We start from the raw sequence: 55,192 nt of genomic DNA, 5'->3' as shown, positions 1-55,192 counted from the left end.
CCGAGCCCGCCGCCCGTGCGAATCCGCGTGCTGTTCCAGCGCCCGTATCTCGGGCGCACGATCGTCGCCAGCGTGATGAATCTGTGCATTCCGTTCGAATACACCGCGATTGCGTTCTTCCTGCCGTCGATCCTGTCGCAGTTTCTCGGCGCGGGCGTGTTCGAGACGATCGCGGCGTCGCTCGCGCTGAACGTGTTGTTCGCGTTCACCGGCGGCCTGCTCGGCATGCGCCTCGCGTATCGCTATCCGTCGCGCCATGTCGCGATCGCGGGCTTCGCGCTGCAGACGGTCGCACTCGTCGCGCTCGCGCTGGCGGGGCATCCGCACGGCGCGCTGGCGGTCGGCGTCGTGCTGCTGATGCTCGGCACGTGGCTGTTCGCCGAAGGGTTCGGGCCCGGCGCGCAGATGATGATCTATCCGACGCTGTCTTATCCGGCCGCGATCCGCGGAACCGGCGTCGGCTTCGGACGGTCGCTGTGCGGGATCGGCCAGGCGCTCGCGCTGTTCGTGCTGCCGATCCTGCAGGCCCGTCTCGGCACGGACATGTTCTGGGTTGTCGCGATCAGCGCGGTCACGCCGATCGTGTTCCTGCTGATCGTGCGCTACGAGCCGACGGCACGCGACATCGACGACGAAAGCATCGCCTGAACACCCGCCGGCGCGTGAGCGACGCCCCGAGGAAAACGCAAACGGCTTCGTCGGACCGCACGAAGCCGTTTCGATTTGCACGGAAGCCGGTCGACGCGCACGCGGGCCGACCGGCTTCCCCCTTTCACTACGCGCTGACCGCCTCCCGTTCGGCCGCGCGCTTGACCTGCTCGATGTCGCGGAACCGCGCGGCCGGATGCGTGTCCGGCAGCCGCGCGGTGCCGCCGAACAGTTTTTCGCGCAGCGTGCCCGGTGCATACGCGGTGGGGTACACGCCGCGCCGCTGCAGCTCCGGCACGAGATAACGCACGACATCCTCGAAGGTTTCGTGCGCCACCGCGTACGCGAGATTGAAGCCGTCGACGTCGGTCGCCGCTACCCATTCCTGCAGGATGTCCGCGACGGTCGCGGCCGAGCCGACGAACACCGGACCGAGTCCGCCGATGCCGCCCCACGTGGCCAGCGCCTCGATCGTCCACGCGGTGTCGCCGCCGGCCAGATGCTCCACCGCCGACACGATCGCGTTCGTTTCGACGCGCCGCACCGGATCGGCCGGCGCATACTGGCCGAAGTCGATGCCGGTCCAGCCCGACATGAACACCAGCGAGCCGTCGTACGACACGTAACGACGGTATTCGTCGAACTTGGCCTGCGCCTTCTCGTCGGTCTCGTCGACGATCACCGTGACGAGGTTGTAGATCAGTACCTTCGCCGGATCGCGCCCAGCGGCGGCTGCCTGCGCGCGCACGTCGGCCACGTAGCGCGCGAGCTGCTCGCGGGTCGGCGCGGCCACGAACACGCATTCCGCGTGCTGCGCGGCGAACGCCTTGCCGGGGCCGGACGCGCCGGCCTGGAACAGCACCGGCGTGCGCTGCGGCGACGGTTCGCACAGGTGGTAGCCGGGCACGTCGAAGAAGCGGCCCTTGTGGCCGATCTCGTGAACCTTCTCGGGATGGGTGAACACGCGGCCGTCGCGATCGCGCACCACCGCGCCGTCCTCCCAGCTGCCCTCGAACAGCTTGTACAGCACCTCGACGTATTCGGCCGCGACCGCATAGCGGTCGTCGTGCGTGCGCAGGCCGTGATCGCCGACGTTTTTCGCGCCGCTCTCCAGGTAGGACGTGACGATGTTCCACGCGAGCCGGCCCTTCGTGTGATGATCGGCCGTCGACAGCCGGCGCGCGAACGTGTACGGGTGCTCGAACGTCGTCGATGCGGTGATGCCGATGCCGAGATGCTCGGTGGCCATCGCGATCGGCGCGGCGAGCTGCAGCGGGTCGTTGACCGGAATCTGCGCGGCCTGGTGCAGCGCGTGATAGTTGCTGCCCTTGTAGACGTCGTAATAACCGATCACGTCCGCGATGAAGATCGCGTCGAAGATGCCACGTTCTAGCACGCGCGCGAGGTCGGTCCAGTAGTCGAGATCCTTGTACTGCCACGAGCGGTCGCGCGGATGCGCCCACAGGCCGGGCGACTGGTGGCCGACGCAGTTCATCTCGAACGCGTTGAAGCGGATGGTCTTGCTCATCGCGCGGCTCCCGTTGCCGCGCCGGCGCGCCAGCCGGTTGCCTCGTGCGGCGATTCGCGGCGGCGTTCGCGCTCGAGGATCGGCCGGAGCCGGCTCGCGAGCGCGTCGTGGTCGGTGCCGGTGGAAAGGTCGGGAGCTGCGTGCGACGAAGTCATGCGGTGTTCCTCGAAGAGCGGGGCCGATTGCGCCGGGAGGCCAGTATAGGAAGCGCCGCGTGCGCGTTCCAATAACGGATTCGCAGATCGTTATCGTCGATGCGTATTACTTCGGGCACGCGGGGGCGCACCGACGCTGACGCGTCGATTGCGATGCATCAGCACGACGTCGCCGGCGCGAAGCCGCCGCGAATCGCGCGGTCGTTTGTTATCCAAAGGAATATCGTTCCGAGAATCGCTCGTTTTTCCGGCTGGCGCCGCGCTGCTAGATTGAATGCTTTCGTCATTCGACAGGAGAGTCCGATGTCAGACACGAGCGCCACGATTCAGGAGCGTCCCGCCGATGCGCAACCGCATGCCGCCCGCGTGATCGCCAACGACGCACAGGCGATCGAAGCCGCGCACGCGCTGGCGAAACGGCTCGCCGAAGGCGCGGCCGAGCGCGATCGGGACCGCCGCCTGCCGCGCGACGAAATCGAATGGTTCTCGCAGTCGGGGCTGTGGGCGATCACGGTGCCGAAGGCATACGGCGGCGCGGGCGTGTCGCATGTGACGCTGACCGAAGTCGTCAAGATCGTCGCGGCGGCCGATCCGTCGCTCGGGCAGCTGCCGCAGAATCATTTCGGGCTGGTCGACGTGATCACGCTGACCGGCACCGACGCGCAGAAGCGCCATTTCTTCGCGGAAATCCTGAGCGGCAAGCGCTTCGGCAACGGGTTCTCGGAGAAGGGCACGAAGCACGTGCTCGACCTGAAGACGCGCGTGCGCAGCGACGGCGACGACTATATCGTCGACGGGACGAAGTTCTACTCGACCGGTGCGCTGTTCGCGCATTACGTGCCGGTGCTCGGCCTCGACGACGCGCACCAGGCGTGGCTCGCATACGTACCGCGAGCGACGCCCGGGCTGACCGTGATCGACGACTGGTCGGGATTCGGGCAGCGCACGACCGCGAGCGGCACGGTCGTGCTCGACGCGGTGCGCGTCCCGGCGTCGCACGTGCTGCCCGCGCAGCGCGTGTCGGACGTGCCGACGCTCAACGGTCCGCTGTCGCAGATCATCCAGGCCGCGATCGACGCGGGCATCGCGAAGGCGGCCATCGACGATACGCTGGCGTTCGTGCGGACCCGCACGCGCCCGTGGGTCGACAGCGGTGTCGAGCGCGCGGCCGACGATCCGCTGACGATTCGCGAGATCGGCCACCTGCACATCCAGCTGCACGCGGCCGAGGCGTTGCTCGAACGCGCGGCGCGCACGCTCGACGAGATCGCGGCGCGCGGCGACGTGACCGAAGACGACGTCGCGCGCGCATCGGTCGCGGTCGGCGAAGCGAAGGTATTGACGACCGAGATCGCGCTGCTCGCGGGCGAGAAACTGTTCGAGCTGGCCGGCACGCAGTCGACGCTCGCCGAGCACAACCTCGACCGGCATTGGCGCAACGCGCGCACGCATACGCTGCACGATCCGGTGCGCTGGAAATACCACCTCGTCGGCAACTACTACCTGAACGGCGTGCGTCCGGCGCGCCATGCGTGGAACTGAGCGGATGGCGTGGCGACCGTCAGCGACGGCGCAGGCATTCGGATTGGCTTCCGGGTTCCAGGCCGGAGAGCAGCCAGTGGATGACCTTGTCTGTTTGCGCGGACATTCCGATGCCGGAAGGCCAGCACGTCGGATCTGTCCGCGCCGCAGGGCCTGCGCGCGGCAATCGAGCACGCGGCGGCCGAGGCCGACGTGACGCTGCGGGTGGTGGCCGAAACGAATGCGCTGAGCGTGCAGAAGGAACGGGTCGCGCGAGGTCACGGGTGGACGATTCTGCCGGCCGTCGCCGTCACGCAGGAGATCGCGCAGCGCACGCTGAGCGCGGCGCCGCTCGCGCCGCCCGGGCTGCGGCGCCCGATCGTGCTGGCGGCGCCCGGCAGCCGGCAGGCGAGCGCGCCGGTTCGCTGCGTGGTCGGTGTGCTGCTCGACTGCGTGAAAACCACGTTCGAGCAGGGCCACTGGCCCGACGCGCGCTGGCTCGGCTAGGCCAGGCCAGCCGGACCCGCGCCGTCGTATGCGTTGGCGCGGGTCGTGCGGCTGATCGACCGTCCGTATGGGCCGCAGCCTTCCATCAGGCGCTTCACGTTCCAGAGTGAGAAGCGGCGCGTCTGCCGCCACCGGCTTTTCGTATCCACCGGGGCCATCGTCGAACTGCGTCAACCCATCGCGACGTCTACAGGTACCAGTCGAGCGTCTTCACGATGCCTGTCTCGAAGGTTTCCGTCGGTTGCCACTGAAGTTCGCGTTCGAGCTTGCCGGCGTCGATCGCATAACGACGGTCGTGACCGAGGCGGTCGGCGACGAAGTGCTTGAGGCGCGCGTGCGGCGCGCCCTGCGGCCGCCGCACGTCGAGCAGCGAGCAGATCAGGTCGACGATGTCGGCGTTGCGCCACTCGTTGCATCCGCCGACGTTGTACGTTTCGCCGAGCGTGCCGCGCCGGATCACGGCATCGATCGCCCGGCAGTGATCGTCGACGAATAGCCAGTCGCGGACGTTCGCGCCGTCGCCGTAGAGCGGGATGGGCGTGCCGTTGACGCAGTTGCGGATCACCGTCGGGATGAACTTCTCGGCGTGCTGGCGCGGGCCGTAGTTGTTCGAGCAGTGGGTCGTCGTGACCGGCAGCCCGTACGTGTGGAAGTACGCGCGCACGAGATGGTCGGAGCCGGCCTTGCTGGCCGAATACGGCGAATTCGGCGCGTACGGCGTGGTTTCCGAGAACGGCGGATCGGTCGGAGCGAGCGATCCGTATACCTCGTCGGTGCCGATGTGATGAAAGCGGCGCGGCGCGCGCGCGTCGGCGTCGGGCCCGTTCATCCAGACCGTGCGCGCCGCTTCGAGGAGCGTCCAGGTGCCGACGACGTTCGCGCGGACGAATTCGCCGGGGCCGGTGATCGAGCGGTCGACGTGGCTCTCGGCGGCAAAGTGGACGATCGTGTCGATCGCATGGTCGCGCAACAGGCTTTCGACGAGCGGCCGGTCGCAGATGTCGCCGAGCACGAACCGGTGGCGGTCGGTGCTTTCCGCGCCCGCGAGATGGTCGAGGCTGCCGGCATACGTGAGCAGGTCGAGATTGACGATCCGGACCAGCGGATCCGTCGCGAGCAGGTGATGGACGAAGTTGGCGCCGATAAACCCGGCGCCGCCCGTGACGAGGACATGTTTCGGTCGATGGCTCATGAGGTTCGTTTCCAGGTATCGAGCACGTCGGCGAGCGCCGGGATCCAGCACGGCGCGTCGATGCCGAAATGCTCGCGAATGCGGGTGCAGTCGAGTGCGGAGTTCGCCGGCCGTGGCGCCGGCAGCGGATAGGCGGCCGTGCGGATCGGGCGCACGAGCGGTAGGCGATCGATGAGGCCGGCGCGCCGTGCCTGCGAGAAGATCGTCTCGGCGAAGCCGTGCCAGGTCGTGACGGGGGTGCCGCACAGGTGGTAGGTGCCCCAGCGCATCGCGGCGCCCGCGCGATGGCGATCCGCGATCGCGAGCAGCGCGTCGGCGACCGCGGCGGCGTGCGTCGGGCCGCCGTACTGATCGGCGACGACGGCGAGTTCGTCGCGTTCGCGTCCGAGCCGCAGCATCGTGCGCACGAAATTGCCGCCGTGCGCGCCGAATACCCACGCAATGCGGAGAATCACATGCGCATCGGGCAGCCGCTGGCGGACGGCTTCCTCGCCGGCCCATTTGGTGTGTCCGTAGACGCCGAGGGGCGCGACGTCCGCCGTTTCGTCGTACGCGCCAGGCGCGCGGCCGTCGAACACGTAGTCGGTCGACAGGTGCAGCAACGGGATGCCGGCCGCGGCGCACGCGTCGGCGAGCGCCGCCGGGCCGGCGCAATTGGCGCGCCAGGCGGCGTCGGGTTCGGTTTCCGCGCGATCGACGGCCGTCCACGCGGCCGCATTGATCACGAGCGTCGCGTGGTGCGTGGCGAGCGCGTCACGCACCGCCTGCCGATCGGCGATGTCGAGCTGCTCGCGGGACAGCCCGATTGCCGGGCGTCCTCCCGCGCGCAGCATGAGTTCACGGCCGACCTGGCCGAGCACGCCGGTCACGAGGATCGTCATCGCGCGGCTCCGTGAAGGTCGGGCGCCGCCGGCGGCCGGTCGCGCAGGCGCGGCTGCCGGAGATCCTTGTCGGACAGCTCGAACGGCACGTCGAGCGCGGGCCATTCGATGCCGATGTCGGGATCGTCCCAGCGTACGCCCGCGTCCGACGACGGATCGTAGTACGCGGTGCACTTGTACGCGAAGTCGGCCTCGTCGGACAGCACGCAGAAGCCATGCGCGAAGCCCGGCGGAATCCACAGCTGGCGATGCGACACGTCGTCGAGCACGGTGCCGAACCAGCGTCCGAGATGCGGCGAACCGGGCCGGATGTCGACCGCGACGTCGTACACGGCGCCGCGCGACACGCGCACGAGCTTGCCCTGCGGATGCCGGAACTGGTAGTGCAGGCCGCGCAGCACGCCGCGCCGCGAGCGCGAATGGTTGTCCTGCACGAAGCCCGCGTCGACACCTGCGTCGCGCAGCCACGACTCGCGATAGCTTTCGACGAAGAAGCCGCGCGCGTCGCCGAAGCTCGCCGGTTCGATCAGCAGCACGCCCGGCAGCGTCGTCTCGATGACGGACGTCATGCGGCGACCTCCTTGTTCAGGACGTCGAGCAGGTAACGGCCATAACCGCTTTTCGACAGCGCGTGCGCGAGCGCTTCGAGCTGCTGCGAGTCGATCCAGCCGAGCCGGTACGCGATTTCCTCGGGGCAGGCGATCTGCAGCCCCTGGCGGGCCTGCATCACCTGGATGAAATTCGCCGCGTCGAGCAGCGACTCGTGCGTGCCGGTGTCGAGCCACGCATAACCGCGGCCGAGGATCTCGACGTTCAGCTTGCCGTTCGCCAGATAGGCGCGGTTCAGGTCCGTGATCTCCAGCTCGCCGCGCGCGGACGGGCGCACCTCCTTCGCGAGGGAAACGACGTCGTTGTCGTAGAAGTAAAGCCCCGTCACCGCGTAGTGCGATTTCGGGTCGCGCGGCTTCTCCTCGAGATCGATCGCCCGCCCGTGCTCGTCGAACGATACGACGCCGTAGCGCTCCGGGTCGCGCACGTAATAACCGAACACCGTTGCGCCCGTCGTGCGCGCGGCGACGCGCTGCAGCAGCGACGACAGCGCCGGACCGTGATAGATGTTGTCGCCGAGCACGAGCGTCGCGGCGTCGTTGCCGATGAACGGCGCGCCGATCACGAAGGCCTGCGCGAGTCCGTCCGGGCTCGGCTGCACCGCGTACGAGAAATTCATGCCCCATTGTTCGCCGTCGCCGAGCAGTTGCCGGAACGCGTCGAGATCGCGCGGCGTCGAGATGATCAGGACGTCGCGGATGCCGGCCAGCATGATCGTGCTGAGCGGGTAGTAGATCATCGGCTTGTCGTACACCGGCATCAGTTGCTTCGATACCGAATGCGTGAGCGGATGGAGCCGGGTGCCGGATCCGCCCGCCAGAATCAATCCCTTACGGCCAGTCGCTGTGTGCATGATGTCCTCGCTGTCATGAAGAAGGGCGGGCCCGCGTGCGCGTCAACCCGGGTCGATGCGTCCGAACACGATCGCGAAGCCGGCCAGGTAGACCAGCGCGATCACGGCGAAACCGGCCGCGGTTGCGCGGTCCGGACTGGCGATCGCATGAAGCACGACCGACGCGATCGCCACGCCGACCAGCGAGCCGATCTGCCGGCTCGCGTTCAGCGATGCGGCGGCGAGATTCGCGTCCGCGGGGCCGGCCGACTGCATGACGACGAGATTCATCGCGGGGATGGCCTGGCCCGCACCGAAGTTCGCGATGCCGACCGCGATCGCGAGCGCCGTGTAAGGGAGCGCCTCGATACCGATCAGCGCGGCGCTGCCGAGCGTGGCGAGCGCCAGGCCCGCGAGCAGCGTGCCGCGCGGACCGAGCCGCGCGCTCACGCGGGCGGACGCGAGATTGCCGATGCCGAACATCGCCATGAGCGGAAACAGCTCGAAGCCGGCGCGCAGCGCGCTTGCACCGCGCACCTGCTGCAGGTAAAGGCTCAGCAGGAAGATTTCCGCGAGGATGCCGAAATTGATCGCGAGCCCGAGCAGGCCGCCCGCGACGAAGCGCCGGTTGCGCAGCAGCGCGGGCGGCAGGATCCGGTCGCGGGCGCCACGTTCGCGCCAGACGAATGCCGCGCCGGCGGCGAACGTCACGGCCGCACCGGCGACGATGGCGGGCGAGCGCCAGCCGGCGCCCGGCCCCTCGATCAGCGTATAGCTGAGTGCAGCGAGCGCGAGCGCGCCGAGCAGATGGCCGAGCGTGTTCAGCGGGCCGGGATGGCGCGGCGAATGGCCGACATGGCGGCGCGTGAGCCACAGGCCGGCGAGCCCGACGGGGAGGTTGACCCAGAAGATCCCGCGCCAGCCGATCGCGTCGACGAGGATGCCGCCGATGCAGGGCCCGATCGCCATCGCCGCCGATACCAGGGCGCCCCAGATGCCGATCATCCGTGTGCGCAGTGGTCCGGCCGGAAACGCCAGCGTGAGCAGACTCAGCGAGCTCGGCATGAAGAGCGCGGCCCCCACGCCCTGCAGCAGCCGCGCGGCGACGAGCATGCCGCTCGTCTGCGCGGCCGCGCACAGCACCGACGCGGCGACGAACAGCGCGAGCCCGGCGACGTAGATCGCCCGCGGCCCGTAACGGTTCGCGAGCGCGCCGCCGAACAGCAGCAGCGCGGCGAAGCTGAGCGTATAGGCGTCGACGACCCAGACGAGGGCGGTCAGCGACATGTCGAGACTCGCCTGCATCGCCTTCAGCGCGACGTTCACGATGGTCACGTCGAGCATCGCCATCACGAAGCCGCAGGCAAGCGCGACCATCACGTGCACCGGCCGCGCGGCTGGCGCGCCGGCCGCACCGGCGGCGGGAGCGGTGTTCGTGCTCATGCCGCGCGCCCGCCGAGATAGAGACGCCGCATCTCGTCGCTGTCGAGCAGGTCGGCCGACGTGCCCGTCAGCGCGACGCGGCCCATCGTCAGCACCACGCCGCGATCGGCGATGCGCAGCGCCTCGATCGCGTTCTGTTCGACCATCAGCACGGCGATGTGCTCGGTATCGCGCATCCGCACGATCGCGTCGAATACCTCGTCGACCATTTTCGGCGACAGGCCGGCCGACGGCTCGTCGAGCAACAGCAGCACCGGGCGCGACATCAGCGCGCGCGCGAGCGACACGATCTGCCGCTCGCCGCCGGACAGCGCGCCCGCGGGCGACCGGTAGCGGCGCCGCAGCACCGGGTATTGCTCGCACAGCTCCTCGATCCGCGTTTCGCGGGGGAACGCGGACATCGCGTGGCCGCCGAGCATCAGGTTCTCGCGAACCGTCAGCGCGCCGAACACGTTGTCGGTCTGCGGCACGAAGCCGATGTCGTGTTCGCGGATCTTGCGGTGTACCGGCACGCGCGCGATGTCGCGGCCATGCATCGTGACCGTGCCGGCGCGGGGCAGGACGAAGCCGGCGATCGCCTTGAGGAGCGTCGATTTTCCGCAGCCGTTCGGGCCGAGGATCGTGACGATGTCGACCGGCCCGACGGACAGCGATACGCCGTGCAGGATGTCGATGTCGGCCGTGTAGCCGGCGACCAGGTCGCGAACGTCGATCATGACGCCTCCATCAGGCGGCGCGCATGGGCGCGTCCCAGGTACGCATCGAGCACGCGGCGGTTGCTTTCGAGTTCGGCGGGACGGCAGTCGGCGATCGCGGCGCCGCGATCGAGCACGATGCAGCGGTCGCACAGCTCGCGGATGAAGTGCATGTCGTGCTCGATCACGACCAGCGTGACGCCCAGCCCGCGGATGCGGCGCAGTTCGGCGACCAGTTCGCCGCGCAGGTTGGGGTGAACGCCCGCAGTCGGCTCGTCGAGCAGCAGCAGCTTCGGCTCGGTCATCATCGCGCACGCGATGCCGAGCAGTTTCTTCTGGCCGCCCGAGATCGCCGCGGCGCCCAGTTGCGCGACGTGCGCGAGCTTCAGTTCCTCGAGCAGCGCGGTGGCGCGTGCGCGCGTCGCGGTTTCCAGCGTGCGGGTCGCACGACTGCGCAGGAGCGCCGCGACGGGGCCGTGACGGGCCGACGACGCGGCCATCGCCAGTTCGAGCACCGACATGCGCGCGGGCATCGACGGCAACTGGAACGTCCGGCGGATGCCGAGCCGTGCGATCCGGTGCGGCGCAAGCGTGTCGATGCGACGCCCGGCGAAGCGGATCGCGCCGGCCGCGACGGGGGCGAAGCCCGTGATCGCGTTGAGCGCCGTGCTTTTGCCCGAGCCGTTCGGGCCGAGCAGCCCGACGATCTCGCCGTCGCCGACGGACAGCGAGAGGCCGGACAGCACCGCATTGTCGCCGTAGCGGATCGTGACGCCTTCAAGGTCGAGCAGCGCGCTCATGGATGAACCTCCAGTCGTTCCGGCACAAGGCCGCGCGGGCGCCACAGCACGCACGCGAGCAGCATCAGGCCGACGAGGCCGAGGCGCACCGCACCGGCGAGGTCGCTGCCGACGCCGAGCCAGTCCTTCAGGAACGGCGCGAACGCGTACACCGCCTGGACGATCAGCGCGCCGGCCAGCACGCCGGCGTGGCTGCCGAGCCCGCCGACCATGACGATGGTCCACAGCGCGAAGGTTTCCGACGCCACCATCGCGTCCGGGCCGACGTAGCTGATGTACCAGGTGAGCAGCGCGCCCGCGAACGCCGCGGGCAGCGCGCCCGCGACGCTCGCCCAGGTCTTCAGCGCGACCGGGTCGTAGCCGAAGCAGACGGCGAGCGCGGGCTCCTCGCGCATCACCTTCAGCGCGCGGCCGAAGCGGCCGGTGGTCAGCAGCCGGCAGGCGGCGTAGGCGATGGCGAGGCCGCCGGCCGCGACGGCGAGGAACGCGAGATCGGCCCACGGCGCGCGCAATCCGGGAAAGAGCGGCGCGATGCCGCCGATACCCTGCGCGCCGCCCGTCAACCAGCCCTCGTTCAGCGCGAACGTGCGCAGGATTTCGGCGATCGCGAGCGTCGCGATGCCCCAGTAGTCGGCCGACAGGTGACGACCGAGCCGCGCGATCGCGACGGCCAGCACGCTCGCCGCGCCCGCCGCGAGCGCGAGGGCGGCCGGCAGCGGCCAGCCGAGCTGCGACGCGATGCCGGCGGCGTAGGCGCCGAGCCCCGCGAACGCCACGAAGCCGAAATTGACGAGCCCCGCGTAGCCTGCCTGCAGGTTCAGGCCGAGCGCCATCGTCGCGTACAGGCACGTGACGGTCAGCAGATGGACGATGAAACTAGACACGACGGACCTCCCCGTCGAAGAGGCCATACGGCCGGAACACGAGCACGACGAGCAGGATCGCGAACGACACCGCGCCGACGTATTCGACCGGAAAGAACGCGAGCGGCCGACCGACCAGCCCGCCGAAGTCGACGTCGAGCGCGATCGTCTCGGCCAGCGCGATCAGGAAAGCGCCGGCCGCCGCGCCGAGCGGATTGCCGAGGCCGCCGAGGATCGCGGCGGAAAACACCGGGATCAGCAGCCCGTAACCGAGGTTGACGTGCACGCTTTCGGTCGCGCCGAGCATCGTGCCGCCGAGCGCCGCGAGCACGCCGCTGGCGAACGTGATCACGTTGGTCACGCGCTGCGCATCGATGCCCGTCGCAAGCGCGAGCGCGCGATTCGATGCGAGCGCGCGCATCGCCCGGCCGAGGCGGGTGCGGTACAGCAGCAGCGCGAACACGGCGAGCGCGACGCCACCGCACGCGATCGAAGCCGCCTGCGCGGACGACATCGCGACGCCCCCGACCATCAGCGGCGGGCGCACCGCCTGCGCGTACTGCAGCGGCCGCGAGCCGGCCGTGCCGAGCATCAGCGCGACGGCGAGCAGCGACACGGCGAGCGAGCCGATCATCGCGACCGCGCTGCCCGAGCGCAGCAGGCGCGTGAACACGAACAGGTTCAGCAACGTCGCGGCAAGGCCGACCAGCGCGCACGAGACGGCGGTCGCGAGCGCGAACGGCATGCCGACGCGCTCGAACCCGAGGGTCGCGAACGCGCCGACCATCGCGTACTGGACGTGTGCGATGTTCGGGAAGCGAATCAGCGAGTACAGCGTCGACAGGCCGACGGAGACCAGCAACAGGTCGGACGTGCGCATCAGGACATCGATCAGGAATTGCAGCATCGCAGGCTCCCGGTGGCTACTGCGCGACGACGGATTGCCGGTACACGACCTTCTCGTACGGCTGCACCAGCCGCTGGCCGTCGGCATCGAACGCGATCGTGCCCGTCACGCCGTCATACGGCTGGCCGGCCGCGAGTTCCGCACGCACCTTCGCCGGATCGGCCGAACGCGCGCGATTGATTGCCGCGGCGGACAGCATCGTCGCGTCGTACGCGTAGCTGCCGAAGGCCGAGCGCGGCGCCTCGTGGTACGCGGCGCGATAGGCCGCCGCGTACGCGGCGGCGCTGCCGCCGAGCGCCGCGACCTCCAGGCCGATCTGCCCCTGCGCGATCTGGGCGGGGGTGTCGCTCGTGCACATCGTCAGGTAGATGCCGTACCACGGCCGCTGGTTGAGACGCATCTCGAACGCCTGCCGGTTCAACGTCGCGGCTTCCTGTCCGTACGCGCTGTACACGTAGCCGTCGGGCTGCGCACGCGACGCCTGTTCCAGCTCGCGCCGGTAGGTCGACTGGCCCTCGGTGTAGAGAACCGTCGAGACGATCGTGCCGCCGAGCGCCTCGAAACGCTTTTTGAACTCGGTGGCGATGCCCTGGCCGTAACCGTTGTTCGGCGCGATCAGTGCGACGCGCCGCAGCTTGCGGTCGTACACGTCCTGCGCGGCGAAGCGCGCGGACTGGTCGTCGAGCCCGATCGTGCTGAACGAACCCGCGCCGATCTTGCGGACCTGCTGGCTCGACGAACCGATGTTGACGTGCACGTCGCCCTGGCGCACGAGGAATTGTCCGACCGGAATCGTCACCGACGACGAGAATTCGCCGAGCACGAGCGGCACGCGCTCGACGGTCGCCAGCTTGCGGGCGGCGTCGAGCGCCGTGTTCGCGGTGCCGCCCGAATCCTCGATCCGTACCTGCAGCTTCTGTCCGAGCACGCCGCCTTGCGCATTGATCTTCGCGACCGCGAGCTCGATCCCGCGCCGCTGGTCCTCGCCGATCGACGCGCTTGCGCCGGTCAGCGGCAACACGGCGCCGACGCTGACGTCCGCATATGCAGGAAACGTTGCCCACGCGCCGAGCGCGACGCAGATCCCGAGACTCCAGCAACCCAGCTTCATTTTTGCGCTCCTGAATCGATGTTGAATCGCGTTTGAAATACAAAAGTGTCGACAGAATCACAGAACAAAAATCGTTGGCAAACATTTTTTGGACGAATCTCGAGCGGTTCGCGAAGCGCCCCGGAATTCACAAGAAAATGCGTTGTTTTAGCGCATGAAATGCACAATACGGGCGACAGTAAACACCAGCTGCGGGCACGTGCGCCAAATTGGCTCAGCGTCGAATCTTTTTGAAAAAAGTGTATACAGTCATGAATATGGATGCTTAGAATTCAACCCACTCGACACGGAAGCGGAGGCGGTGCGATGGAAATCAAGCGTTATGGCGCGGGGGAACGGATGAGCCAGCTCGTGGTCGCGGGCGGCTTCGCGTTCATTGCCGGACAGGTGGCCGACGACACCGCGCTCGACGTCGCCGGCCAGACCCGCCAGATCCTCGACAAGATCGACCGGCTGCTCGATGGCGCGGGGCTCGACAAGCGCAGGATCGTGTCCGCGAGCATCTGGCTTGCCGATCACCGGAGCTTTGCCGACATGAACCGGGTCTGGGATGCGTGGGTGCCGCAGGGCGACGCGCCGGCGCGCGCCTGCGTGGAGTCGGCGCTCGCGTTTCCCGAATACACGGTCGAAATCGCGGCGATCGCCGCGTGCTAGCGGGGGACGCGCGATGAAGACGGTCGTGCTCGGAGGCGGCATCGTCGGTGTGACGACCGCGTACTTTCTCGCGAAGGCCGGCGACGAGGTCGTGGTGGTCGACCGGCGCGACGGCGTCGCGCTCGAGACGAGCTTCGCGAACGCGGGACTGATCGCGCCGGGGCATTCCTATACGTGGGCCTCCCCGCGCGCGCCGAAGATCCTGCTCAAGTCGCTGTTTTCGGACGGGCAGGCGTTGCGCCTGAAGTGGTCGCCGGACTGGCGGATGTGGGCGTGGTGCCGTCTGTTCCTGCGGAACTGCACGGCGGAGCGCTCGCGCCGGAACACGTCGATCAAGGTGCGGCTGTGCCGCTACGCGCAGCAGCAGCTGCAGTCCGCGACGCGCGACGAGGTGCTCGCGTACGACCGGATCAGCAGCGGCTTGCTGTATCTGTACCGCGATCCAGCATCGTTCGAGCGCGGCATCGCGAACATGCGAATTCTGTCCGAGAACGGCTTGCCGCTCGAGACGCTCGATTCGCGCGCGGTGATCGAGCGCGAGCCCGCGCTTGCCGGCGCGGCGGATGCGATCGCCGGTGCGATCTACTGTCCGTCCGACGAGAGCGGCGATGCGCACCTGTTCACCCGGGCGCTCGCCGAACGCTGCCGCGCGCTCGGTGTCGAGTTCCGTTTCGGCACCACGATCGACGGCATGCGCGCGAGCGCGGACGCGGTGGACTACGTGCAGACGTCGCAGGGTCGCGTGAGCGGCGACCGCTACGTGCTCGCGCTCGGCGCGTACTCGCCGTTCGTCGCGCGCGGGCTCGGCTACCGCTTGCCGATCTATCCGGTGAAAGGCTATTCGGTCACGCTGCCGATCGATGCGCGCCACGAACCGCCGACGCTCGGCGGCGTCGAGGAAAACCAGCTCGTCGCATGGGCGCGGTTCGGCGACCGGCTGCGCCTGACCGCGACGGCCGAATTCAGCGGCTACGACACGACCCACACGCCCGCGGACTTCGCGCACATGCTGGCGACCGCGCGGGCGCTGTTTCCGAACGGCGCCGACTACACGAAGCCGTCGTACTGGGCCGGATTGCGGCCGATGACGCCGGAGGGCACGCCGATCATCGGTGCGACCCGCCATCGCAATCTCTTTCTCAACACCGGGCACGGCCACATGGGCTGGACGATGTCGTGCGGTACCGCGAAAATCGTCGCCGACCTGATCCACGGCCGGCAGCCCGACATCGACATTACCGGGATGACACTCCAGTGAGCGAACTTCTTACGACCCCCATGCAGCAGGATGCCGGTTCGTACGCGCGCTTCGGCTTCTCGCTCGATGCGGGCATCGCGCGCCGCGCGGCGATCGGGCTCGTCGTGCTCGCGACCGACCATACGATCGAATACGAATGGCGGCGCGTGCTCGCGCTCGACGGCGTCGCGTTCTACGAGAGCCGGATCGCGAACTCCGCCGACATCACCGCGGAGACGCTCGCGCGGATGGACGGCGGGATCGCGGCGGCCGTCGAGCTGATCCGCCCCGGCGAGCGCCTCGACGTGGTCGCGTTCGGCTGCACGTCCGCGTCGACGGTGCTCGGCGAGGAGCGCGTGTTCGAGCGGATCCGCGAAGCGCGGCCGGGCGTCGCGTGCACGACGCCGATCACCGCGGCACGGGTCGCGCTGGGCGCGCTGGGCGCGCGCGGCGTCGCGCTGCTCACGCCGTACGAGCGCTCGATCAACGAAGCCATGGCCGCCTACCTGCGCGCACGTGGCGTCGACGTCGTCAGGGCGGGCTCGTTCGAGCATCGCGACGACAACGAGGTGGCGCGGATCGACCGCGCGTCGATCGAGCGCGCGGTGCTCGCGCTGGCCGCCGATCCGGCGGTGGACGCGGTGTTCGTGTCGTGCACGAGCCTCCGGCTCGTCGACGCGCTCGCGGAGATCGAGGCGCGCGCCGGCAAGCCGGTCCTGTCGAGCAATCACGCGCTTGCGTGGCATGCGCTGCGGCTCGCGGGCGTCGACGATCCGGTGCCGGGTTTCGGGCGCCTGTTGATGCAATGACGGTGGCCGCAGCACCCGAGGCGCCCGCAGGCCGGTTCATGGCCGATAATGACGGTCGCCGACAGACGAAGGAGGAGGCGAAATGGCAGCGAATTCCGTGCTTGGCGGCCGCGAGACACTGGCGCCGAAACGCGCGGGCCTGACGGTCAACGAGATTTACGAGCAGTTGAAGCAGATGGCCGTGCTGTACAAGATCCGGCCGGGCGAGCGGGTCAACGAGCTTGAACTGGCGGAGCGGTTCGACGTCAGCCGCACGCCGATCCGGGAAGCACTGAACCGTCTCGTCGCGGAGAACCTGCTGGTCTTCGTGCCGAATCGCGGATTCTTCATCCGCCAACTGGAAGGGAAAGACGTGTTCGATCTCTTTGAGCTGAGGCGTTCGATCGAGTCGACCGCGGTGATGCTCGCATGCGAGCGGGCGTCCGACAACGACATCAAGACCCTGCGCCGCTTCTGGCGGCAGGTGATGAAGAGCGCATCGCGGATGCCGTCGTCGGAGCTCGTCCTGAAGGACGAACTGTTTCACCTGGAGCTTGCCGCGCTGTCGGGCAATGCGGAGATCGGACGCGTGCTGCAGGGCATCAACGCGCGGATTCACTACGTGCGGTGGGTCGACGTCGATCAGCGGCGCGACGAGGCCTTCACCGAGCACCTGGAGATCCTGGACGCGCTCGCCGCGCGCGACACGGAACGTTGCGTTGCATTGACCGACACGCACATCCGCTGGCGGATGGAGGAAATCACGCGGGTCGTGGAAGCGAGCGTCGTCAAGCTGTACGCGAAATAACGGGCGGCCCGCGATGCACGCGTGCATCGCGAGGCCGTACCGACGAGACGCAAGGCAAAGGAGGACGGGCCGCCCGCAACCCGGTGCGGCGCATCGCCACGCTTTCGTTACGAGGTGCCGTCATGAAACATGGCACGCTGGTCACGTTGTACAAGCCGTCCGCGGCGCAGATCGATCATTTGCTGGGCTTGCCCGCGTACAGTCCGGCCGTCGTTGCCGTCGACAACTCGCCGGTCGTCGATCGCGAACTGCACGCGCGGCTCGCCGCGCACGGCGTCGACGTGGTTGCGAACCACAACCGGGGCGGGATCGCCGGCGCGTTCAACGCCGGCGTGGAGTTTCTGATCCGCCGCGGTTGCGACGTCTTCTTCATCTTCGACCAGGATTCGACCGTGCCCGCCGACTATTTCGAGCGGATGCTCGCGGGGTGCGCGACGATCGGGGATACGCGCTTTCTGGTCGGGCCGCGGATCTTCAACCGCAACTTCCGGCGCAACCTGCCGCTCTTCACCGTGGGCCGCTGGTCCGCGCGGATCACGCCGATCGGCGACGGCGCGCACGGCTTGCTGCCGTGCTCGGTGATCATCTCGTCCGGCACCGCGATTTCGCTCGACGCCTATCGCGCCCTCGGGCGGTTTCGCGAGGATTTCTTCATCGACCATGTCGATGCCGAGTACTGCATGCGTGCGCAGGCGAACGGCGTACCGGTGCGCGTGAACGCGGACGTGTCGCTGCCGCACGAACTCGGCAGTCCGTCGGCCCGGCAGCACTGGCCGCGCGTCGAGATCTTCGACCAGAGCGCACTGCGCCATTACTACGCGGCCCGCAATTGCATCCTGGTCGCCCGCGACTACTGGCGCCGCTATCCGGCCATGCTGCTGATCAACCTGATCACGCTGAAGCACGTGGCGTTCATCCTGCTGCATGCGCGCGACAAGCGAACCAAGCTGCACGCGATTCTGTGCGGCGTGACGGACGGGCTGCGCGGCCGGTACGGCAGGGTCTGAGCCAACGTATGACGACGTGCGAAATATCGTTTCATCATTTATGTAATCCTAAATAATAGAGGCGGACAAGATGATTCACGACACGCAGGCCACTCGCCGCTATACGGGCGCGTTTTCCGTCGCGCCGACCATTTTCACCGAATCGGGCGAACTGGACCTGGAAGGGCAGATGCGTTGCGTCGACTTCATCATCGACGCGGGCGCCGACGGGCTGTGCATCCTCGCGAACTACTCGGAGCAGTTCTCGCTGTCCGACGACGAACGCGAGCGGCTCACCGGGATGATCTTCGAGCACGTCGCGGGGCGGGTGCCCGTGATCGTGACCACGACCCACTTCAATCCGGTGATCTGCGCGGCACGCAGCCGGCGCGCACAGGTGGCCGGTGCGGCGATGGTGATGATCATGCCGCCGTATCACGGCGCGACGATCCGCTGCGGCGAGGCGGCGATCGGCGCGTTCTTCTCGGAGGTTTCCGACGCGATCGACATTCCGATCATGTACCAGGACGCGCCGATGAGCGGCACGCAGGTATCGGCGGCGTTCCTCGCGCGGCTCGCGCGCACGATTCCGAACCTGCGCTATTTCAAGATCGAGGTGCCGCAGTCGGCGGCGAAGCTGCGCGAGCTGATCGCGCTCGGCGGCGACGCGATCGAGGGGCCGTGGGACGGCGAGGAGGCGATCACGCTGCTCGCCGATCTCGACGCGGGCGCGACCGGCAGCATCCTCGGCGGCGGGTATCCGGACGGCCTGCAGCCGATACTGGCCGCCTATCGCGCCGGCCGTCGCGACGAGGCGGTGGCCGGCTACGAGAAGTGGCTGCCGCTCATCAACTATGAAAACCGCCAGGCCGGGCTGCTCGCCTGCAAGGCGCTGATGAAGGCGGGCGGCGTGATCGCGTCGGACGCGCCGCGGCGCCCGCTGGTGCCGCTGCACCCGCAGACGCGCGCGGGCCTCGTGGAGATCGCGCGGCGGCTCGACGCGTGCGTGCTGCGCTGGGCGCGCTGAAGCGCCTGCCTGTTTCCTTTTCCCCTGCGAGGAATGTCCCGATGAGCATGCCCACGATACGACACATCCGCGCGCTGACGGTGCGCGGCGGCGGCGCCGACTACCACGACCAGGGCGCGGACCACTGGATCGACGATCACATCGCGACGCCGATGGCGCGTTACCCCGAATACCGGCAGAGCCGGCAGTCGTTCGGCATCAACGTGCTCGGCACGCTCGTGATCGAGATCGAGGCGAGCGACGGCACGGTCGGTTTCGCGGTGACGACGGGGGGCGAGATCGGCGCGTTCATCGTCGAGCGCCATCTGGCGCGTTTCATCGAAGGTCAGCGCGTGACCGACATCGAGAAGATGTGGGATCAGATGTTCCACGCGACGCTCTATTACGGACGCAAGGGCGTGGTGCTGAACGCGATCTCCGGCGTCGACCTCGCGTTGTGGGACTTGCTCGGCAAGGTGCGCGGCGAGCCGGTGCACCAGTTGCTCGGCGGCAAGGTGCGCGACGAACTGCAGTTCTACGCGACCGGCGCGCGGCCGGACCTCGCGAAGGAGATGGGGTTCATCGGCGGCAAGCTGCCGCTGCATCATGGTCCGGCGGAGGGCGACGACGGCTTGCGCCGCAACCTCGATGAACTGGCCACGATGCGCGAGCGCGTCGGCGCCGATTTCTGGTTGATGCTCGACTGCTGGATGAGCCTCGACGTGCGCTACGCAACCCGGCTCGCGCACGAGGCGCACGCCTACGGGCTCAAGTGGATCGAGGAGTGCCTGCCGCCCGACGACTACTGGGGTTATGCGCAATTGCGCCGCGCGGCGCCGCCCGATCTGCTAGTGACGACGGGCGAGCACGAGGCGACGCGCTGGGGCTTCCGCATGTTGCTCGAGATGGGCTGCTGCGACATCATCCAGCCCGACGTCGGCTGGTGCGGCGGAATGACGGAACTCGTCCGCATTTCGGCCCTCGCCGACGCGCATGGCGTGCTGGTGGTGCCGCACGGCTCGTCGGTCTATAGCTATCACTTCGTGACGACGCGGCACAACAGCCCGTTCGCGGAATTCCTGATGATGGCGCCGCAGGCGGATCGCGTCGTGCCGATGTTCGATCCGCTGCTGCTCGACGAACCGGTGCCGAGCGGCGGACGGATGAAGGTGCCGGACACGCCCGGGTTCGGTGTGCGGCTCAATCCGGCCGTGCGCACCGAACGGCCCTACACGCACTGAGCCGCCGCGATGAAACTGCTCGAGAACAAGGTGGTCGTCGTCACCGGCGGCTCGCGCGGCATCGGCCGGGCGATCGCGCTTGCATGCGCGCGGCATGGCGCCGACGTCGTCGTCAATTACTGGGCCAACCCGCTGCTGCCGGCGCAGTCGGATCACGCGCTCGACGCGCTGATCGACGAGATCGGGGCGACCGGCCGGCGCGCGCTCGCGGTGCCGGGCGACATCGCGCGGCCGGACACCGCGGACGAACTGGTCGAGCGGGCCGTCGATGCGTTCGGCCGGATCGACGTGCTGGCGAGCAATGCGGGGATCTGCCCGTTCCACGCGTTCCTCGACCTGCCCGCCGACCTGCTGCGACGCACGATGGAGGTCAACCTGCACGGCGCGTTCCACGTGACCCAGGCGGTCGCGCGCCAAATGGCCAGGCAAGGCGACGGCGGCGCGATCGTCGCGACCAGTTCGATCAGCGCGCTGGTCGGCGGCGGCATGCAGACGCACTACACGCCGACGAAGGCCGGCGTGCATGCGCTGATGCAGTCGTGCGCGGTCGCGCTCGGCCCGCACCGGATCCGCTGCAATTCCGTGCTGCCGGGCACGATCCGCACCGAGATCAACGAAGCGGATCTCGCGGCGCCCGGCAAGGCCGAGTACTTCGAGCAGCGGATTCCGCTCGGCCGCCTCGGCGAGCCCGACGACGTCGCGGACTGCGTGGTGTTCCTCGCGTCGGACCTGGCACGCTACGTCAACGGCGCGGCGCTGCTCGTCGACGGCGGCCTGTACGTGAACCTGCAATGAAGGGAGCGGACATGGAGACGATCGCGTTCAGGATGCGGCTGCATCGCGGGCGCAAGGACGAGTATCGGCGGCGCCACGACGCGATCTGGCCGGCGCTCGCCGACGCGCTGCGCGCGGCCGGCATCGCGGACTACTGGATTTTCCTCGACGACGAAACGGATTGCCTGTTCGCCGTCCTGAAACGCCCGGCCGGGCACCGGATGGCCGAGCTCGCGCAGGCCGACGTGATGCGCCGGTGGTGGGCTTACATGGCCGACCTGATGGCGACGGACGAGGACGGGCGGCCGCTCGAAAAACCGCTGGAACCGATGTTCCATCTCGCGTGACCGTCAGGAGGCGTAATGCAGGTCGTCGATCCACATGTGCATTTCTGGGATGCCGATGCGTTGAGCTACGGCTGGCTCGACCGCGTGCAGCCGGCGTTCTCCGGGCCGGTGGCCGCGCTGCCGCGCGCCTATGGCCCGGCCGACCTGCGCGCGGACGCGGGCGAGATCGATGTCCTGAAAGTCGTGCACGTCGAGGCGATCCATGACGCGTGGACCACGCCGAGCGAGGTCGAATGGCTGCAGGCGCTCGCGGATGCGCCGGCGAGCGGCGGCATGCCCGAGGGCATCGTCGCGGGCGTCGACCTGTCGCGTGCCGACGCGCCCGCGCGGCTCGAGGCGGCCGCCGCCTGCGCGAACGTGCGCGGTATTCGTCAGGTGCTGAACCGTCACGCGAACCCCTGGTACAACTACGTCGACCGGGACTATCTCGACGATCCCGGCTGGCGCGCGCATTTCGGGTGGCTCGCCCGGCTCGGGCTGTCGTTCGACCTGCAGCTCTATCCGTCCCAGGTCGAGGCCGCGCTGGCCCTGGTCGACGCGCATCCGGACACGGTCTTCATCGTCAATCACGCGGGCATGTTCGTCGACCGCGACAGCGTGCACGGCTATCGCGCGTGGCGTACCGGGCTGCACGGGCTCGCCCGCCGCGAGAACGTCGTGCTCAAGCTGAGCGGGCTTGCGATGTTCGATCACCGGTGGACGGTCGAGAGCTTCCGGCCCTATGTGCTCGAGGGCATCGACGCGTTCGGCGCCGCGCGATGCATGTTCGCGTCGAATTTTCCGATCGACCGGCTGCATGCCGGCTATCCGGCGCTCTGGCGAGCGTATGCGGACATCGTCGCCGGCGCGAGCGATGCGGAACGGCATGCGCTGTTCATCGACAACGCGGAACGGATCTATCGCCTCTGACCACTCGCCGCATGCATGGCGCCGCCCGTTGCGGCGCGCTTGACGCAAGTCAAGCCCGCCGGCCGCCCCGCCCGCGAAGATGAACCGCCATCATCGGCGGGGAGGGGCGTCGTGGAGCACCATGCGGAGGGGTTGCGGGGCGGGCGCTGGTCGCTGCCGGCGCCGGGCTGGCGGGATCTCGCCGCGATGCTGATCGTCGTCGGGTTCCTGTTGCTGGCCGGCCTCTCGGCGCACCAGATGGCCGGCCCGCTGGCGGTGGCGCCTCCCCCGGCCATTTCGCTGTCGCCCGCGGCGCTGCCCGGCTACGCGCTGCGCACCGTCGCGCGCATGTTCGCGGCACTGCTCGCGTCGATCGTCTTCACGTTCGTCTATGCGACCGCCGCGGCGCGCAGCCGCCGCGCCGAGCGCGTGCTGATCCCGCTGCTCGACGTGCTGCAGTCGGTGCCGATCCTCGGCTACCTGTCGTTTACCGTGCCGTTCTTCCTGGCGCTGTTTCCGGGGCGAATGCTCGGCGCCGAGTGCGCGGCGATCTTCGCGATCTTCACCAGCCAGGCGTGGAACATGACGTTCAGCTTCTACCAGGCGTTGCGCACCGTGCCGCTCGATCTCGACGAGGCCAGCCGCAGCTTCCGGCTGTCGGCATGGCAGCGCTTCTGGCGCCTCGACGTGCCGTTCGCGATGCCGGGGCTCGTCTGGAACGCGATGATGTCGATGTCGGGCGGCTGGTTTTTCGTGGTCGCGGCCGAGGCGATCGCGGTCGGCAGCCGGCGCGTCGACCTGCCGGGCGTCGGCGCCTTCGTCGCGCAGGCGATCGCGAATCGCGACCTCGCGGCCGTGGGCTGGGCGATCGTCGCGATGAGCGTCACGATCGCCCTGTACGACCAGTTGTTGTTCAGGCCGCTGGTCGCGTGGTCGGAGCGGTTCCGTTATGGCGATGCGTCGCCCACGGTCGCGTCGCGCAGCTGGATGCTCGACCTGTTCCACCGATCGCCATGGATCGCCCGTGGAGTCGGCCCGGTCCGGGCGGTGTTGCGCCGGGTGGCGCGCGCGCGGCTGCGCGGGTTCGTGCCGGCATGGCGCGCCCGGATCGCGCTGCCGCGCCACGCGGGCGACGTGCTCGGGTTTGCACTGTGCGGGGCGGGATGCGTGTATGCGGCGGTCGAACTGTACCGGCACGGACGTGCGACGCTCACGTGGACGGACCTGCGTGTCGTCGCGAGCGAAGGCGCGCTGACGTTCGTGCGCGTGACCGTGCTGGTCACGATCGCGTCGGCGATCTGGGTGCCGGCCGGCATCGCGATCGGTCTGCGGCCGCGCGTGGCCGCCCGCATCCAGCCGGTCACGCAGTTCCTCGCCGCGTTTCCGGCCAACCTGCTGTTTCCGGTCGCGGTGTTCGCGATCGTGCACCTGCGGCTCGAACCCCGCATCTGGCTGTGCCCGCTGATGATATTGGGCGCGCAATGGTATGTCCTGTTCAACGTGATCGCCGGGGCGAACGCGTTCCCGGCCGACCTGCGCGAAGCGGCCGCGTGCTTTCGGGTACGGCCGGCGACCTGGTGGCGACACGTGATGCTGCCCGGCGTCCTGCCGTACTTCGTGACGGGCGCGATTACCGCGTCGGGCGGCGCATGGAACGCGAGCATCGTCGCCGAGGCCGTGAGTTGGGGCAGCACGCGCCTGGATGCCGGCGGACTCGGCGCCTATATCGCGCGGATGACCGACGCCGGCGACTATCCGCGTATCGCGCTCGGCGTCGCCGCGATGTCGCTGCTCGTGATCGCGACCAACCGGCTCGTGTGGCGCCCGATGGTCGCGTTCGCGGAACGCCGCACGCGGCTCGATTGAGCCCTCAACCGATCCTTTACGCACGGGAGACGCGGGTGCCGAACCTCAGCGAAGACACCGAACGCAACGTCACGCACGTGGCGGCGCCGCCGCCCGACCCGGCGGCGGTCGTGCTCGAGATGCGGGCCGTATCCCGATCGTTCACGGAGCCGTCCGGCGAGCCGCGGCACGTGCTGGCCGATATCGACCTCGCGCTGCACACGGGCGAGATCCTGGGGCTGCTGGGCCGCTCCGGTTCGGGCAAATCCACGCTGCTGAGGATCGCCGGCGGGCTCGTCAAACCCTCGTCCGGGACGGTGACGTATCGCGGTGCGCCGCTCGCCGGTCCGACCGACGGCATCGCGGTGGTATTCCAGACCTTCGCGCTGTATCCGTGGCTGACCGTCATCGAAAACGTCGAGCTCGGCCTCGACGCGCTGGGTCTTGCGCCGGGCGATGCCCGCGCCCGCGCGGCCGCCGCGATCGAGCTGATCGGGCTCGACGGGTTCGAATCGGCGTTTCCCCGCGAACTGTCGGGCGGCATGCGTCAGCGGGTCGGTTTCGCCCGCGCGCTCGTCAGCGAACCCGTGCTGCTGTTGATGGACGAACCGTTCTCCGCGCTCGACGTGCTGACCGCCGAAACGCTGCGCACCGACTTTCTCGACCTGTGGGATGCGCACCAGCTGTCGACGCGGTCGGTGCTGATGGTGACGCACAACATCGAGGAAGCCGTGCTCATGTGCGATCGCATCCTGGTGCTCGGCGGCGGCCCGGCGCACGTCGAGGCGACGCTGAACGTGCCGCTGCCGCGCCCGCGCAGCCGGCACGATCCGGCCGTGCAGGCGATCGTCGGCAAGATCTATGCGGCGCTGACGGCACGCATCGCCGATGCGACGGCCGACCGCGCAGCGACGGGCGGTGCGCTGGCCATGAAACTGCCTAACGTGTCGAGTCACCACCTCGCCGGATTCGTCGAGACGCTCGCGGCCGCGCCGTACGACGGGCATGCGGAACTCGGCACGATTGCAGCGGCGCTCGCGCTCCGGGTCGATGCGCTCCATTCGACGGCGGCCGCGCTCCATCTGCTCGCGTTCGCCGAATGGCGCGACCGGACCATCCGGCTGAGCGCCGCGGGCCAGGTGTTCGCGCAAAGCGACGACGACGCGCGGCGGCGCCTGTTTCGCGAGCACGTCGTCCGGTTCGTGCCGCTCGCCGAGCATATCGACGAAGTGCTCGGCGAACGCGAGGGGCGTCGCGCGCCGCGCGAGCGTTTCGAACTCGAACTGGAGGATCGTCTCGATCCGCGCAGCGCGGACCAGGCGCTGCGGGTCGTGACCGACTGGGGCCGTTACGCGGGACTGTTCGACTACGACGACCACACCCGCACGTTCGGCCGCTGACCGTCACGGCGATGGGGCGGCCCGGCCGTGTGCCGGCGGGATTCGCCCCGCGCGCCTACGCGCGCAGTGCGGCGAGCAGCGGCGACCAGAACGCGCGGCTGCCATATGCGGCGGCGTCGCGGTCGGTATCGAAGCGGACGGCGATCGCCGCTTCGGCTTCGGTCAGCGGATCGGCCTGCTCGATCTGCCGGGCCAGCACGGCGGTGTCGGCATCGGAGGCATCGCGTCCGCGTGCCGCCCGGGCAGCGACACGCGCGGCAAGCGTTGCCGGGCTCGCGGTGAAATCCAGTATCGCGACGCGCACGCCGAGCCGTGCGGCGAGCGCGATGAACGCTGCCCGGTGGCACCCGCGCAGGAACGTGGCGTCGACGATCGCCGTGTAGCCGCTGTCGAGCACTACGCGAGCTGTCGAAAGCAGTCCGTCGTAGATCTCGTCGATCGCCGTGTCCGAATACGCATTCGAGGGCAGGCGGGTGCCGGCCGAGGCGCCGGCCACGCGCTTGCGTGTGTCGTCGCTGGACAACCGGATCGCGCCGAGCCGCTCGGCCAGTGCGCGGCTGGCCAGCGATTTGCCCGAGCCGGACAGCCCGTGACACAGGAGCAAAACCGGTTGCGCATCGCGTCGTGCGTCGGCCATCGCCGACGCCGTGCGCAGATAGCGCTCGCGCGCCGCTTCGTCGCCGCGCAGCCGGGCGGTCAGCGCGCGCACCAGCGCACGGTAGACGAAGTAGCACGGCAGCACGCCCAGTGCCGCGGGGTCGCCCGTGCGTGCCAGCCAGCCGGAAAGGAGGCGCCGGGCGCAATCCTCGCGTCCGTGGGCGGAGAAATCCATCAGCGCGAACGCGAGATCGCTCGCCACGTCGATCCAGCGCAGCGCGTCGTCGAATTCGATGCAGTCGAACATCAGGATCCGGTTCCGCCAGCGCACGATGTTGTCGAGATGCAGATCCCCGTGGCACGCGCGCACGAAACCGCGCGATTGCCGAGCGGCGAGCAGCGGCGCGATGCGGATCAGCTCGGCGTCGTACCAGACGCGCAGCGCGGCTTCGTCCGGCACCGTGACATCGAGCGTGTCGAGCAAGGGGCGGCACTGGGCCGCGACGCCGGCGGCGCTACCGGGATGGCCGCGCGGCGCACGGCGCGGCGCATGCAGATGGTGGCGGGCCAGCGTATCGGCGAGGGCGTCCGCATCCGCGAGACCGTCGTCGTGCGATGCGCTGCGAGCCGACAACATCGCGTGCGCGTCGAAACGGCGCATGCGCACCACGTACTCGCCCGGCACCGTCCGCTGCCGGCGCCCGCCGGTCGGCACCGGTGCCCCGAACGCGCAGCGCCGGCCGTGCGCGAGGAGCGGCCAGACGCCCAGGTACAACGGGCCGGCAAACGGCCGGTTGAGCGTGCACTCCGCGAGCGCGCAGCGCCGCCGCCGCGCCGGCCGCACGAGATCCACGAAGGCGAAGCGCACCGGCTTGATGCGCTTGTACGCATAGCGCCCGGCCAGATAAACGACGGACAGATGGGTTTCGATCCGCTCGATCCGGCCCGCGGGGTGCGGATAGGTGGCAGGTCGGCGCATGGCGCGATCGAATTGCGTCGACTGTCGTCGCGTGTTTCCGCGACTCGGCACGAACGGGGGATGCGGCGCTCGGGACATGATGAACGAATGGGTTGTACGGGTGCGCCTGCGCGTTGCCGCACCCGGCGGGTTGGATTCGACCCGAGCCTGCGCGCTCCCGTCTGCCCGATGTCGCCGGACCGGCAGGCCGGGCATTGCCGACTCGATGAGCCGTATTGCAGCCGAGCGCGGCGCATTCCGGCTTGATGCGGGTCAAGCCGGAGGCGCGAAAGCGCGCTTGATGCAGGTCAACCGCGGCGGCCGACGCGGCGCATACAGTCGGCTGTGGCGCCTGCGTCAAGCGGCGCGCGACCATGTGCGGCATTCACGGCCTCATTCATGGCCCGAGAGGCATTGACGATGAAACGACGAGCGTTCGCGATGATCGTGCTGCTCGCGCTGGGCGCCTGCGCCGGCGCGGAGCGATCCGCGACATTCAGGACGATGGAAACACGACTGCTCGCGATGCGTCAGGCCGCATCGCTGCCGTGTTCGACACCGTCCGAATGCGACCGTGCGTGGAGCCGCACGCGGCGCTACGTCCAGGCGCATTCGTCGACCCGGATCACGCGATTCGGTGCGGACCGGATCGAGACGGCGCAACCGTATGCGGCGGGACAAGTCTATCTCTGGGCGTCGCGCGAGGAATCGGGCGGCGGCGGCGCGGTGATCCGGCTCAAGGCGATGTGCAAGGGCATGTACGACACCGACGGCGGCCCCGGCTGGCAATACGATGTGTGCGCGCGGAAGATCCTTGAAATCGAGCAGGGCTTCCGGCCTGACGAGAACCCGCCGAGCTAGCGTCGGATGCCGCCGATTCCGGGCCACGCGGTGCCGCGCCTCCCGGTCGGCCGGATGCCGGCCGCTCGGGCCCGCATGCCGCGGCTGCCGCCAGTCTCCGCGCGTGCCGGTTTCATCGCGGCTTCAAACCGTTGACCCCGGTCAACGCGTGCCGGCGGCGAGCGCCGATGATGGAAGCGAATCCGGACGCCGCTCGCGCGTCCGTTCCTCAGCGAGGCCCGCATGTACACGACGATCATGGTTGCGACGGATGGCAGTCCTACCGCTAATCAGGCGCTCGACGCAGGCCTGAGGATGGCCAAAGTATGCGGCGCCCGCCTGTTCGCCGTGTTCGTCGTCGACAAATCCGCGCTGCTCGCCTACCGCGGCCGCATCGAGCCGGAAGCCTTGCTCGACGAGATCCGGCGCCATGGCGCCGCGATCTTGCACGATGCCGACCGGGCGATCGCGCGCGCGGCCGTCAACGGCGAGACGGACCTCGTCGAGACCGATTTCGGTCAGGATGTCGCGGAGCGCCTGCAGCGCTACGTCGTCGATCATTCGATCGATCTGGCCGTGGTCGGCACGCATGGTCGACGCGGTGTCCGGCGGCTGGTGCTCGGCAGCGTCGCCGAGCGCTTCCTCCGCGCATCGCGTTGCCCGGTCCTGCTCGTGCGCGGCGAGGATGCCGCGCACGCGACGGTCGCGGCGGCCTAGTCCCGCCGTCGGCCCGTGCGTTACCCGCCCAGGTGATCATCATGCAGATCTCGTTTCCTTCCGAACATCCGACGTATTGCGACCTCGATTCCGCGCTGAGCTTTCCGGCGCTCGTCGAGGGCCGCCGCGTACGCTGCGCGATCACCGCGGCCGCGCTGGAAGATCATTTCCGCGCGGCATCCCCTCGCGAGCCGGACCTCGTCGATGCATTCGCACGCCATCGTCCCGCGATCGAGCGCGCCGCGCGCTGCCTGCTCGAGGAAATCGGCGGTCGGCCGATCCTGCTCCACAGCGGCCATTTCCGGTTCTGCACGTAATCGGCCGCCGCCCTTGACGCGCATCAAGCGCGTGCCGGGGCGCGGAGGTACGCTGGAATTCGAAAGATCATTCGTCCCACGCGCGGCATTGGGTGCCGCGCCATCCGGTCTTCATCGCGGCCGCTGCTGTCGGGACGAGCGCACCGGCTGCACGTCATCCCTATGAGGAGTGCGAATCATGAGCAACATGACGCGTTACGATCCGTTTTCGATCGAACCCGTGGCCGATCTGTTCCAGGGTCTGTTCAGGCCGCTGCGCGGCATGACGCTGGCCGACGAGCCCGATCTCGCATCGATGAAGATCGACGTCACGGAAAACGACAAGGCGTACACGGTGAACGCGGAGCTGCCCGGCGTCGCGAAGGACGACATCGACGTCCAGGTGACGGGCAACACCGTATCGATCCACGCGAAGATCGAGCGCAACAACGAGCAGAAGGACGGTGAGCGCGTGATCCGGCGCGAGCGCTACAGCGGTGCGATCAGCCGCTCGTTCTCGCTGTCCGGCGACATCGACGATGCGAACGCGAAGGCGACCTATCAGGATGGCGTGCTGTCGCTGACGCTGCCGAAGAAGGCGCCGGTCGGGCAGAAGAAACTCGCGATCAGCTGATCGGACGACGGGCAACGGGCGATGCGGGCACGCGTCGCCCATCGGGAGGATCCGGCGCGCGGAGCGATCCGCGCGCCGTCTTGCAGGCGCGGCCGCCGCCGTGCTCATGCATGCGAGGGCGCACTGCCGGTCCGATAGCCGACCGTCTGCGCGAGGATCGGCAACTCGTCCTCGTTCAGCCGCAGCGCGTCGGCGAGCGTGCGGTGATTGATCCAGCCGCGCACGACGGTGCCGAGGCCGGCCGCCGCGCAGTACAGCGAGACGTTCTGCGCGATGGCGCCGGCCGCGATTGCCGAGAACACGTCGCGTTGCTGGGGCGGCATGTCGAGTATCGCGGCCGTCCGGACGACGTAGACGAGATCCAGCGGCGCGCGGCCGACGAAGTCCTGATAGCCGGTCAGGTTGCGCGCATCGACGGCATGCTTGAGCACGAGCCGGTGCGCGGGCGCATCGTAACGATAGACGCCGCCAGGCAGCGCCACGTAGATGTCGATTTCGTTGAATGCGTGCGCGGACGGCGCGGTTCGGCCGCCGCTTGCCGGCCGGTTGATGCCGTCCGCCGCCCACAACAGCGTGCCGAGCGTCACCGGCGGGAGCGGCGCGGCGGCGAATTCGCGGGAACTCATGCGGGTCGCGAGCGCGGCCATCAGCGGCACGTCGTTGTCGAGCATCGGGCGCGGCAGGTCGATGATCTCCGGCGAGTCGCCCTCGGGCGACGCCGGCCGCGCGGCGGGCGCCGGCGAATAGGCCAACAGGTGCGGTGCGGTCATGCGAGTCTCCTTGAAGCGTGATTGCGCGTGCCTGGAACCTCGCGCATCGGCGATCTCACGATAAGGCGGCTGGGCCGTATCGGCTTGACTTCCGTCAAGCAGCGCACCGGCCGGCCACGACTTGCGGCGTGCGGCATCCGTTGACCTGCATCAGCGACCGGGCGCCGCGCGTGTGCAACGCTGACGACGTGCGGCGGACAGGCGCGCCGCGGCTCACAGGAGAGCAGACGATGAAAACCGACAAGCAGTTGAAGCAGGATGTCCAGGACGAACTGGAGTCCGACCCGTCGATCGATTCGACCCGCATCGGCGTCGAGGTGGCCGACCGGATCGTGACGCTTTCGGGTCATCCGCCGAGCTACGCGGAGAAGCTGGCGATCGAGCGTGCGGCGAACCGCGTGGGCGGCGTCAAGGCGCTCGTCGTCGACATGACCGTGCATCTGCCGGACGACGACGTGCGCACCGACGAGGACATCGCGAAAGCGGTGCGTTCGGTGCTGCACTGGACGGTCGGGCTGCACGACGACGCGGTCAAGGTGCAGGTCGAGCGCGGCTGGATCACGTTGTCGGGCAGGGTCGACTGGGCGTACCAGAGCCACCTGGCCGTGCGCGCGATCTCGCAGATGCGCAGCGTGACGGGCGTGACCGACCACATCGCGGTGCAGGGCACGGTCGGTTCGGACGACATCGGCGGCAACATCAAGCGCGCGATCATGCGTCACGCGGAACGTGAGGCGAAGCACATCGCGATCGACGTGCACGACGGTACCGTGCGGCTGTCCGGCAAGGTCGGCTCGTTTTCCGAACGCAAGGCCGTGCGGGGTGCCGCGTGGTCCGCGCGCGGCGTGCGTGCCGTCGTCGACGACCTGGTGGTCGAGTAAGTCCGGCAGGCGGACGGGCGGTCCACGGCGATCCGGCAGGGTCGCCGGATGACGCTTTCAGGTGCACTTCACGAAACGGGTGGAGCGGTTGCGATCGAGACGGTCGCGGCCGCAACGGGCGGCTTCCGCTGCCGGCCCCACGTCACGCTCGAATCACCGGACGGTATCCGCGGGCGGACGTTCGAGCACGGCGGGACGCACGGGATCGAGCGCGAAGCTGCGACGGATTCGCTGCGCGCCCGGGTCGTCCGCGCCCGACTATTGCGTTTGCCGCGTCTTGCGCGAGACGCGCCGGTGCCGCGCGCGCTTTCTCCGGCAGGCACGCACATGTCGTTCCGGCTGCCGGACATGACGGGCGACCGCATCGGTCACGGTCGGAAAGAAGCTGGCCGCGCCGAATGCGTCGAACAGGCCGTAGGCGCGCAGGCGATCCTTCACCGGCCCCTTCATTTCCGCGAAATTCATCGCGATGCCGCGCTCCCCGAGTTCCTCGCGCAGCGCGACGAGCCGGTCCGCGGCGCTGACGTCGATGTCGGTGACGGGCTCGGCGGCGATCACGATTCGCGTGACCGGGCCGGCCGCTCGTGCGATCGCGGCATCCAGATGCTCGCAGAAGATCTCGACGTTCGCATAGAAGAGCGGCGCATCCCAGCGAAACAGCACGAGCCCCGGCGTTTGAACGGCGTCGGGATGCCGCGCGACGTCGTGATAGCCGCGCACGCCGGTCAGCCGGCCCAGCACCGCGTCGTACGGGTGCCAGGCCCGCCAGACGAACGACAGCAGCGACAGTGCACTGGCGAGCAGGATGCCTGGCACGACGCCCATGCCGATCACGCCGGCGAAGCACAGCATCGAGATCAGGCATTCTCCGCGGCGCATCCGGTACAGCCGGACGACGCCGCGGACGTCGGCGATGCCGAACGCCGCGTAGATCACGACCGCGGCCAGCGCGGTGCGCGGGACGAACGTCAGCAGCATCGGCGCGGCAACGAGCAGTATCGCGATGCACGCGGCGGCGACGACGTTCGTGACCTGGCTTTGCGCGCCCGCGGCGATCGCGACCGGCGTGCGGGACGCGCTGCTGCTGACCGCGCAGCCCTGCGTCACGCCGGCCAGCAGATTGACCGCGCCCAGTGCGATCAGCTCTTGGTTGCGGTCCGGCGCATCGCCCGCCCGTACGGACAGCGCGCGCGACAGCATGCTGATGTCGGCGAACGACACCAGCGCGACGGCGATCGCGCCGGACGCGAGTGCGCCCACGTCGGCCAGCGAGACGGCCGGCAGGTGCGGGGCGGGCAGGCCGGCCGGCAACGCGCCGACCGTCGCGACGCCGTGCAACGGCGGCAGGCGAGCGACGAGCGTTGCCGCCAGCACGGCGACCAATATGCCGGGCCCGCGCGGCGTCACGCGTTTGATCAGGAAAATGGCTGCCAGCACCGCGGCGCCGAGCAGGCCGGCGGCGAGGGAAAAACGGCCGTCGGCGAAGGCGTGCGCGATGCGCGGCAAGCTGGACAACACGTCGCTGCCCGACACGGGCATGCCGAACAATTCGGGCAACCGCCCGACGACGAGCGCGATCGCGATGCCGTTCAGGTAACCGTACTGGATCGGGCGCGACAGCAGGTCGGTGACGAAACCGAGACCGAGCGCACCGAACAGGATGCAGATCGCGCCCGCCGACAGCGCCAGCGCGCCCGACAGCGCGATCGCGCGCTGCGGATCATGGGCGGCGAGCGGGGCGATGGCACCCGCGATCAGCGCCGCCAGCGCGGAATCGGGGCCGAGAACGAGGATCCGGCTCGGGCCGAGTAGCGCATAGGCGAGCAATGCGGCGATCGATGCATGGAGGCCCGTGATGGCGGGTAGCCCGGCTGCCTGCGCGTAGCTCATGCCGACCGGCACCAGGATGGCCGAAAGCGCAATTCCCGCGTACAGGTCGCGCGCGAGCCACGCGCGCCGATAGTGCGCGAGCAGCGCCACGCCCGGAAGCATGCGGGCGACCCTTCCGGAAAACGGGCGGTTCACCGCGGCTTTATCGGGACAAGGTCGGGGCGCAAGGGTTGCCGTGCCCCGACAGGCAGCCGTTCATTGAAAGGTGGCCGCTCCCGAACGGACGCGCGACACCGCGCGGCGACAGCGGCCGTCGCAGCGGCGACGGCTGCCGATGCCCGCCGCCGCGATGCCGGGCATCACGCCGCCTTGAGCGCGGCAAGCTGCAGCGCCTGGGCGAAGCGGGCCAGCGTGGCGATCGATCCCGTCACGCTTTCGTACCGCTCGCGCCCGATCTGTCCGTCGAGTATTACCAGCATGCCGGCGTCCCGGGCGAGGGCGACGAGTGCCAGCGTGTCGAGCGCTGCCGTGTCGGACGCGGCAACCCGCATCCCCGAATCGGAACGATAGTCGGCGTTTGACATGACGTCTCTCCTGGTGGTTGCGCGATCGGCGTGCCGGTCGGCCGGTACCCGTGATTTCAGTATCGTTGCTGCGCGCCCGCGGTTCAATCAGCCTGCCCCGAAGTCGCGGTAGGAATCGCGCCCGTTCCGTCGGCCGATTCCTACACGGCACGTGGCGTCGAAGCCGCGTTGCAGCGTGCCGGCGCGCGTTCGCGCCGCCGCGCATACCAGCTGCCTATCGCTTGCCAGATCGCCGCGGCGGATTCGCAATACGTGAACAGTTCCAGGTCGCGGCGGTCGATCATCCCTTCGTCGGCAAGAAACGCCAGGTCGATCGCGCGGCGCCAGTACGCCTCGCCGACGAGGATGACCGGCAGCGGCGCGATCTTTCGGGTCTGCAGCAAGGTCAGCACCTCGAACAGCTCGTCGAAGGTGCCGTAGCCGCCGGGGAAGAAGACGGCCGCTTTCGCGCGCTCGAGCAGGTGCAGCTTGCGGATCGCAAAATAGTGGAACCGGAAGCCGAGCGCCGGCGTGATGTACGGATTGGGCGCCTGTTCGCGCGGCAGCTCGATATTGAAGCCGATGCTCGGCGCGCCGCGTTCGTAGGCGCCGCGGTTGGCGGCCTCCATGATGCCGGGACCGCCGCCCGTAACGATGGCGAGGCGCGCGGTGCGCGTGCAGCGGTCGGCATGCGCGACGATGCGCCCGAATTCGCGCGCGACGCGGTAATACACGCTGTATTCGACGAGCCGGCTGGCGATCGTGACGGCGCGCCGCCGGCCCGCGTCGTACGGACGCTCCGCGAGCAGGCGATTCGCTTCGTCCAGCCGCGCCTTCGCGACCGACGGCGCGACGATGCGCGTGCTGCCGTAGATCACGACCGCATGGCCGATCCGCTCGTTCTGCAGCCGCTCCTCGGCTTTCCAGTAATCGAATTGCAGCCGGATGCCGCGCATGCCGGCACCCTGCAGAAGGGTCGCGTCTTCCTCGGCCGGCGGCCGGTTCAGGGAATGGGCGCCGCGCCGCGGCCGGCGCGGGGTGCGCCCGCCGGCGGCCTTGCCGACGACGGCCTCGGGCTTCGCGCGCGGCCGTTTGGCGCGGGCCTTCGCGAGCGTCGCGGCGGATGCGGGGCGGCGGCGTGCGCGGTCTCTCGCCATGCCGGCGGGCGCGCGTTTCACGAGGGTCGACATGAACGGAAGTGCCGCGCGCCGATCACTGGCTCAACACCCATTGCACGAGCTGATGCGCGTCGTCGGGAGACAGCGGCCCGCCGCGATCGACGGCGGACGGCATCGGCGTGTCGCCCCAATGCGCACGGCCGCCGACGCGCAGCTTGCGTTCCAGTTCCGCGGCGGCGTGCGGATCGCCGCGGTAGCGCTCGGCGATCTCGTGAAACGACGGCCCGAGGAACGTCATGTCGAGCGTATGGCAGAACATGCAGTGCTGGGCATTGACGAGTTCGGTCGGCTCGGGCACGGTCGTCTGCGCGGCGGCCGCGCCGGCCGCGACGGCGATCACGCAGAGGGCGGCGCAACGCATGACGTTCATGTTCGGTTCCTCGTCGAGGTCAGGTGAAGGAGATCACGTCGTCGAGCGGGCGACGCGGCGAATGCGGCGTATGCGGACCGCGCCCGACGCGCAGCAGCAACTGCGGCTCGCCGCGCAGCCCGAGCATGTGGCGCAGGTGGGCACGCAGGCCGGCCGTCTCGATCGGCTGGTTCAGGTACGACGCGGTATAACCCGCGCGCGTCGCGACGAGCAGGATGCGCTCGAGCGCCTGGCCGGCGGCGAGCCACGCTTCGCGATCGTCGCGCACGGTCGCGATGCACACGATCAGCGGCGACGCACCGACGAGCTGGTGATGCAGCGCGGCGAGCCCGTTGCCGAGATCGAAGGTCCGTACCGCCATCGTCACGACGGGCGCGGCGAAGTCCAGCAACGACGGCACGCCGGCCGCGAAGGCCGGCATGCCGTCGACGTGCCGGCGCGGATCGATCCAGCTCGCCAGCTCGCGGCGAAAGCGCGGGTCCGCGAACTGCTGACGGTCGGCCTCGGCCACCAGCTCGGCGACGCGCGCGCGATGCGCGATCGAGTCGACGCACGCGACGTCGGCACCTTCCGCGACGCCCGCCGCGATCAGCGCCTGCTGGATCTCGTCCGGCACGGCCGTCGATTCGAACGGCGCGCGCGTGGTGACGCGCTCCGGAATCGCATCGAACAGCGCGCCGAGCGACGCATCGGAATAACCGTCGTCGCAGACCCGGACGAGTGCCAGGAGATCGGGATCGACTTCGGACGGAAACGTGCGGATCGTATGGGCGAGCCCGGCGTGATTGAGCGCGACTCGCAGGTTGAGCAACGCCGCGCCGCAGCTCATGATCAGCTCGCGATCGAACGGATCGACCACCGGCAGCGCGCGGACGCGGTCGGCGCAGACCGACATCGTGGTGCCGTTGACCAGGAAGCGCCACGGCTGGGAATTATGGCTGGACGGCGCCAGCACCGCGTAGCCCAGCAGCTCCCTCAGTTGCTGGTCGGGATGGGCGCTTGCGGCAAGCGGGGGAACGGATATCATCGATCATCTCCTGGTTGCCGCGCGGGCGGCGTCATGCCACTTCATCGTGTCAGCAACCGACCGGCGGCCGTTGACCCACGTCAAGCCCCCGTCATCGGGCGAGCCGCGCGCGTTGCGGTGCGGCTACGCTTGGAATGCGAAACGCGCGAGACCGATCGCGCAGGGAGGGGAGCATGCTCGCGATGATGTTTGACGGCACGACGCCGCACTTGCGCGAAGCGCGCGTGCCGGATCCGTCGCCCGCGCCGGGCCAGCTGCTGATCGACGTGCACGCATGCGGCGTGTGCCGGACGGATCTTCACGTCGTCGACGGCGAGCTCGCGCATCCGAAGCTGCCGCTGATTCCGGGGCACGAAATCGTCGGAACGGTGCGCGCGATGGGTGCGGGCGTGACGGGCTTCGCGGTGGGCGACCGCGTGGGTGTTCCGTGGCTCGGCTCGACGTGCGGACATTGCGCGTATTGCACGTCCGGCCGCGAGAACCTGTGCGACACCGCCGGATTCACCGGCTACACGATCGACGGCGGCTACGCCGAGCGTGCGGCCGCCGATCACCGGTATTGCGTGCATCTGCCGCGGCGCTATGCCGACCTGGAAGCCGCGCCGCTCCTGTGCGCGGGCCTGATCGGCTACCGAACCTTGCGCATGGCGGGCGACGCGCGCCGCATCGGCATCTATGGCTTCGGTGCGGCGGCGCATCTCGTCGCGCAGGTCGCGCATGGCGAAGGACGCGAGGTGTTCGCGCTGACGAAGCCCGGCGACACGGACGCGCAGCAGCTCGCGCTGTCGCTGGGCGCAGCATGGGCCGCCGGCAGCGACGAAACGCCGCCGGAGCCGCTCGATGCGGCGCTGATCTTCGCGCCGGTGGGCGCGCTGGTGCCGGCCGCGCTGCGCGCGGTCGACAAAGGCGGGATCGTCGTGTGCGGCGGCATTCACATGAGCGACATCCCGGCCTTTCCGTACGCGTGGCTGTGGGGCGAACGCCGCATCGCGTCGGTGGCCAACCTGACCCGTGCGGACGCAGTCGAATTCATGCGGGTCGCCGCCGCGATGCCGCTGCGGGTCGAGGCAGTGCGCTACGCGCTGACCGACGCGAACCGCGCACTCGACGACCTGCGCGGCGGACGCGTATCGGGCGCCGCCGTGCTGGGCATGCGCGGCTGATCCGCCCGACGGCGCCGCGGCGCGCTCAGATTTGCCGCAGGCCTTCCGAATCGACGATCCGGATCTGCTTGCCCTGCGCCGCGACGAGCCCCTTGTGCTGGAATTTCGACAACATGCGGCTGACCGTTTCGAGCTTCATGCCGAGGTATTCGCCGATCTCGTCGCGCGTCATCCGCAGCACGAATTCCGCGGCCGAGTAGCCGCGCGCCTTGAAGCGCGCGGAAAGATTGAGCAGGAACGCGGCCACCCGCTGCTCGGCGCTCATCGTGCCGAGCAGCAGCATCTGGGACGATTCGCGCACGATCTCGCCGCCCATCATCTGGTACACGTGATGCTGCATCGGCCGCACTTCGCGGCACAGCTGCTCGAGCTGGCCGAACGGGATGATGCAGACCGTGCTGTCCTCGAGCGCGACCGCGTCGCCGTTGTGATGCCCGGTGTGCACGCCATCGAGCCCGAGCGATTCGCCGACGATCTGGAAGCCGGTGATCTGCTCGTCGCCGTCGCGATGCATCATGATGGTCTTGAACGACCCGGTCCGCACCGCATAGATGCTGGTGAAGGCGTCCCCCGCGCGAAACAGCGTTTCGCCGCGCCGGACGTGGCGCGTCGTGCAGATCATCGCGTCGACGCGCGCGAAATCGTCGGGAGAAAGATCGGGCGGCATGCAGACGGTACGCAACGCGCATGTCGAACAGCGGGACGCGGCGCGCTTGGGCTGATCCGCCGGCTCGACGGAGCGCAGCGGGATGAACGGGCGTAACGGCATGGTCGTCGGGACTTCGGCACTGCTCTGCATGATCGGCTCCTGTTCGGCGGCAGCGGCGGTTCGCCGTCGGGCGGGATCGCGCTGGCCGTTGTAGCGGCGGTCTTGGTGTCTGCCGCCTTCCTGTCGGGAAAGCCCGCCGGACGCGCCGGAGACCGCTACGCCGGTCTCGTCGATGATGCTGCCCTGGCTCCGGGAGGCACGTTTGCTCGTTTTTCTTGATGCGAAGTATGGAGGTTGCGCGGCGTCAAGAAAATCAGCCGGAATTGAAGTTGCGGTAGGGGAGAGGGAAGCCTTGTAGGACGTTTCCTACAGCGCTGCGGCATCTTGTCGCGAGCGTCGTCGGCGTGCGCCGGACACGGACGGCGGATGGCGCTTCGCCGCGCCGATGCGTCCGGTCCCTCCGCGCGGGGAAGCGGCCGTGCCCGATGCCGCCGTCGGCGTCACAGCTCGTCCGGGTCCTCGAACAGCTTGTGGCGCATCGCGTAGCGGACGAGTGCGGTGTCGTTCGGCATCTGCATTTTTTCGAGGATCCGCGTCTTGTACGTGCTGACGGTCTTGACGCTGACGCAGAGCGCCTGCGCGATCTCGGAAATCGACTCGCCGGTGGTGACGCGCCGGAACACGTCGAACTCGCGGTCGGACAGGCGCTGGTGCGGCAGGAGATCGGTCGGCTCGTTCAGGCTCTGCGCGAACTGCTCGGCCATGGTCAGGCTGACATAGACGCCGCCGGCCGCGATCTTGGTCAGGGCGGCGACCAGTTCGGCGCTGGCACTTTCCTTGGTCATGTAGCCCGAGGCACCCGCGCGGAATGCCCGCACCGCGTACTGCTGCTCGGCATGCATCGTCAGCACGAGGATATGCAATCCCGGCTTCTCGTCCTTGATCTGCTTGATGAGCTCGACCCCGTTGCGGCCGGGCATCGACAGGTCGAGCACCAGCACGTTGGCGTCCGTGCCGCGCATGAGCGCGATCGTCGACGCACTGTCCTGCGCTTCGCCGACGACCTCGAACCCGCTCGCGCTCTGCAGGATGTGCCGAAGACCGTCCCTGACGAGTGCGTGGTCGTCGGCGATGAGTACCCTGATCATGACCGCATCTCTCCTTGCTCGATGGCGTGCAGCGGCAGCGCCACGGTGATCGTGAATCCCTTGCCCGGCTGGCTGTCGATCGTCACCGTGCCGTCGAGCATGTGCGCGCGCTCGCGGATGCCGATCAGGCCGAACGACGGACGGTCCTGCGCATCGCGGGGGGGCGCCGGCGCGCCGTGACCGTTGTCCGCGATGCGCAGCACGCAATAACCGTCTTCCGCTTTCAACGACAGTTTCACGTTCGTCGCGTCCGAGTGCCGCGCGACGTTGGTCAGCGCCTCCTGCACGATGCGGAACAGCGTGGTCGCCCCCGCGCCGGTGAACGCGATGTCGCCGGGGGCGATGTCCCGGTCGACCGTGATTCTGTAGCGGCGCGTGAAATCGTTCGCCAGCCAGTCGATCGCCGGGACGAGGCCCAGGTCGTCGAGCATCACCGGCCGCAGATCGGCCGCGATGCGCCGGAGCGACGCAACGGTCGAATCGATCAGGCGGTGCATGCCGCCCAGTTGCTCGCGCACGCCGGGGTTGGGCGCGACGACGCCCGCGAGCCCCAGTTCGACGGCCGACAGATCCATCTTGAGCGCGGTGAGTTGCTGGCCGAGGTCGTCGTGCAGTTCGCGCGCGATCCGCGTCTTCTCTTCCTCGCGCACGTTCTGCAGGTTGGCGGACAGGTCGCGCAGTTCCTCGCGCGACTGCTTGAGGGCGTTTTCCGCGCGCACCCGCTCGGTCACGTCGCGCAGCATGACCGTATACAGCTTGCCGGTGCCGTCGCGAATCTGCGAGATCGACGCCTCGATCGGAAACTCGGTGCCGTCGCCGCGCAAGCCGAACAGCACGCGTTGCCGGCCCATCTGGCGCTCCGACACGCCGGTCACGCCGAATTGCTCGACGTGTCGCGCATGCGCGGCGCGAAAGCGCTCGGGGATGAAACGCGACAGCGGCGCACCGACCGCCTCCATCGCGGAGACGCCGAACACGCGCTCCGCGGCCGGGTTGAAGATCACGATCGTCTGGCTTTCGTCGACGGTGATGATGGCCTCCATCGACGAGCGGATGATGCCCATCATCCGGGCCTCGGTGGGCTGGCTGTCGCCGGCGGGCGCCGGCGTTCGGTTCGCGACGGCCTGCCGCACGAGCGCGGCCAGCGTCAGCGACAGTACGATGCCCGCCAGCAGCACGGCCGTCGCGGCCGCGTCCGTCGCGGCGCGCGGCGCGCTGTAGTGGAGCGAGAGCGGCGTGCCGCCGAACGTCAGCGCATCGGTCCGCTCGAACGTCGCGCCGGCGTCGAATGCGTCGCTTCCGCCGAAACCGCCGGAATACACGGGCGCCGCGGGATGGTCGGCCAGGATTTCCAGGCGCAGCCGTTCGAGCAGGGACGGATCGACGAGACGAGCCGGATTCAGCGCCGCATACACGTACCCGGCCGCCGTTGCGTGCCGCGCGCCGGGCGACGTGCGGTCTTCACCCTGTGCATCGATCGGCAAGTACAGCGTCAGTTCGGTCCGGGCGATCGCCGCATCGGTGCCGTCCTGAATGGCGTTCGCGGCGAGCGCGACCTTGCCGGTTTCCGCCGCCCGCTGCAGCGCCTGCCGGGTCGGCTGATCGTTGTTCGCCAGGCTCGGCTCGATTCGCCCGAGGCTGCGGACCGGCGACTGCAACCCGTCCAGATCGAGACCGGCGAGATAACGGCGCCACGCGCCGCCGTCCGGCGGCGCGGGCAGTGCCGACGCGAATTCCCGGGCGCCGCGCAGGACGACGGCGGCACCGAGGAGGCTGCGGCGGAGGTCGGCTGTCGCGCGCGTCGCGGTTTGCGCGAAGCGTGCCTGGGCGGCTTGCTCCGCCCGATGCTGCAGCAGCCGGGATGCGGCAAACGAGGCGGCCACGCCGAGCACCAGCGTCAGCAGCACGGCAACGGTCGCATATCGGCTGGGCCGAATCGGCTGCGAAGCCGGTCCGGCCCGGAAGGGGGGCGCATTCACGGTCATTGCCGTTCATCCTGACGGATTTCGTCGACGGCGGGCTGGCGGCGGGCCGGACGCCGGGCACGAAGGGCGGAGCGGGCCGCAACCACGATATCGCCCTGAATTGTGCGCGTTTTGTCGGCATTCGCCAATCGGGACCGATGCGCAAGGGGGCGACGCCGCGCGTGCTTGACCCGTGTCAACGGACCGGCGCCTGCCGGGATCAGACTGGCTTCATGAACCGGTCGAACCCGGACGACAACTGGGAGGCGTCATGTATCACAGGATCTTTGCGGCACTCGACGGCAGCCGTGGCGCGCGGCTCGCGCTCGACGAGGCGATCTCGCTCGCCCGCGAGTCGGGCAGTCTGGTCATCGCCATGTGCGTGGTGTCGGATGCGCCGCGGCTCGCCGACGTCGACAGCGGCTATATCGATCAGCGCGATCCGGCCGGGCTGGACGCGGACCGGGCCGCGACAGCGGTCTCGGACGCCGAAACGGCGTTCCGGCTCTCGGGGGTGCGCGGCGTCGCGCAAACCATCGACGCGTGCGGAGAAGACATATCGGACGTGCTGGCGCGCGCCGCGGCCGAATGCGAGGCGGACCTGATCGTGATGGGCACGCATGGCCGGCGCGGCGTGCGCCGCGCGTTGCTCGGCAGTGTCGCCGAGTCGCTGGTGCGCATCGCGGACCGGCCGGTGCTGGTCGTACGGGAGGGGCCGGACGCGTGCGCCGGCGTGTTGTGAGGGGAAGGAAGCGGGCAGCCGCGAGTGGCTGCCCGTTCGCGCCGGCTCAGTGAGACAGCAGGACCGGCACCGTCATCGTTTCGAGGATCGTGCGGGTCGCGCCGCCCAGCACGCGCTCGTGGGCGCGGGTATGGCTGTACAGGCCCATGACGAGCAGATCCGCATGCAGGTCGGTCACCCGGTTCAGCAGCGTCGCGCCCACGCCGACCGACCGATCGCGCGGCGTCGTCGAGAACGATGCGCGCACGCCGTGCCGTTCGAGATACGCGGCGACGTCGACGCCGGCGGGCGTCTTGTCCGGATCGGGCTGGCCGCGGACAACCGTCTCGACGTTGACGAAGCGTGCGCGGGCGAGCAGCGGCAGCGCGTCGGCCATCACGCGCGCGGCTTCCCGCCCGCCGTCCCAGCCGACCAGCACGTTCTCGCCGAGCGTGCGCACGTCGCCCGCATACGGCACGACGAGCGCCGGACGGCCGCTGCCCATCACGACATCCTCGACGAAACGGCGCGCCACGTAGGTCATGCGGTCGTCGGGATCTTCCTGGCCGAGCACCAGCAGATCCGCGTGACGAGCATGCAGGATCGTGGCGGCAATTGGGTCGCCGGCCGGCGCCTGCCATTCGACGCTGCGTCCCGCGCGCTCGGCGGCGGTCAGGAACCGTTCTTCCGCCTCCTTGCGCCGCTGGTCGCACAGGCGCTCGTAGACGGCAAGCTTGAGCGGCTCGTCGGGCCGGCGCAACGGCTCGAGGAGATCCTGGCAGACCACGTAGAGGCCGATCAAATGCGCGTTCCAGCGTCCCGCGAGTTCGAGCGCGAGGTCGACTCGCGTCGCACAACGCTCGCTGTCGTCGAGGTGAACGAGCAGGGTCTTGTAGCTCATGACGGTACCTTTTCGGTTGAGGCGGCGAGGGATTCGGCGGGGTGCTCCGACGGGCAGCTCGCCGGAATCATCAGGACCGGGCAGGTGGCTTGACGCAGCACGCGCTCGGCCACGCTGCCGAGGAAGAGGCGCTGAAAGCCGTGACGGCCGTGCGTGCCCATCACGATCAGGTCGGCCTCGATCTCCCTGGCGAGACCGACGATCCGGTGCGGGACGGTTTCGCCCGCGGGCGCGACGTTGGAGATCTGCGGCGTGCCGGCCACGCCGCGTGCTTTCATGCGTCGCGCCGCGTCCTCGGTGACGCGCAGCCCCTCTTCACGGAATGCATCGACCAGGATCGACGGATCGTATCCGTACATGTCGTAGGCCGGCACCAGGAAATCGACGACGTAGACGGGTGTCAGCCGGGCACCCGTTTCCGACGCGAGCGTCAGCGCGGCGTCGAGTGCACGGGACGACGTGTCGCTGCCGTCGAGCGCAACCAGAATGTTCGAGTACATGGCAGTTCCCTTGAACGGATGTCGATGCACTCATCATCGGCGCGTGCACGCCGGTCGCGCTGATCTGGATCAAGCGTCCCGGTTGCCGCTCAGCACGCGCACCGCGGCGCGCGCCGCGATCCAGGCCTCGTTGGTCGGCTCGACGACCACCGTGACCGCGCTCGCCGCGGACGACACGACATGCGCGTCGGCGGCATTCGCGCGCGCGTCGAGCGCGACGCCGAGCCAGCCGAGCGCCGCGCAGATCCGCTCGCGCAACACCGCAGAGTGCTCGCCGATGCCGGCCGTGAAGACGAGCATGTCGAGGCCGCCGAGCAGGGCGGTCAGCGCACCGGCCTCACGCACGATGCGATGGACGTACAGCGCCAGCGCGTCGCGGGCCGGCGCGTCGCCGGCCGCCTCGCGCGCGAGCAGCACGCGCGGGTCGCCGGAGGCCCCCGACACGCCCTTGAGCCCCGACTCGTGATACAGCAGGTGTCCCAGCGCGTCGCCGGACAGCTTGCCGGCCTCGAGCAGGTGCAGGACGACGCCGGGGTCGAGCGTTCCGCAGCGGGTGCTCATCATCAATCCGTCGAGCGCGGAGAAGCCCATCGTCGTCGCGACGCTGCGGCAGTCGCGCAGCGCGCACAGGCTCGCGCCGCTGCCGAGATGGGCGGCGATCACGCGGCCGTGCGCACGCGCGCCGAACGACTCGTCGAGCGCGACGGACAGGTATTCGTACGACAGTCCATGGAACCCGTAGCGGCGCACGCCCTGGTCGAACCACGCGTGCGGCAGAGGCAGCAGCTGCTCGGTGCGCGGCAGCGTGCGATGAAACGCCGTGTCGAACACGACGATCTGCGGGACGTCCGGAAACGCGTCGCGCAGCGCGTCGATCGCATCCAGGCTGTGCGGCTGATGCAACGGCGCCAGCGGCGTCAGCGTGCGCAGCGCGTCCAGCACGTCGTCGTCGACGAGCACCGGCTCCATGTATCGCGCGCCGCCGTGCACGACGCGATGCGCGATCGCGCCCAGCGCGACATGCGGCAATTTCGTGCGGATCCACGTCGCGATCCGCGCGAGCACCGCGCGGTAGGGGTCTTCCCGCGTGCCGAGCGGCAGCGAACCGTCGGGCTCGGCGTCGAAGCGGATCGATACGCGGTGGCCGGCCGCGACCGCTTCGCCCTCGTGCAGCGGCCGCCGCGCGGGGGCGCCGTGCGGCGGGTACGCGAAGACCGCGAACTTCACGCTCGACGAGCCGGCATTGACGACGAGCAGGGCGAGCGTACGCATCGGCCGCCCTCAGTGCGACATCAGCACCGGCAGCGTCATCGACGCCAGCACCGTGCGCGTGGCGCCGCCCATCACCAGCTCGCGCCAGCGCGAATGGCCGTAGGCGCCCATCACGAGCAGGTCGGACCCGGTTTCATACGCGCGCGACAGCAAGGTGTCGCCGACCGCCGAGCCGGCGCCGGCATCGATGTCGAGCACGTTCACGTCGTGTGCATGGCGGGCCAGCATCAGCGCGGCATCGGCGGCCGGAATGCGCGTGGTCGCCGCTTCCGAGTTGCCGTCGACCACGGCGGCGACCGTCGTGCGCTTCGCATGCTCCAGAAAGGGCAGTGCGTCGTGCGCGGCGCGAACGGCTTCGCGGCTGCCGTCCCATGCGACGAAAACCCGTTCGCCGATCGACGGAAATTCGCCGGTGTACGGCCAGAACAGCACCGGGCGGCCGGCGGACAACACGAGGTTCTCCGGAAACTGGTCGTCAATATAGGTCTCGGGGTCGTTCGGGTCGCTCTGGCCGGCAATCACCAGATCGGCGAGACGGGCGGCGCGCGGCACGGCCACGTTCGCGCGCTCGTCCGCGCGAACCCAGGTGGCCGGTACTTTTGCCCGGGCGGTCTCCGCATGGAACAGGCGTTCCAGCGCGGCGAGCCGCTCGTCGCGTTGTTCGCGGTGCGCGTGGAAATAGTCGGCGGAGCCGGCCATCACGTAGAACGAGTAGGGCTCGGGCGTGTAGACCGCGAACAGCCCGGTGAGATGCGCACCGAAGCGCCGGGCGAGACGCAACGCGCACTCGAGGCGCGAATGCGCGCGGGCGCTCGTATCGAGGTGCACGAGCATGCTTTTGTAGCTCATCGGAATCGCTCCATCGACGGGGGAACCGCCAGTGCAATCCAGTCTACGAAGCAGGGTTTCCGCGTACTTGACTCAGATCAACGGCTCCCGCGCGCGATGCCCGCACAGTGAAGCGGTCGCGATGCCGATCCCGGGCAGGCGGCATGTGGCGCGATGCCAACCCATTGACCGGATCGAAAGAGGGAAGCCGATGAGTACGTACGCTTGGACGACACCGAACGACGTTTGCCGCGCGGGCTGCGATCTCGCGCTGCGCATGGCCGCGCTGAACCGCGACTGGCAGCATGAATGGCATGCGCTGGCCGGGCGGCGCATCGAGCGGGACCGCGCCGCGGTGGGCCACCTGCAGCAGGCGTTGGCTGAAACGCAAGAATGGACGGCGTTCGGCGAGGCGACCCGGCAGGTGATGCGCGACTACGCGATCGCGAGCGTCGCGATCTGGCAGGACGCCGTCGAGCTGGGCATGCGTGCGCAGTTCGAGAACGCCGGCGCGTGGCGCAACTGGTTGCGCGAATACGGCGCGGGTGCGTTGTCGCGTTATCAGACCGACTGGCTGCCCGATCTGGGACGACTGGCCGCGGTCAACGAAGCCAGCATGCCGTGGGCCGAATGGATGACGGCACTGGAACGCGGGCTCGAGGACGCGAACGACGAGGCGCCGGGTGCCCGTCGCCGTCTGAACGGCGTGACCGACGCCCGGGAGAACGATCATGTGCGCTGATCGTGTCGCGTTCGTCACGGGCGGAATGGGCGGGCTCGGCGCGGCGATCGGCCGGCGCCTGCACGACGCGGGCATGACGGTGGCGGTGTCGCATACGGAGCGCAACGACCACGTCGCGACGTGGCTCGCGCAGGAACGCGACGCGGGCAGGACGTTCCACGCTTTCGAAGTCGACGTCTCCGACTACGATTCGTGCCAGCACTGCGCGGCGCGCGTGCTGGCCGAGTTCGGGCGCGTCGACGTGCTCGTCAACAACGCGGGGGTCACGCACGACGCGACCTTCGTGAAGATGACCAAGAGCATGTGGGACGCGGTACTGCGCACCAACCTCGACGGCATGTTCAACATGACGAAGCCGTTCGTGCCGGGCATGATCGAGGCCGGCTTCGGGCGGATCGTCAACATCGGCTCGGTGAACGGCTCGCGCGGTGCGTACGGGCAGGCGAACTACGCGGCGGCGAAGGCCGGCATCCATGGCTTCACGAAGGCGCTGGCGCTCGAACTCGCGCGCCACGGCGTGACGGTCAACACGGTTGCCCCCGGCTATCTGGCGACCGCGATGCTCGCGACGGTGCCGAAGGAAGTGCTCGACACCAAGATCCTGCCGCAGATTCCGGTCGGCCGCCTGGGCAATCCGGACGAGATCGCCGAACTCGTCGCCTTCCTGTGTTCCGATGCGGGGGCTTTCGCGACCGGCGCGGAATTCGACGTCAACGGCGGCATGCACATGCGATGAAAGCATCCGTCACGCGCATGCCGGTCGAGCACGAGCCGAAACGGCCAACGGGCACGCACGCACCGGCGTCGAACCCGGCCGAATGCACGCCGGCCCGGCCGTCGCCCGCCGACCAATGGAACCGCGCCGCGCATGCGAACGTGGCCGCGATGACCTTCGGGCTGTCGCCCGTGTCGCTCGCGCTGGCCGTGCTCGACTGGGGCGCGCATCTGGCCGTGTCGCCGGGAAAATGCTTCGAGCTTGCGACGCAGGCGTGGCTGGCCGCCGCCGCACCGGCGGCAAACCCGGGCGACGACGAGGCCGACGCCGCCGACACGAGCGGCCTAGCGGTGCACGCCGGGCAGGCCGATCCGCGCTTCGTCGCGCCCGCATGGGCCGGCTGGCCGTTTTGCGCGTACCGCGACGGCTTCCTGTCGATCCAGCGCTGGTGGCGCGACGCGACGCGCGGCGTGCCGGGCGTCGAACGGCACCATGAGGCACTGGTCGGATTCGCCGCGCGGCAGTGGCTCGACGCATGCTCGCCGGGCAATTTCCTCGCGACCAACCCGGTCGTGCTCGACGCGACGATGCGCAGCGGCGGCGCGAATCTCGCGGCAGGGCTGCGGCACTGGCTGGACGACGCGCACGCGTTGCTCGAACGCACGCGCGGCACGCGGGCACGCGACACGCGCACCTATCTGCCGGGGCGCGACGTGGCGATCACGCCGGGCCGCGTGGTCTGGCGCAACGCGCTGTGCGAGCTGCTGCAATACGACCCGACGACGGCCGACGTCGCACGCGAGCCGATCCTGATCGTGCCGTCGTGGATCATGAAGTACTACATCCTCGACCTGCAGCCGCACGATTCGCTGATTCGCTTCCTGGTCGACGCCGGCTACACGGTGTTTGCCGTATCGTGGCGCAATCCGGGCGCGGAAGCGCGCGAGCTCGGGCTCGACGATTACCTGCGCGACGGGTGCATGGCGGCGCTCGACGCCGCCCGCTCGATCTGCGCCGAGGCCGTTCACGCGGTCGGCTATTGCCTCGGCGGCACGCTGCTGGCAATCGGCGCGGCGGCGCTCGCGCGCGACGGGCGGCAACACGAGGTATTGCGGTCCATCACGTTGCTGGCCGCCCAGACCGATTTCAGCGAGCCCGGCGAGCTCGGCCTCTTCATCGATGCCAGCGAACTGTCCGCGCTCGATGCGCTGATGTGGCGGCAGGGTTACCTCGACGGCGCGCAAATGTCGGCCGCGTTCCAGCTGCTGAACGCGCGCGACCTGATCTGGTCGCGCATGATGAGCGAATACCTGCTCGGCACGCGCACCAAGCCGAACGACCTGATGTCGTGGAACGAGGACACCACGCGCATGCCGTACCGGATGCATACCGAATACCTGACGCGGCTCTTCCTCGACAACGATCTCGCGGCCGGCCGCTACTGCGTCGACGGGCGGCCTGTCGCGCTGTTGGATATCGACGTGCCGACGTTCGCGGTCGGGACCGAGCGCGATCACGTGTCGCCCTGGCATTCCGTCTACAAACTCCATCTGCTCACGCACCACGCGCTGACGTTCGTGCTGACCTCCGGCGGCCACAATGCCGGGATCGTGTCCGAACCCGGCCATCCGGGACGCCACTATCGCTGCGCGACGCGCGAGCCCGGCGCGCCATACCGCAGCCGGCACGATTTCGCGAGCGCAACGCCCGCGGTCGACGGCTCGTGGTGGACGTGCTGGCGCGACTGGTTGCATGCGCATTCGTCGGGCGACGTGCCAGCACGGGTGCCGGCTGCCGGCTTCGGCGCCGCGCCCGGCAGTTACGTGCTCGAGACATGAACCTGAACCCGAAGATGAACCTGCCTCCGGAAGCGCCCGCCGACGCGTGCCTGCCCGGCCTGTTGCCGCGCGCGGACGGCGCGCCGCCCGACCTGATCGCGCGTGCGTGCCATGCGCCGCCGCTGACGGTGGCCGTCGTGCATCCGTGCGACACGGCCAGCCTCGTCGCGCTTGCCGCGCTCGCCGCGTCGCCGCTGGGCGCATCGATCGAACCGCTGATCGTCGCGCCGCGCGCGAAGGTGTCGCGCGTGGCGGCGGAGGCGGGCGTCGATCTGGCGAAATGGCCGATCGAGGACGTGCCGCACAGCCATGCGGCGGCGGCCCGCGCGGTGCAACTCGCGGCGGCGGGCCGCGCCGGCGCGCTGATGAAGGGCAGCCTGCATACGGACGAGCTGATGGAGGCCGTCGTGGCCGCGGAATCGGGCCTGCGCACGGACAAGCGCATGTCCCACTGTTTCCTGATCGACGCGCCCGCGTATTCGCGGCCGTTCATCCTGACGGACGCGGCGGTGAACATCGCACCGGATCTCGCGCAGAAGGCGGCGATCACGCAGAACGCCGTCGACGTCGCGCATGCGCTCGGTGTCGCGCGCCCGCGCGTGGCCGTGTTGTGCGCGGTCGAGACCGTCAATCCGGCGATGCGTTCGACGCTGGACGCGGCCGCGCTCGCGAAGATGGCCGAGCGCGGGCAGATCACGGGGGCGGTCGTCGACGGCCCGCTCGCGTTCGACAACGCGATATCGCAGCGCGCCGCGCGCGAGAAGGGGATCGACTCGCCGGTTGCCGGCCGTGCCGACATCCTCGTCGTGCCCGATATCGAAGCGGGCAATATGCTCGCGAAACAGCTCGAATACCTGGGCGGCGCCGCGAACGCGGGCGTCGTCGTGGGCGCGCGCGTGCCGATCGTGCTGACGAGCCGCGCCGACGGCGTCGCCGTCCGACTCGCCTCCTGCGCGCTCGCGGCGTTGCTGGCGCAAGTCCGGCACGACGCCGCCCCGATGCCTGAACAGGCCCCCCTTTCGATGGAGGAATCGCGATGAAAGCACTCGTGTATCACGGGCCCGGGCGCAAGGCGCTCGAACAGCGGCCCCGGCCGGAACTGCAGTCGCCCACCGACGCGATCGTCCGCGTGACGCGCACGACGATCTGCGGCACCGATCTGCACATCCTCAAGGGAGACGTGCCGACCTGCGAACCGGGCCGCATTCTCGGCCATGAAGGGGTGGGCATCGTCGAGCAGGTCGGCGCGGCGGTCGATTCGCCGAAGCCGGGCGACCACGTGCTGATTTCATGCATCTCGTCGTGCGGCCGCTGCGAATACTGCCGCCGCGGCCTGTATTCGCATTGCACGACCGGCGGCTGGATCCTCGGCAACCGGATCGACGGCACGCAGGCCGAGTACGTGCGCATCCCGCATGCGGCGACCAGCCTGTACCGGATTCCGGCCGGCGCGGACGAGGACGCGCTCGTGATGCTGTCCGACATCCTGCCGACCGGCTTCGAATGCGGCGTGTTGAACGGCAAGGTGCAGCCGGGCTGCTCGGTCGCGATCGTCGGGGCCGGGCCGATCGGGCTGGCCGCGTTGCTGACCGCGCAGTTCTATTCCCCCGCGCGGATCATCATGATCGACCCGGACAGCCATCGGCTCGACGTCGCGCGGCGCTTCGGCGCGACCGACTGCCTCGACGGCCGCGACGGCGACCCGATAGCGGGCGTGATGAAGCTGACCGACGGCGTGGGCGTGGATTGCGCGATCGAGGCGGTCGGCATTCCGGCGACGTTCGAGATGTGCACGTCGCTGGTGGCGCCCGGCGGGGTGGTCGCGAACGTCGGCGTCCATGGCGTCAAGGCCGACCTGCACCTCGAGAAGCTGTGGGATCGCAACATCTCGATCACGACGCGGCTCGTCGACACCGTCAGCACGCCGATGCTGCTGAAGACCGTGGGGGCCGGACGCCTCGATCCGGCGCGCCTGATCACGCACCGGTTCTCGCTCGACGACGTGGAAAGCGCGTACGACACGTTCGGGCGCGCCGCGCAAACCCGCGCGTTGAAGGTCATCATCGAGATCGGCTGAGTGCCGGCCCGGGGCCGCGTGTGGCGGGAACCGCGGCGGCGGCGCGTTCCGTCACGCGCGGCAGGCGTCTTGCCGACGCTTCGCCGGCGGTCAGGACGACAGCGCGGCGGGTTCCTGCGTGCCGCGCGATTCGGCATCGTCGAGATCGACGCACTGCTCGTAGGTCGGCACCTCGCACGGCCAATGCAGGCGCTCCGAGATGCGCCGGCGCATCGCATCTGCGGCAGCGGGCTCGCCATGCGTGACGAACGTCCGCACGGGCGCGCCCTGCATCGTGCCGAGCCAGTTCAGAATCTCTTCGTAATCGGCATGGGCCGACAGCGTCGTGATCGACTCGACCTGCGCGCGCACGCGGACGTATTCGCCGTGAATCTTCAGCGTCGGCTCGTGCGCGGCGAGCGCCGCGCCGCGCGTGCCGGCCGCCTGGTAGCCGACCAGCGCGATCGTGTTGCGCGCATCGGGCGCGTAGCGGGTCAGGTGGTGCAGCACGCGCCCGCCCGTCGCCATCCCGCTGCCGGCGATGATGACCATCGGGCCATGGTGTTCGGCGATCGCTTTCGACTGGTCGACCGAGCGGATCATCGTGGCCGCGTGGCCGAGGGCGTTCGCGTCGGAAACGGTCAGCCGGTGTTCGAGGATATGGTGGCGATAGAGCTCGGTCACGTCGGTCGCCATCGGGCTGTCGAGGAACACCGGGACGCGCGCCATGCGGCCGGACGCCTTGAGCCGCGCGATGTAGTGCAGGATTTCCTGCGCGCGGCCGACGGTGAAGCAGGGCATCACGACGACCCCGCCGCGCGAGAAGGTCTTGTCGAACAGCGCGGCCAGTTCATTCTCGGGGTCCGACGCCGGGTGCAGCCGGTCGCCGTACGTCGACTCGACGACCAGGTAGTCCGCGTGCGCGGGCGGGCGCGGCGGCTGCATGATCGGGTCGTGATATCGGCCGAGGTCGCCCGAGAACGCGAGCACCTTGTGATCCCAGTGCATCACGACGCTCGCCGCGCCGAGGATGTGCCCGGCCGGCAGCAGGCGGAACGACACGCCGCCGCCCAGCGCCGTGCATTCGTCGAAGGCGACGGGCTTCAGCAGGCGCAGCGCGCGCTGCGCGTCGTCCAGCGTGTAGAGCGGTTGCGCCGGATGATGCTTCGAGTAACCGTGCCGGTTCGCGAAGTCGGCTTCCTCCTCCTGCAGCCGCGCGCTGTCGCGCAGCATGATGTCGCAGAGTTCGGCGGTGGCCGCCGTGCAGTAGACCGGCCCGCGATACCCTTCGCGCGCGAGCACCGGCAGATAGCCGGTGTGATCGAGGTGCGCGTGCGTGAGCACGACCGCGTCCAGCGTGTCGGCCGCGAGCGGCAGCGGCCGCCAGTTGCGCAGCCGCAGGTTCTTCGTCCCCTGGAACAGGCCGCAATCGACCAGCACGCGCCGGCTGCCGTGCTCGACCAGATACTTCGAGCCGGTCACCGTTTCGGTCGCACCGAGAAAAGTCAGTTTCATGGATTGCCTCACCGCGAGTCGACGGAACAGTAGGTCGATTACATCCCGAACGCGCGCGCGGCGGTTGATCGAAATCAGGGATGGCGGGATCCGCGTGCCGGCCGGGCGAGCCGGAGGATGCCGTTCATGATCGCGAATCCCGCGCGCCCGGCCGTGCCGCTAGCGCCCGGACGACGCGGGATCCAGCTGCGCGACGAACGCGACGATGCCGGCAACCAGCGCGACGGCCGCGTACGGAACGACCCGCGAGTCGATCAGCATCGCGTGCACGACGCCCAGCAGCGACGCGAGCGCGACGAACACGCAGAGCGTCGCGAGCGCGCTTCGGTATGGCAGACCCATCATGACGTTCTCCCGGGAGGCGGCCGCCGCGGACGGCGTTGCCGTCGACGCAGCGGCCGCGGATTGCGCAACACGTGGCCCCATGATCGCGTGCCGCGCGCCCGCCCGCTTGATCTATATCAACGGACGAATCCCGACGTCGCGGGGGCGATGCCCCGATCACGCCATCTGGCCGATCGTCTTGCGGAACCGCGTCAACGACAGCAGGAACAGCACGCAGCCGATCGCGAACAGCGCCGCGAACTGGGCCCACACCGCATCGAGCCCCGCACCGCGATACAGGATGCGCTGCGCGAGTTCGACGAAATGGGTGGTCGGCGCGGCCAGCATGATGTCCTGCACGACGGGCGGCATGCTCTCGCGCGGCGTCAGTCCGCCCGACAGCAGTTGCAGCGGCAGCAGCACCAGCACGAGCAGCATGCCGAACTGCGGCATGCTGCGCACGAGCGTCGCGAGGAAGATCCCCATCGACGTCGTCGCGAACAGGTGCAACGCCATCCCGGCCACGAACAGCGGCACGGACCCGGGAATCGGCACGTGCAGCGCGCCGCCCACGACGAACGTCAGCGAAGCGACGGCCGCCACCGTGACGACGAGCCCCATCGACCAGACCTTCGCGAGCATGATTTCGGCCGCGGTGACCGGCATGACGAGCAGATGCTCGATCGTGCCGTGCTCGCGCTCGCGAATCAGCGCGGCCCCGGTGAGGATCATCGACAGCATCGTCACGTTGTTGATCAGCTCCATCAGCGCGCCGAACCAGACTTCGTCGAGATTCGGGTTGAAGCGCATCCGCATCGCGAGATCGACGGGCGGCAAGGACGTGCCGCGATGGCGGCGCACGAACGCATCGATCTCGCCCGCCACGATCTGCTGGACGTAACTGCCGCCGGTGAACGCTTGCGTCATGCGGGTCGCATCGACGTTGAGCTGGATCGTCGCGCGGCGGCCGGACAGCACGTCGCGCTGGAAGTCCGGCGGAATGTCGAGCGAGAACGTGTAGTCGCCGTTGTCGAGACCGCGATCGGCCGCGCCGGCGCCGACGATCGGCGGCGGCGCGAACTGCGGTGGAAAGAACGCCGCCGCGATGCGCGCCGACAGCGGCGACGCGTCCTCGTCGACGATCGCGATCGGCACCTTGTGCAGCGTTTCCGGGCGGGCGGTGGCGGCGACGTAGATCGATGCGCTGAACGTGTAGACGATCAGCGCGAGCAGGATCGGGTCGCGGGCGAGGCTCCACAGTTCCTTGATGCCGAGCCGGTAGATGACGAGCAGGCGTGACATGATCACCGCTCCTGCTTGCGCAGCAGGATGCCGGTCGCCACCATGATGACCGGCACGGCCGCGAGCATCGGCCAGAACTGGGACGACAGGTCGGCCAGCCCGAGCGCCTTGTTGTAGACGCCGCGGCTGATCGCGAGCATGTAGGTGGCCGGATAGGCGGTGCCGACCCACTTGCCGCTGCCCTCGAGCGACGACAGCGGCGTGAGCAGGCCCGAGAACTGCACGACGGGAATCAGCGTGCCGACGATCGTCATGAAGATCGCGGCGATCTGGCTGCGGGTGAACGTCGACGCGAACAGCCCGATGCCGGTGGCCACGACATTGAAGATCAGCACCGCGGCCGCCAGCGTCGCGAAACTGCCCTTGATCCGCACGCCGAACACGACGTCGGCCAGCACGACCATCAGCAGGAAGTTCAGCATGGCGAGCATGACGTACGGCGCCTGCTTGCCGAGCAGGAATTCGGCCCGCGTGACGGGCGTCACGTACAGGTTGACGATCGAGCCGAGCTCGCGCTCCCGCACGACCGCGAGCGCGGTCAGCATCGCGGGCAGCATCAGCAGCAGCATCGGCATGATCGCGGGAATCATGGCCGGCAGGCTCTTGACGTCGGGGTTGTAGCGATAGCGGATCGCGATGTCGACGGCCGGCGCGAGCGACATGCCGAGCCGGCGCTTCGCCTGGTCGCGCAGCCAGTTCTCGTGCATGCCGGCCACGTAGCCGCGGATCGTTTCCGCGCGCATCGGCATCGCACCGTCGACCCATGCGCCGATCTCGACGCGGCGCCCGCGCGCGACGTCGCGAGCGAAACCGGGCGGGATCTCGATCGCGAGCGACAGCCGGCCGTTGCGCATGCGGCGCTCGATGTCGCGATCGTCGACGAGCGGCGCGCGCGGCACGAAGTAGCGGGAACCGGCGAGGTTCTGCGCATAGTCCTGGCTCAGGATCGACTGATCGCGGTCGAGCACCGCGAACGTCAGGTTGTCGACGTCGAGGCTGATCCCGATGCTGATCACGCACATCAGCACGAGCGAGCCGAACAGCGCCAGCGTCGCGCGCAACGGGTCGCGTCGCAGCTCCAGCACTTCGCGCCACAGATAACTGCCGGCGCGCGCCGGGCTGAACCACGCCGCCGCATGGGCGCCGCCGCCGCCGGCACCGGCCGCG

Annotated in this window: 56 protein-coding genes and 1 pseudogene (1 of these 57 cut by a window edge); 27 read left to right on the top strand and 30 right to left on the bottom strand. The window is 69.3% G+C overall.

What is annotated here, in order from left to right:
* Positions 1-648 carry the final stretch of an MFS transporter gene (locus G3N62_RS11355; RefSeq protein WP_059560897.1) on the top strand. Its footprint begins 780 nt before the window's first position, so 648 of the gene's 1,428 nt are visible here — the last part of the coding sequence; its start codon lies off the left edge, out of view; its stop codon occupies positions 646-648.
* Between the two features lie 127 nt (positions 649-775).
* Here G3N62_RS11355 and G3N62_RS11350 read toward each other — a convergent pair whose 3' ends face one another.
* Together G3N62_RS11350 and G3N62_RS11345 are read right to left on the bottom strand one after the other, a co-directional pair.
* Positions 776-2,176: an LLM class flavin-dependent oxidoreductase gene (locus G3N62_RS11350; RefSeq protein WP_069706171.1), complete on the bottom strand. Its 1,401-nt coding sequence runs from the start codon at positions 2,174-2,176 to the stop codon at positions 776-778.
* 29 nt (positions 2,177-2,205) lie between these two features.
* Positions 2,206-2,331: pseudogene (locus tag G3N62_RS11345) on the bottom strand (monooxygenase); the annotation flags it as partial.
* Positions 2,332-2,634: 303 nt separating this feature from the next.
* Here G3N62_RS11345 and G3N62_RS11340 point away from each other — a divergent pair.
* Together G3N62_RS11340 and G3N62_RS11335 are read left to right on the top strand one after the other, a co-directional pair.
* Positions 2,635-3,873: an SfnB family sulfur acquisition oxidoreductase gene (locus G3N62_RS11340; protein WP_124669453.1), complete on the top strand. Its 1,239-nt coding sequence runs from the start codon at positions 2,635-2,637 to the stop codon at positions 3,871-3,873.
* A 90-nt stretch (positions 3,874-3,963) separates the two neighbouring features.
* The gene (locus G3N62_RS11335; protein WP_320338942.1) at positions 3,964-4,359 is read left to right on the top strand and encodes a LysR substrate-binding domain-containing protein; all 396 of its coding nucleotides are present in this window, start codon (positions 3,964-3,966) and stop codon (positions 4,357-4,359) included.
* A gap of 187 nt (positions 4,360-4,546) precedes the next feature.
* On the opposite strand, the gene rfbB is transcribed toward G3N62_RS11335, so the two are convergent.
* Genes rfbB through G3N62_RS11285 form a run of 10 tightly spaced genes read right to left on the bottom strand, consistent with a single transcriptional unit; the run spans position 4,547 to position 13,692 of the window.
* Entirely contained in the window at positions 4,547-5,551 is a 1,005-nt protein-coding gene (gene rfbB, locus G3N62_RS11330; RefSeq protein WP_034192083.1) for a dTDP-glucose 4,6-dehydratase, read from the bottom strand.
* Positions 5,548-6,432, bottom strand: coding sequence for a dTDP-4-dehydrorhamnose reductase (gene rfbD / locus G3N62_RS11325; RefSeq protein WP_124608295.1), 885 nt, complete (start codon positions 6,430-6,432; stop codon positions 5,548-5,550). The genes rfbB and rfbD overlap by 4 nt, the downstream gene beginning before the upstream one ends.
* Complete coding sequence (rfbC, locus tag G3N62_RS11320) at positions 6,429-7,001, bottom strand: dTDP-4-dehydrorhamnose 3,5-epimerase (protein ID WP_034192085.1); 573 nt, start codon at positions 6,999-7,001, stop codon at positions 6,429-6,431. Before rfbC ends, rfbD begins: the two co-directional genes overlap by 4 nt.
* Positions 6,998-7,894: a glucose-1-phosphate thymidylyltransferase RfbA gene (gene rfbA, locus G3N62_RS11315; RefSeq protein WP_034192086.1), complete on the bottom strand. Its 897-nt coding sequence runs from the start codon at positions 7,892-7,894 to the stop codon at positions 6,998-7,000. Before rfbA ends, rfbC begins: the two co-directional genes overlap by 4 nt.
* 42 nt (positions 7,895-7,936) lie before the next feature.
* On the bottom strand, positions 7,937-9,316 hold the full coding sequence (locus tag G3N62_RS11310; RefSeq protein ID WP_069706174.1) for an MFS transporter: 1,380 nt from the start codon (positions 9,314-9,316) through the stop codon (positions 7,937-7,939).
* Positions 9,313-10,032 (bottom strand): ABC transporter ATP-binding protein, encoded by a 720-nt coding sequence (locus G3N62_RS11305; RefSeq protein ID WP_034192088.1) that lies wholly within the window; start codon positions 10,030-10,032, stop codon positions 9,313-9,315. Before G3N62_RS11305 ends, G3N62_RS11310 begins: the two co-directional genes overlap by 4 nt.
* Positions 10,029-10,811 carry an ATP-binding cassette domain-containing protein gene (locus tag G3N62_RS11300; protein ID WP_049033652.1) on the bottom strand — a complete coding sequence of 261 codons (783 nt, stop codon included), beginning with the start codon at positions 10,809-10,811 and terminating at the stop codon, positions 10,029-10,031. The genes G3N62_RS11305 and G3N62_RS11300 overlap by 4 nt, the downstream gene beginning before the upstream one ends.
* Positions 10,808-11,695: a branched-chain amino acid ABC transporter permease gene (locus G3N62_RS11295; RefSeq protein ID WP_083286585.1), complete on the bottom strand. Its 888-nt coding sequence runs from the start codon at positions 11,693-11,695 to the stop codon at positions 10,808-10,810. The genes G3N62_RS11300 and G3N62_RS11295 overlap by 4 nt, the downstream gene beginning before the upstream one ends.
* Positions 11,688-12,581, bottom strand: a complete 894-nt coding sequence (locus tag G3N62_RS11290; protein WP_059560921.1) for a branched-chain amino acid ABC transporter permease — start codon at positions 12,579-12,581, stop codon at positions 11,688-11,690. The genes G3N62_RS11295 and G3N62_RS11290 overlap by 8 nt, the downstream gene beginning before the upstream one ends.
* A 16-nt stretch (positions 12,582-12,597) precedes the next feature.
* Positions 12,598-13,692 carry an ABC transporter substrate-binding protein gene (locus tag G3N62_RS11285; protein ID WP_049032445.1) on the bottom strand — a complete coding sequence of 365 codons (1,095 nt, stop codon included), beginning with the start codon at positions 13,690-13,692 and terminating at the stop codon, positions 12,598-12,600.
* A gap of 306 nt (positions 13,693-13,998) precedes the next feature.
* Here G3N62_RS11285 and G3N62_RS11280 point away from each other — a divergent pair, with 306 nt between their 5' ends.
* The 12 genes from G3N62_RS11280 to G3N62_RS11225 all read left to right on the top strand — a co-directional run bounded on the left by G3N62_RS11280 (position 13,999) and on the right by G3N62_RS11225 (position 25,666).
* Positions 13,999-14,346, top strand: a complete 348-nt coding sequence (locus G3N62_RS11280; protein WP_034192093.1) for a RidA family protein — start codon at positions 13,999-14,001, stop codon at positions 14,344-14,346.
* A 13-nt stretch (positions 14,347-14,359) separates the two neighbouring features.
* The gene (locus G3N62_RS11275) at positions 14,360-15,604 is read left to right on the top strand and encodes a D-amino acid dehydrogenase (protein ID WP_049032443.1); all 1,245 of its coding nucleotides are present in this window, start codon (positions 14,360-14,362) and stop codon (positions 15,602-15,604) included.
* Between the two features lie 20 nt (positions 15,605-15,624).
* Positions 15,625-16,392, top strand: a complete 768-nt coding sequence (locus G3N62_RS11270) for an aspartate/glutamate racemase family protein (protein ID WP_034192095.1) — start codon at positions 15,625-15,627, stop codon at positions 16,390-16,392.
* Positions 16,393-16,474: 82 nt separating this feature from the next.
* Entirely contained in the window at positions 16,475-17,179 is a 705-nt protein-coding gene (locus tag G3N62_RS11265) for a GntR family transcriptional regulator (protein ID WP_034192096.1), read from the top strand.
* A gap of 122 nt (positions 17,180-17,301) precedes the next feature.
* A complete protein-coding gene (locus G3N62_RS11260) occupies positions 17,302-18,186 on the top strand; it encodes a glycosyltransferase family 2 protein (RefSeq protein WP_034192097.1) in 885 nt (294 codons plus the stop codon).
* A gap of 70 nt (positions 18,187-18,256) precedes the next feature.
* Positions 18,257-19,192 (top strand): dihydrodipicolinate synthase family protein, encoded by a 936-nt coding sequence (locus tag G3N62_RS11255; protein WP_124669454.1) that lies wholly within the window; start codon positions 18,257-18,259, stop codon positions 19,190-19,192.
* A gap of 41 nt (positions 19,193-19,233) precedes the next feature.
* Complete coding sequence (rhmD, locus tag G3N62_RS11250) at positions 19,234-20,412, top strand: L-rhamnonate dehydratase (RefSeq protein WP_034192099.1); 1,179 nt, start codon at positions 19,234-19,236, stop codon at positions 20,410-20,412.
* Positions 20,413-20,421: 9 nt separating this feature from the next.
* A complete protein-coding gene (locus G3N62_RS11245) occupies positions 20,422-21,207 on the top strand; it encodes an SDR family NAD(P)-dependent oxidoreductase (protein WP_049032030.1) in 786 nt (261 codons plus the stop codon).
* A gap of 11 nt (positions 21,208-21,218) precedes the next feature.
* On the top strand, positions 21,219-21,533 hold the full coding sequence (gene rhaM / locus G3N62_RS11240) for an L-rhamnose mutarotase (protein ID WP_049032029.1): 315 nt from the start codon (positions 21,219-21,221) through the stop codon (positions 21,531-21,533).
* Between the two features lie 15 nt (positions 21,534-21,548).
* Complete coding sequence (locus tag G3N62_RS11235) at positions 21,549-22,442, top strand: amidohydrolase family protein (RefSeq protein WP_124669455.1); 894 nt, start codon at positions 21,549-21,551, stop codon at positions 22,440-22,442.
* Between the two features lie 111 nt (positions 22,443-22,553).
* Positions 22,554-24,287, top strand: a complete 1,734-nt coding sequence (locus tag G3N62_RS11230; protein WP_124669456.1) for an ABC transporter permease subunit — start codon at positions 22,554-22,556, stop codon at positions 24,285-24,287.
* A 119-nt stretch (positions 24,288-24,406) separates the two neighbouring features.
* Complete coding sequence (locus G3N62_RS11225) at positions 24,407-25,666, top strand: nitrate/sulfonate/bicarbonate ABC transporter ATP-binding protein (RefSeq protein WP_051701132.1); 1,260 nt, start codon at positions 24,407-24,409, stop codon at positions 25,664-25,666.
* Between the two features lie 55 nt (positions 25,667-25,721).
* On the opposite strand, the gene G3N62_RS11220 is transcribed toward G3N62_RS11225, so the two are convergent.
* Complete coding sequence (locus tag G3N62_RS11220; protein ID WP_241013066.1) at positions 25,722-27,242, bottom strand: bifunctional aminoglycoside phosphotransferase/ATP-binding protein; 1,521 nt, start codon at positions 27,240-27,242, stop codon at positions 25,722-25,724.
* A 399-nt stretch (positions 27,243-27,641) separates the two neighbouring features.
* Between G3N62_RS11220 and G3N62_RS11215 the strand changes: the two genes are divergently transcribed.
* The 4 genes from G3N62_RS11215 (at position 27,642) to G3N62_RS11200 (ending at position 29,708) form a co-directional block, all read left to right on the top strand.
* The gene (locus G3N62_RS11215) at positions 27,642-28,082 is read left to right on the top strand and encodes a hypothetical protein (protein WP_034192174.1); all 441 of its coding nucleotides are present in this window, start codon (positions 27,642-27,644) and stop codon (positions 28,080-28,082) included.
* A gap of 222 nt (positions 28,083-28,304) precedes the next feature.
* Positions 28,305-28,778 carry a universal stress protein gene (locus tag G3N62_RS11210; protein ID WP_124669458.1) on the top strand — a complete coding sequence of 158 codons (474 nt, stop codon included), beginning with the start codon at positions 28,305-28,307 and terminating at the stop codon, positions 28,776-28,778.
* 41 nt (positions 28,779-28,819) lie between these two features.
* The gene (locus G3N62_RS11205; protein ID WP_034192175.1) at positions 28,820-29,095 is read left to right on the top strand and encodes a DUF1488 domain-containing protein; all 276 of its coding nucleotides are present in this window, start codon (positions 28,820-28,822) and stop codon (positions 29,093-29,095) included.
* 178 nt (positions 29,096-29,273) lie between these two features.
* Entirely contained in the window at positions 29,274-29,708 is a 435-nt protein-coding gene (locus tag G3N62_RS11200) for an Hsp20/alpha crystallin family protein (protein ID WP_049030574.1), read from the top strand.
* A 104-nt stretch (positions 29,709-29,812) separates the two neighbouring features.
* On the opposite strand, the gene G3N62_RS11195 is transcribed toward G3N62_RS11200, so the two are convergent.
* Positions 29,813-30,478 carry a nitroreductase family protein gene (locus tag G3N62_RS11195; protein ID WP_034192106.1) on the bottom strand — a complete coding sequence of 222 codons (666 nt, stop codon included), beginning with the start codon at positions 30,476-30,478 and terminating at the stop codon, positions 29,813-29,815.
* Positions 30,479-30,708: 230 nt separating this feature from the next.
* On the opposite strand from G3N62_RS11195, the gene G3N62_RS11190 reads away from it, so the two are divergent.
* Positions 30,709-31,359 carry a BON domain-containing protein gene (locus tag G3N62_RS11190; protein ID WP_034192176.1) on the top strand — a complete coding sequence of 217 codons (651 nt, stop codon included), beginning with the start codon at positions 30,709-30,711 and terminating at the stop codon, positions 31,357-31,359.
* Between the two features lie 258 nt (positions 31,360-31,617).
* Here the strand turns inward: G3N62_RS11190 and G3N62_RS11185 are convergent, their stop codons facing one another.
* The 5 genes from G3N62_RS11185 to G3N62_RS11165 form a co-directional block, all read right to left on the bottom strand.
* The gene (locus tag G3N62_RS11185) at positions 31,618-33,351 is read right to left on the bottom strand and encodes a SulP family inorganic anion transporter (protein WP_185733051.1); all 1,734 of its coding nucleotides are present in this window, start codon (positions 33,349-33,351) and stop codon (positions 31,618-31,620) included.
* A gap of 197 nt (positions 33,352-33,548) precedes the next feature.
* Positions 33,549-33,740, bottom strand: a complete 192-nt coding sequence (locus G3N62_RS11180) for a hypothetical protein (RefSeq protein ID WP_226193873.1) — start codon at positions 33,738-33,740, stop codon at positions 33,549-33,551.
* A gap of 173 nt (positions 33,741-33,913) precedes the next feature.
* Complete coding sequence (locus tag G3N62_RS11175) at positions 33,914-34,942, bottom strand: LOG family protein (protein WP_124669460.1); 1,029 nt, start codon at positions 34,940-34,942, stop codon at positions 33,914-33,916.
* Between the two features lie 22 nt (positions 34,943-34,964).
* Entirely contained in the window at positions 34,965-35,300 is a 336-nt protein-coding gene (locus G3N62_RS11170) for a c-type cytochrome (RefSeq protein WP_034192110.1), read from the bottom strand.
* 19 nt (positions 35,301-35,319) lie between these two features.
* Positions 35,320-36,327: a nitroreductase family protein gene (locus G3N62_RS11165; protein ID WP_034192111.1), complete on the bottom strand. Its 1,008-nt coding sequence runs from the start codon at positions 36,325-36,327 to the stop codon at positions 35,320-35,322.
* A gap of 173 nt (positions 36,328-36,500) precedes the next feature.
* Here G3N62_RS11165 and G3N62_RS11160 point away from each other — a divergent pair, with 173 nt between their 5' ends.
* Positions 36,501-37,490, top strand: a complete 990-nt coding sequence (locus G3N62_RS11160; RefSeq protein WP_059560953.1) for a zinc-dependent alcohol dehydrogenase family protein — start codon at positions 36,501-36,503, stop codon at positions 37,488-37,490.
* A 25-nt stretch (positions 37,491-37,515) separates the two neighbouring features.
* Here G3N62_RS11160 and fnr read toward each other — a convergent pair whose 3' ends face one another.
* The 3 genes from fnr to G3N62_RS11145 all read right to left on the bottom strand — a co-directional run bounded on the left by fnr (position 37,516) and on the right by G3N62_RS11145 (position 41,332).
* Positions 37,516-38,289, bottom strand: a complete 774-nt coding sequence (gene fnr, locus G3N62_RS11155; RefSeq protein WP_034192113.1) for a fumarate/nitrate reduction transcriptional regulator Fnr — start codon at positions 38,287-38,289, stop codon at positions 37,516-37,518.
* Between the two features lie 410 nt (positions 38,290-38,699).
* Positions 38,700-39,347, bottom strand: a complete 648-nt coding sequence (locus tag G3N62_RS11150; protein WP_034192114.1) for a response regulator transcription factor — start codon at positions 39,345-39,347, stop codon at positions 38,700-38,702.
* Positions 39,344-41,332 carry a PAS domain S-box protein gene (locus tag G3N62_RS11145; RefSeq protein ID WP_069706185.1) on the bottom strand — a complete coding sequence of 663 codons (1,989 nt, stop codon included), beginning with the start codon at positions 41,330-41,332 and terminating at the stop codon, positions 39,344-39,346. Before G3N62_RS11145 ends, G3N62_RS11150 begins: the two co-directional genes overlap by 4 nt.
* A gap of 250 nt (positions 41,333-41,582) precedes the next feature.
* Between G3N62_RS11145 and G3N62_RS11140 the strand changes: the two genes are divergently transcribed.
* Positions 41,583-42,053 carry a universal stress protein gene (locus tag G3N62_RS11140; RefSeq protein WP_034192116.1) on the top strand — a complete coding sequence of 157 codons (471 nt, stop codon included), beginning with the start codon at positions 41,583-41,585 and terminating at the stop codon, positions 42,051-42,053.
* A gap of 46 nt (positions 42,054-42,099) precedes the next feature.
* On the opposite strand, the gene G3N62_RS11135 is transcribed toward G3N62_RS11140, so the two are convergent.
* From G3N62_RS11135 to G3N62_RS11120, 4 genes are all read right to left on the bottom strand, one after another.
* Positions 42,100-42,933, bottom strand: a complete 834-nt coding sequence (locus tag G3N62_RS11135) for a universal stress protein (RefSeq protein WP_034192117.1) — start codon at positions 42,931-42,933, stop codon at positions 42,100-42,102.
* A complete protein-coding gene (locus G3N62_RS11130) occupies positions 42,930-43,433 on the bottom strand; it encodes a universal stress protein (RefSeq protein WP_124669461.1) in 504 nt (167 codons plus the stop codon). The genes G3N62_RS11135 and G3N62_RS11130 overlap by 4 nt, the downstream gene beginning before the upstream one ends.
* A gap of 69 nt (positions 43,434-43,502) precedes the next feature.
* Positions 43,503-44,705, bottom strand: coding sequence for an acetate/propionate family kinase (locus G3N62_RS11125; RefSeq protein WP_124669462.1), 1,203 nt, complete (start codon positions 44,703-44,705; stop codon positions 43,503-43,505).
* A 9-nt stretch (positions 44,706-44,714) separates the two neighbouring features.
* Entirely contained in the window at positions 44,715-45,554 is an 840-nt protein-coding gene (locus G3N62_RS11120) for a universal stress protein (protein ID WP_124669463.1), read from the bottom strand.
* Between the two features lie 190 nt (positions 45,555-45,744).
* On the opposite strand from G3N62_RS11120, the gene G3N62_RS11115 reads away from it, so the two are divergent.
* The 5 genes from G3N62_RS11115 to G3N62_RS11095 are packed head-to-tail and all read left to right on the top strand — an operon-like array spanning position 45,745 to position 50,905.
* On the top strand, positions 45,745-46,275 hold the full coding sequence (locus G3N62_RS11115) for a hypothetical protein (protein WP_124608339.1): 531 nt from the start codon (positions 45,745-45,747) through the stop codon (positions 46,273-46,275).
* Complete coding sequence (locus G3N62_RS11110; protein WP_034192122.1) at positions 46,265-47,011, top strand: beta-ketoacyl-ACP reductase; 747 nt, start codon at positions 46,265-46,267, stop codon at positions 47,009-47,011. The genes G3N62_RS11115 and G3N62_RS11110 overlap by 11 nt, the downstream gene beginning before the upstream one ends.
* Complete coding sequence (locus tag G3N62_RS11105) at positions 47,008-48,828, top strand: alpha/beta fold hydrolase (protein WP_124669464.1); 1,821 nt, start codon at positions 47,008-47,010, stop codon at positions 48,826-48,828. The genes G3N62_RS11110 and G3N62_RS11105 overlap by 4 nt, the downstream gene beginning before the upstream one ends.
* Positions 48,825-49,868 carry a bifunctional enoyl-CoA hydratase/phosphate acetyltransferase gene (locus G3N62_RS11100; RefSeq protein WP_241013065.1) on the top strand — a complete coding sequence of 348 codons (1,044 nt, stop codon included), beginning with the start codon at positions 48,825-48,827 and terminating at the stop codon, positions 49,866-49,868. The genes G3N62_RS11105 and G3N62_RS11100 overlap by 4 nt, the downstream gene beginning before the upstream one ends.
* A complete protein-coding gene (locus tag G3N62_RS11095; protein WP_206141235.1) occupies positions 49,865-50,905 on the top strand; it encodes a zinc-dependent alcohol dehydrogenase family protein in 1,041 nt (346 codons plus the stop codon). Before G3N62_RS11100 ends, G3N62_RS11095 begins: the two co-directional genes overlap by 4 nt.
* A 90-nt stretch (positions 50,906-50,995) precedes the next feature.
* Here the strand turns inward: G3N62_RS11095 and G3N62_RS11090 are convergent, their stop codons facing one another.
* From G3N62_RS11090 to G3N62_RS11075, 4 genes are all read right to left on the bottom strand, one after another.
* A complete protein-coding gene (locus G3N62_RS11090) occupies positions 50,996-52,399 on the bottom strand; it encodes an MBL fold metallo-hydrolase (RefSeq protein ID WP_124669466.1) in 1,404 nt (467 codons plus the stop codon).
* Positions 52,400-52,558: 159 nt separating this feature from the next.
* Positions 52,559-52,744: a DUF2964 family protein gene (locus G3N62_RS11085; RefSeq protein ID WP_059560974.1), complete on the bottom strand. Its 186-nt coding sequence runs from the start codon at positions 52,742-52,744 to the stop codon at positions 52,559-52,561.
* Between the two features lie 156 nt (positions 52,745-52,900).
* Positions 52,901-54,025, bottom strand: a complete 1,125-nt coding sequence (locus G3N62_RS11080) for an ABC transporter permease (RefSeq protein WP_124608278.1) — start codon at positions 54,023-54,025, stop codon at positions 52,901-52,903.
* Positions 54,026-54,027: 2 nt separating this feature from the next.
* Positions 54,028-55,192: ABC transporter permease (locus tag G3N62_RS11075; RefSeq protein ID WP_206141234.1), on the bottom strand; the 1,165-nt coding region annotated here is incomplete at its 5' end.

The organism is Burkholderia sp. Tr-20355 (assembly GCF_017104685.1).
GTDB lineage: Bacteria > Pseudomonadota > Gammaproteobacteria > Burkholderiales > Burkholderiaceae > Burkholderia > Burkholderia seminalis.
This window is presented reverse-complemented; position numbering and strand designations above follow the sequence as displayed.

What these genes read in the sequence shown, in the direction of transcription:
- G3N62_RS11350 (WP_069706171.1), bottom strand. Translation starts at nt 2,176, where the DNA reads ATGAGCAAGACCATCCGCTTCAACGCGTTCGAGATGAACTGCGTCGGC.
- G3N62_RS11340 (WP_124669453.1), top strand. Translation starts at nt 2,635, where the DNA reads ATGTCAGACACGAGCGCCACGATTCAGGAGCGTCCCGCCGATGCGCAA.
- rfbB (WP_034192083.1), bottom strand. Translation starts at nt 5,551, where the DNA reads ATGAGCCATCGACCGAAACATGTCCTCGTCACGGGCGGCGCCGGGTTT.
- rfbD (WP_124608295.1), bottom strand. Translation starts at nt 6,432, where the DNA reads ATGACGATCCTCGTGACCGGCGTGCTCGGCCAGGTCGGCCGTGAACTC.
- rfbC (WP_034192085.1), bottom strand. Translation starts at nt 7,001, where the DNA reads ATGACGTCCGTCATCGAGACGACGCTGCCGGGCGTGCTGCTGATCGAA.
- rfbA (WP_034192086.1), bottom strand. Translation starts at nt 7,894, where the DNA reads ATGCACACAGCGACTGGCCGTAAGGGATTGATTCTGGCGGGCGGATCC.
- G3N62_RS11310 (WP_069706174.1), bottom strand. Translation starts at nt 9,316, where the DNA reads ATGAGCACGAACACCGCTCCCGCCGCCGGTGCGGCCGGCGCGCCAGCC.
- G3N62_RS11305 (WP_034192088.1), bottom strand. Translation starts at nt 10,032, where the DNA reads ATGATCGACGTTCGCGACCTGGTCGCCGGCTACACGGCCGACATCGAC.
- G3N62_RS11300 (WP_049033652.1), bottom strand. Translation starts at nt 10,811, where the DNA reads ATGAGCGCGCTGCTCGACCTTGAAGGCGTCACGATCCGCTACGGCGAC.
- G3N62_RS11290 (WP_059560921.1), bottom strand. Translation starts at nt 12,581, where the DNA reads ATGCTGCAATTCCTGATCGATGTCCTGATGCGCACGTCCGACCTGTTG.
- G3N62_RS11285 (WP_049032445.1), bottom strand. Translation starts at nt 13,692, where the DNA reads ATGAAGCTGGGTTGCTGGAGTCTCGGGATCTGCGTCGCGCTCGGCGCG.
- G3N62_RS11280 (WP_034192093.1), top strand. Translation starts at nt 13,999, where the DNA reads ATGGAAATCAAGCGTTATGGCGCGGGGGAACGGATGAGCCAGCTCGTG.
- G3N62_RS11275 (WP_049032443.1), top strand. Translation starts at nt 14,360, where the DNA reads ATGAAGACGGTCGTGCTCGGAGGCGGCATCGTCGGTGTGACGACCGCG.
- G3N62_RS11270 (WP_034192095.1), top strand. Translation starts at nt 15,625, where the DNA reads ATGCAGCAGGATGCCGGTTCGTACGCGCGCTTCGGCTTCTCGCTCGAT.
- G3N62_RS11265 (WP_034192096.1), top strand. Translation starts at nt 16,475, where the DNA reads ATGGCAGCGAATTCCGTGCTTGGCGGCCGCGAGACACTGGCGCCGAAA.
- G3N62_RS11260 (WP_034192097.1), top strand. Translation starts at nt 17,302, where the DNA reads ATGAAACATGGCACGCTGGTCACGTTGTACAAGCCGTCCGCGGCGCAG.
- G3N62_RS11255 (WP_124669454.1), top strand. Translation starts at nt 18,257, where the DNA reads ATGATTCACGACACGCAGGCCACTCGCCGCTATACGGGCGCGTTTTCC.
- rhmD (WP_034192099.1), top strand. Translation starts at nt 19,234, where the DNA reads ATGAGCATGCCCACGATACGACACATCCGCGCGCTGACGGTGCGCGGC.
- G3N62_RS11245 (WP_049032030.1), top strand. Translation starts at nt 20,422, where the DNA reads ATGAAACTGCTCGAGAACAAGGTGGTCGTCGTCACCGGCGGCTCGCGC.
- rhaM (WP_049032029.1), top strand. Translation starts at nt 21,219, where the DNA reads ATGGAGACGATCGCGTTCAGGATGCGGCTGCATCGCGGGCGCAAGGAC.
- G3N62_RS11235 (WP_124669455.1), top strand. Translation starts at nt 21,549, where the DNA reads ATGCAGGTCGTCGATCCACATGTGCATTTCTGGGATGCCGATGCGTTG.
- G3N62_RS11225 (WP_051701132.1), top strand. Translation starts at nt 24,407, where the DNA reads ATGCGGGCCGTATCCCGATCGTTCACGGAGCCGTCCGGCGAGCCGCGG.
- G3N62_RS11220 (WP_241013066.1), bottom strand. Translation starts at nt 27,242, where the DNA reads ATGCGCCGACCTGCCACCTATCCGCACCCCGCGGGCCGGATCGAGCGG.
- G3N62_RS11215 (WP_034192174.1), top strand. Translation starts at nt 27,642, where the DNA reads ATGAAACGACGAGCGTTCGCGATGATCGTGCTGCTCGCGCTGGGCGCC.
- G3N62_RS11210 (WP_124669458.1), top strand. Translation starts at nt 28,305, where the DNA reads ATGTACACGACGATCATGGTTGCGACGGATGGCAGTCCTACCGCTAAT.
- G3N62_RS11205 (WP_034192175.1), top strand. Translation starts at nt 28,820, where the DNA reads ATGCAGATCTCGTTTCCTTCCGAACATCCGACGTATTGCGACCTCGAT.
- G3N62_RS11200 (WP_049030574.1), top strand. Translation starts at nt 29,274, where the DNA reads ATGAGCAACATGACGCGTTACGATCCGTTTTCGATCGAACCCGTGGCC.
- G3N62_RS11195 (WP_034192106.1), bottom strand. Translation starts at nt 30,478, where the DNA reads ATGACCGCACCGCACCTGTTGGCCTATTCGCCGGCGCCCGCCGCGCGG.
- G3N62_RS11190 (WP_034192176.1), top strand. Translation starts at nt 30,709, where the DNA reads ATGAAAACCGACAAGCAGTTGAAGCAGGATGTCCAGGACGAACTGGAG.
- G3N62_RS11185 (WP_185733051.1), bottom strand. Translation starts at nt 33,351, where the DNA reads ATGCTTCCGGGCGTGGCGCTGCTCGCGCACTATCGGCGCGCGTGGCTC.
- G3N62_RS11180 (WP_226193873.1), bottom strand. Translation starts at nt 33,740, where the DNA reads ATGCGGGTTGCCGCGTCCGACACGGCAGCGCTCGACACGCTGGCACTC.
- G3N62_RS11175 (WP_124669460.1), bottom strand. Translation starts at nt 34,942, where the DNA reads ATGTCGACCCTCGTGAAACGCGCGCCCGCCGGCATGGCGAGAGACCGC.
- G3N62_RS11170 (WP_034192110.1), bottom strand. Translation starts at nt 35,300, where the DNA reads ATGAACGTCATGCGTTGCGCCGCCCTCTGCGTGATCGCCGTCGCGGCC.
- G3N62_RS11165 (WP_034192111.1), bottom strand. Translation starts at nt 36,327, where the DNA reads ATGATATCCGTTCCCCCGCTTGCCGCAAGCGCCCATCCCGACCAGCAA.
- G3N62_RS11160 (WP_059560953.1), top strand. Translation starts at nt 36,501, where the DNA reads ATGCTCGCGATGATGTTTGACGGCACGACGCCGCACTTGCGCGAAGCG.
- fnr (WP_034192113.1), bottom strand. Translation starts at nt 38,289, where the DNA reads ATGCAGAGCAGTGCCGAAGTCCCGACGACCATGCCGTTACGCCCGTTC.
- G3N62_RS11150 (WP_034192114.1), bottom strand. Translation starts at nt 39,347, where the DNA reads ATGATCAGGGTACTCATCGCCGACGACCACGCACTCGTCAGGGACGGT.
- G3N62_RS11145 (WP_069706185.1), bottom strand. Translation starts at nt 41,332, where the DNA reads ATGACCGTGAATGCGCCCCCCTTCCGGGCCGGACCGGCTTCGCAGCCG.
- G3N62_RS11140 (WP_034192116.1), top strand. Translation starts at nt 41,583, where the DNA reads ATGTATCACAGGATCTTTGCGGCACTCGACGGCAGCCGTGGCGCGCGG.
- G3N62_RS11135 (WP_034192117.1), bottom strand. Translation starts at nt 42,933, where the DNA reads ATGAGCTACAAGACCCTGCTCGTTCACCTCGACGACAGCGAGCGTTGT.
- G3N62_RS11130 (WP_124669461.1), bottom strand. Translation starts at nt 43,433, where the DNA reads ATGTACTCGAACATTCTGGTTGCGCTCGACGGCAGCGACACGTCGTCC.
- G3N62_RS11125 (WP_124669462.1), bottom strand. Translation starts at nt 44,705, where the DNA reads ATGCGTACGCTCGCCCTGCTCGTCGTCAATGCCGGCTCGTCGAGCGTG.
- G3N62_RS11120 (WP_124669463.1), bottom strand. Translation starts at nt 45,554, where the DNA reads ATGAGCTACAAAAGCATGCTCGTGCACCTCGATACGAGCGCCCGCGCG.
- G3N62_RS11115 (WP_124608339.1), top strand. Translation starts at nt 45,745, where the DNA reads ATGAGTACGTACGCTTGGACGACACCGAACGACGTTTGCCGCGCGGGC.
- G3N62_RS11110 (WP_034192122.1), top strand. Translation starts at nt 46,265, where the DNA reads ATGTGCGCTGATCGTGTCGCGTTCGTCACGGGCGGAATGGGCGGGCTC.
- G3N62_RS11105 (WP_124669464.1), top strand. Translation starts at nt 47,008, where the DNA reads ATGAAAGCATCCGTCACGCGCATGCCGGTCGAGCACGAGCCGAAACGG.
- G3N62_RS11100 (WP_241013065.1), top strand. Translation starts at nt 48,825, where the DNA reads ATGAACCTGAACCCGAAGATGAACCTGCCTCCGGAAGCGCCCGCCGAC.
- G3N62_RS11095 (WP_206141235.1), top strand. Translation starts at nt 49,865, where the DNA reads ATGAAAGCACTCGTGTATCACGGGCCCGGGCGCAAGGCGCTCGAACAG.
- G3N62_RS11090 (WP_124669466.1), bottom strand. Translation starts at nt 52,399, where the DNA reads ATGAAACTGACTTTTCTCGGTGCGACCGAAACGGTGACCGGCTCGAAG.
- G3N62_RS11085 (WP_059560974.1), bottom strand. Translation starts at nt 52,744, where the DNA reads ATGATGGGTCTGCCATACCGAAGCGCGCTCGCGACGCTCTGCGTGTTC.
- G3N62_RS11080 (WP_124608278.1), bottom strand. Translation starts at nt 54,025, where the DNA reads ATGTCACGCCTGCTCGTCATCTACCGGCTCGGCATCAAGGAACTGTGG.